General features: G+C 63.3%; 41 protein-coding genes, 1 pseudogene and 1 riboswitch. Of the genes and pseudogenes, 21 read left to right on the forward strand and 21 right to left on the reverse strand.

Annotation, left to right across the window (positions count from 1 at the left end):
* Together HV796_RS31495 and HV796_RS31500 are read left to right on the forward strand one after the other, a co-directional pair.
* The coding region (locus HV796_RS31495; RefSeq protein WP_175231723.1) for a DHA2 family efflux MFS transporter permease subunit at positions 1 to 952 on the forward strand (952 nt) is incomplete at its 5' end.
* 218 nt (positions 953 to 1,170) lie between these two features.
* Positions 1,171 to 1,632, forward strand: a complete 462-nt coding sequence (locus HV796_RS31500; RefSeq protein ID WP_175231725.1) for a cupin domain-containing protein — start codon at positions 1,171 to 1,173, stop codon at positions 1,630 to 1,632.
* A gap of 25 nt (positions 1,633 to 1,657) precedes the next feature.
* On the opposite strand, the gene truB is transcribed toward HV796_RS31500, so the two are convergent.
* The 9 genes from truB to HV796_RS31545 all read right to left on the reverse strand — a co-directional run bounded on the left by truB (position 1,658) and on the right by HV796_RS31545 (position 14,472).
* Positions 1,658 to 2,611 (reverse strand): tRNA pseudouridine(55) synthase TruB, encoded by a 954-nt coding sequence (gene truB / locus HV796_RS31505; protein ID WP_175231728.1) that lies wholly within the window; start codon positions 2,609 to 2,611, stop codon positions 1,658 to 1,660.
* A 21-nt stretch (positions 2,612 to 2,632) separates the two neighbouring features.
* The gene (gene rbfA, locus HV796_RS31510; RefSeq protein ID WP_175231730.1) at positions 2,633 to 2,998 is read right to left on the reverse strand and encodes a 30S ribosome-binding factor RbfA; all 366 of its coding nucleotides are present in this window, start codon (positions 2,996 to 2,998) and stop codon (positions 2,633 to 2,635) included.
* A 73-nt stretch (positions 2,999 to 3,071) separates the two neighbouring features.
* Positions 3,072 to 5,996 carry a translation initiation factor IF-2 gene (gene infB / locus HV796_RS31515; protein WP_175231732.1) on the reverse strand — a complete coding sequence of 975 codons (2,925 nt, stop codon included), beginning with the start codon at positions 5,994 to 5,996 and terminating at the stop codon, positions 3,072 to 3,074.
* 122 nt (positions 5,997 to 6,118) lie between these two features.
* Positions 6,119 to 7,594 (reverse strand): transcription termination factor NusA, encoded by a 1,476-nt coding sequence (gene nusA / locus HV796_RS31520; RefSeq protein ID WP_175231734.1) that lies wholly within the window; start codon positions 7,592 to 7,594, stop codon positions 6,119 to 6,121.
* The gene (gene rimP / locus HV796_RS31525; protein WP_175231808.1) at positions 7,591 to 8,049 is read right to left on the reverse strand and encodes a ribosome maturation factor RimP; all 459 of its coding nucleotides are present in this window, start codon (positions 8,047 to 8,049) and stop codon (positions 7,591 to 7,593) included. Before rimP ends, nusA begins: the two co-directional genes overlap by 4 nt.
* A gap of 553 nt (positions 8,050 to 8,602) precedes the next feature.
* Positions 8,603 to 10,435, reverse strand: coding sequence for a 23S rRNA pseudouridine(2605) synthase RluB (gene rluB / locus HV796_RS31530; protein ID WP_175231736.1), 1,833 nt, complete (start codon positions 10,433 to 10,435; stop codon positions 8,603 to 8,605).
* Positions 10,436 to 10,496: 61 nt separating this feature from the next.
* Positions 10,497 to 11,780: an SMC-Scp complex subunit ScpB gene (gene scpB, locus HV796_RS31535; protein ID WP_175231738.1), complete on the reverse strand. Its 1,284-nt coding sequence runs from the start codon at positions 11,778 to 11,780 to the stop codon at positions 10,497 to 10,499.
* Between the two features lie 408 nt (positions 11,781 to 12,188).
* On the reverse strand, positions 12,189 to 13,394 hold the full coding sequence (locus HV796_RS31540; protein ID WP_175231740.1) for a pyridoxal phosphate-dependent aminotransferase: 1,206 nt from the start codon (positions 13,392 to 13,394) through the stop codon (positions 12,189 to 12,191).
* A gap of 175 nt (positions 13,395 to 13,569) precedes the next feature.
* Positions 13,570 to 14,472 (reverse strand): LysR family transcriptional regulator, encoded by a 903-nt coding sequence (locus HV796_RS31545; protein ID WP_175231742.1) that lies wholly within the window; start codon positions 14,470 to 14,472, stop codon positions 13,570 to 13,572.
* Between the two features lie 464 nt (positions 14,473 to 14,936).
* On the opposite strand from HV796_RS31545, the pseudogene HV796_RS31550 reads away from it, so the two are divergent.
* Positions 14,937 to 15,332, forward strand: a pseudogene (locus HV796_RS31550) (transposase); the annotation flags it as partial.
* 237 nt (positions 15,333 to 15,569) lie between these two features.
* Positions 15,570 to 15,848: a hypothetical protein gene (locus tag HV796_RS31555; protein ID WP_175231746.1), complete on the forward strand. Its 279-nt coding sequence runs from the start codon at positions 15,570 to 15,572 to the stop codon at positions 15,846 to 15,848.
* A gap of 376 nt (positions 15,849 to 16,224) precedes the next feature.
* Here the strand turns inward: HV796_RS31555 and HV796_RS31560 are convergent, their stop codons facing one another.
* Positions 16,225 to 16,527, reverse strand: coding sequence for a hypothetical protein (locus tag HV796_RS31560; RefSeq protein ID WP_175231748.1), 303 nt, complete (start codon positions 16,525 to 16,527; stop codon positions 16,225 to 16,227).
* A 318-nt stretch (positions 16,528 to 16,845) separates the two neighbouring features.
* On the opposite strand from HV796_RS31560, the gene HV796_RS31565 reads away from it, so the two are divergent.
* The 3 genes from HV796_RS31565 (at position 16,846) to HV796_RS31575 (ending at position 18,700) form a co-directional block, all read left to right on the forward strand.
* Positions 16,846 to 17,526: a YdcF family protein gene (locus HV796_RS31565; protein ID WP_246356133.1), complete on the forward strand. Its 681-nt coding sequence runs from the start codon at positions 16,846 to 16,848 to the stop codon at positions 17,524 to 17,526.
* A gap of 415 nt (positions 17,527 to 17,941) precedes the next feature.
* A complete protein-coding gene (locus HV796_RS31570) occupies positions 17,942 to 18,178 on the forward strand; it encodes a hypothetical protein (RefSeq protein ID WP_175231752.1) in 237 nt (78 codons plus the stop codon).
* A gap of 264 nt (positions 18,179 to 18,442) precedes the next feature.
* The gene (locus tag HV796_RS31575) at positions 18,443 to 18,700 is read left to right on the forward strand and encodes a DNA-binding protein (protein ID WP_175231754.1); all 258 of its coding nucleotides are present in this window, start codon (positions 18,443 to 18,445) and stop codon (positions 18,698 to 18,700) included.
* 67 nt (positions 18,701 to 18,767) lie between these two features.
* Here the strand turns inward: HV796_RS31575 and HV796_RS31580 are convergent, their stop codons facing one another.
* Positions 18,768 to 19,058, reverse strand: a complete 291-nt coding sequence (locus HV796_RS31580; protein ID WP_175231756.1) for a putative quinol monooxygenase — start codon at positions 19,056 to 19,058, stop codon at positions 18,768 to 18,770.
* Positions 19,059 to 19,382: 324 nt separating this feature from the next.
* Between HV796_RS31580 and HV796_RS31585 the strand changes: the two genes are divergently transcribed.
* Positions 19,383 to 20,645, forward strand: a complete 1,263-nt coding sequence (locus HV796_RS31585) for an EAL domain-containing protein (RefSeq protein WP_175231759.1) — start codon at positions 19,383 to 19,385, stop codon at positions 20,643 to 20,645.
* Positions 20,646 to 20,658: 13 nt separating this feature from the next.
* Here the strand turns inward: HV796_RS31585 and arfB are convergent, their stop codons facing one another.
* Entirely contained in the window at positions 20,659 to 21,066 is a 408-nt protein-coding gene (gene arfB / locus HV796_RS31590; protein WP_175231761.1) for an alternative ribosome rescue aminoacyl-tRNA hydrolase ArfB, read from the reverse strand.
* 216 nt (positions 21,067 to 21,282) lie between these two features.
* On the opposite strand from arfB, the gene HV796_RS31595 reads away from it, so the two are divergent.
* Positions 21,283 to 23,868: an FUSC family protein gene (locus tag HV796_RS31595; RefSeq protein WP_175231763.1), complete on the forward strand. Its 2,586-nt coding sequence runs from the start codon at positions 21,283 to 21,285 to the stop codon at positions 23,866 to 23,868.
* A 15-nt stretch (positions 23,869 to 23,883) separates the two neighbouring features.
* On the opposite strand, the gene HV796_RS31600 is transcribed toward HV796_RS31595, so the two are convergent.
* Positions 23,884 to 24,111: a hypothetical protein gene (locus tag HV796_RS31600; protein WP_175231765.1), complete on the reverse strand. Its 228-nt coding sequence runs from the start codon at positions 24,109 to 24,111 to the stop codon at positions 23,884 to 23,886.
* 124 nt (positions 24,112 to 24,235) lie between these two features.
* Positions 24,236 to 24,712, reverse strand: a complete 477-nt coding sequence (locus HV796_RS31605) for an Lrp/AsnC family transcriptional regulator (protein WP_175231767.1) — start codon at positions 24,710 to 24,712, stop codon at positions 24,236 to 24,238.
* Between the two features lie 151 nt (positions 24,713 to 24,863).
* On the opposite strand from HV796_RS31605, the gene HV796_RS31610 reads away from it, so the two are divergent.
* The gene (locus HV796_RS31610; RefSeq protein ID WP_175231769.1) at positions 24,864 to 25,541 is read left to right on the forward strand and encodes a cysteine dioxygenase family protein; all 678 of its coding nucleotides are present in this window, start codon (positions 24,864 to 24,866) and stop codon (positions 25,539 to 25,541) included.
* Between the two features lie 104 nt (positions 25,542 to 25,645).
* Here the strand turns inward: HV796_RS31610 and HV796_RS31615 are convergent, their stop codons facing one another.
* From HV796_RS31615 to HV796_RS31625, 3 genes are all read right to left on the reverse strand, one after another.
* Positions 25,646 to 28,366: a mechanosensitive ion channel family protein gene (locus HV796_RS31615; protein WP_175231771.1), complete on the reverse strand. Its 2,721-nt coding sequence runs from the start codon at positions 28,364 to 28,366 to the stop codon at positions 25,646 to 25,648.
* 172 nt (positions 28,367 to 28,538) lie between these two features.
* Complete coding sequence (locus HV796_RS31620) at positions 28,539 to 29,015, reverse strand: BCAL1086 family glycoprotein (RefSeq protein WP_175231773.1); 477 nt, start codon at positions 29,013 to 29,015, stop codon at positions 28,539 to 28,541.
* Positions 29,012 to 29,509, reverse strand: coding sequence for a GNAT family N-acetyltransferase (locus tag HV796_RS31625; RefSeq protein ID WP_175231775.1), 498 nt, complete (start codon positions 29,507 to 29,509; stop codon positions 29,012 to 29,014). Before HV796_RS31625 ends, HV796_RS31620 begins: the two co-directional genes overlap by 4 nt.
* Positions 29,510 to 29,607: 98 nt before the next feature.
* On the opposite strand from HV796_RS31625, the gene HV796_RS31630 reads away from it, so the two are divergent.
* Complete coding sequence (locus HV796_RS31630) at positions 29,608 to 30,189, forward strand: DJ-1/PfpI family protein (protein WP_175231777.1); 582 nt, start codon at positions 29,608 to 29,610, stop codon at positions 30,187 to 30,189.
* 115 nt (positions 30,190 to 30,304) lie between these two features.
* Positions 30,305 to 30,631: a hypothetical protein gene (locus HV796_RS31635; RefSeq protein WP_175231779.1), complete on the forward strand. Its 327-nt coding sequence runs from the start codon at positions 30,305 to 30,307 to the stop codon at positions 30,629 to 30,631.
* Positions 30,632 to 30,804: 173 nt separating this feature from the next.
* On the opposite strand, the gene HV796_RS31640 is transcribed toward HV796_RS31635, so the two are convergent.
* Positions 30,805 to 32,475, reverse strand: coding sequence for a sensor histidine kinase (locus HV796_RS31640; protein ID WP_175231781.1), 1,671 nt, complete (start codon positions 32,473 to 32,475; stop codon positions 30,805 to 30,807).
* 372 nt (positions 32,476 to 32,847) lie between these two features.
* Between HV796_RS31640 and HV796_RS31645 the strand changes: the two genes are divergently transcribed.
* On the forward strand, positions 32,848 to 34,050 hold the full coding sequence (locus HV796_RS31645) for an ammonium transporter (protein ID WP_175231783.1): 1,203 nt from the start codon (positions 32,848 to 32,850) through the stop codon (positions 34,048 to 34,050).
* A gap of 159 nt (positions 34,051 to 34,209) precedes the next feature.
* Positions 34,210 to 34,271, forward strand: a riboswitch (Fluoride riboswitch).
* 104 nt (positions 34,272 to 34,375) lie between these two features.
* Positions 34,376 to 34,759 (forward strand): fluoride efflux transporter CrcB, encoded by a 384-nt coding sequence (gene crcB / locus HV796_RS31650; RefSeq protein ID WP_175231785.1) that lies wholly within the window; start codon positions 34,376 to 34,378, stop codon positions 34,757 to 34,759.
* 70 nt (positions 34,760 to 34,829) lie between these two features.
* Here crcB and HV796_RS31655 read toward each other — a convergent pair whose 3' ends face one another.
* Positions 34,830 to 36,053 carry a diguanylate cyclase domain-containing protein gene (locus tag HV796_RS31655; protein WP_175231787.1) on the reverse strand — a complete coding sequence of 408 codons (1,224 nt, stop codon included), beginning with the start codon at positions 36,051 to 36,053 and terminating at the stop codon, positions 34,830 to 34,832.
* A gap of 201 nt (positions 36,054 to 36,254) precedes the next feature.
* Between HV796_RS31655 and HV796_RS31660 the strand changes: the two genes are divergently transcribed.
* The 4 genes from HV796_RS31660 (at position 36,255) to HV796_RS31675 (ending at position 43,364) form a co-directional block, all read left to right on the forward strand.
* Positions 36,255 to 36,812, forward strand: a complete 558-nt coding sequence (locus tag HV796_RS31660) for an RNA polymerase sigma factor (RefSeq protein ID WP_175231789.1) — start codon at positions 36,255 to 36,257, stop codon at positions 36,810 to 36,812.
* A 480-nt stretch (positions 36,813 to 37,292) separates the two neighbouring features.
* The gene (locus tag HV796_RS31665; RefSeq protein ID WP_175231791.1) at positions 37,293 to 38,477 is read left to right on the forward strand and encodes an efflux RND transporter periplasmic adaptor subunit; all 1,185 of its coding nucleotides are present in this window, start codon (positions 37,293 to 37,295) and stop codon (positions 38,475 to 38,477) included.
* Positions 38,478 to 38,620: 143 nt separating this feature from the next.
* Complete coding sequence (locus HV796_RS31670; RefSeq protein WP_175231793.1) at positions 38,621 to 41,806, forward strand: efflux RND transporter permease subunit; 3,186 nt, start codon at positions 38,621 to 38,623, stop codon at positions 41,804 to 41,806.
* A 10-nt stretch (positions 41,807 to 41,816) separates the two neighbouring features.
* Positions 41,817 to 43,364 (forward strand): efflux transporter outer membrane subunit, encoded by a 1,548-nt coding sequence (locus HV796_RS31675; RefSeq protein ID WP_175231796.1) that lies wholly within the window; start codon positions 41,817 to 41,819, stop codon positions 43,362 to 43,364.
* Positions 43,365 to 43,500: 136 nt separating this feature from the next.
* On the opposite strand, the gene HV796_RS31680 is transcribed toward HV796_RS31675, so the two are convergent.
* Entirely contained in the window at positions 43,501 to 44,040 is a 540-nt protein-coding gene (locus HV796_RS31680; protein WP_246356134.1) for a hypothetical protein, read from the reverse strand.
* Positions 44,041 to 44,708: 668 nt separating this feature from the next.
* Here HV796_RS31680 and HV796_RS31685 point away from each other — a divergent pair.
* Entirely contained in the window at positions 44,709 to 45,113 is a 405-nt protein-coding gene (locus HV796_RS31685; RefSeq protein ID WP_175231800.1) for a helix-turn-helix domain-containing protein, read from the forward strand.
* A 354-nt stretch (positions 45,114 to 45,467) separates the two neighbouring features.
* On the opposite strand, the gene HV796_RS31690 is transcribed toward HV796_RS31685, so the two are convergent.
* Entirely contained in the window at positions 45,468 to 45,782 is a 315-nt protein-coding gene (locus tag HV796_RS31690) for a hypothetical protein (protein ID WP_175231802.1), read from the reverse strand.
* Between the two features lie 348 nt (positions 45,783 to 46,130).
* Between HV796_RS31690 and HV796_RS31695 the strand changes: the two genes are divergently transcribed.
* Together HV796_RS31695 and HV796_RS31700 are read left to right on the forward strand one after the other, a co-directional pair.
* A complete protein-coding gene (locus tag HV796_RS31695; RefSeq protein WP_175231804.1) occupies positions 46,131 to 47,045 on the forward strand; it encodes a helix-turn-helix domain-containing protein in 915 nt (304 codons plus the stop codon).
* Between the two features lie 525 nt (positions 47,046 to 47,570).
* Positions 47,571 to 48,419 (forward strand): IclR family transcriptional regulator, encoded by an 849-nt coding sequence (locus tag HV796_RS31700; RefSeq protein ID WP_175231806.1) that lies wholly within the window; start codon positions 47,571 to 47,573, stop codon positions 48,417 to 48,419.
* The last annotated feature ends 625 nt before the right edge of the window (positions 48,420 to 49,044 follow it).

Here is a 49,044-nt window from a genome sequence, read left to right on the forward strand (position 1 = left end):
GCCGATCGATACGGTCGGCCTCGTGCTGCTGATCACCTGGGTCGGTTCGCTGCAGGTCATGCTCGACAAGGGCAAAGACCTCGACTGGTTTTCATCGACGACGATCATCGCGCTCACCTTGATCGCGGTGATCGCGTTCGCGTTCTTCGTCGTCTGGGAACTGACTGCCGATCACCCGGTCGTGGACCTGTCGCTCTTCAAACTGCGCAATTTCACCGGCGGGACGGTCGCGCTATCGATCGGTTACGGGCTCTACTTCGGCAACCTCGTGTTGCTGCCGCTCTGGCTGCAAACGGACATCGGCTACACGGCAACCGACGCGGGCATCATCATGGCGCCGGTCGGTCTGTTCGCCATCCTGCTGTCGCCGCTCACCGGCAAGGTGTTGCCGCGCACCGATCCGCGCTATATCGCGACCGCATCGTTTCTGGTTTTCGCGCTGTGCTTCTGGATGCGCTCACGCTATACGACGGGCGTCGATACGTTTGCACTGACGGTGCCGACGCTCATCCAGGGCGTGGCGATGGCGGGTTTCTTCATTCCGCTCGTGTCGATCACGCTGTCCGGATTGCCGGGCAACCGGATTCCGGCGGCATCGGGTCTGTCGAACTTCGTGCGGATCATGTGCGGCGGCATCGGCACGTCGATTTTCCAGACCGCGTGGGACCACCGGACGATTCTTCATCACACGCGGCTTGTCACGCAGGCGAATCCCTATAACCCGACGTTCGATGCGGCAGTCCAGCAGATGAACCAGCTGGGCCTGAGCCACGAACAGGCGTTCGGATTGTTCAACTCAATGGCGACGCAACAGGCGGCGCAATTGGGCGTCAACGACCTGTTCTACATTTCGGCTGGTATCTTTGTCGCGCTGATTGCGCTGATCTGGATCACGAAGCCGGAGCGCTCGCACGGCGGCGATGCGGGCGCCGCGGCTTCTGCGGCACATTAAGTGCACTGAGTGCACGGAATAATGCGGCAACGTGCGGACCCTATACAGCGGCGTGCTCAGACACGAACGGCCGCATCGCACCGCGAATCCGCATCGATTGTTGACGTGACTCGGTTACCGTGAGGCGGTAGATTCGTGGCGGCAATACGCAATTGCTAGCGTTTGCGACAAGCGACACGACACCCTTCTCCTCCTGGTCAGCCATTAGCGGGTCACCCATGAACAGACATTGGACAAACGGAATAGCCGCCTTCAGCGCGACGTTGATGTGCGTCGCGCTTTCCCCCGTTGCCGCGCACGCGCAAGCGGAAGTGATCAAGCCGATCAAGATCACGAAACCTGAAATCAACGGCTCGATCTTTCAACGCAAGGGCGCGGTGCATGAGAAGAAGGACGGCAACGCAACGACGGATGTCGTAACGTTTACGTCGAAAGATGGCGGATACCAAACCGGGCTATATCAATCCGGGCCGCTGCACGAGGTCACCAAAGACTACCCGTATAACGAGTTTCTTTATTTCATCAGCGGCGGCGTCACGCTGACCTCGACGGACGGCTCGGTGATGATCGTCCATGCGGGCGAAGGGGTCACGATTCCCCGAGGCTGGAGCGGCACCTACGATACGAAGGGCTATACGAAGCTGTACGTCACGTACAACCCGGACGACGTCAAGAAATAATCGTACGGACGGCCGGACAGCGCGCTCAGGCCGTCGCCGTGACGATCAGCCGTTCCGGCGCGAGCACGCCGTCGCCCGCCTTCGCGACACCAAGCAGACGTCCTTCAACGGCCGCATAGACGCGCACGCGCGGCGCGCACAGCGCGGCGCCGCTGATTGACAGTTCCGCAAGACGCAACCGCTGCCCGTGCAGGAAACGGCGTGATGCTTCGGCGTCGAGCTGCACCGCGGGAAATGTGGAGAGCAGCGCATCCACCGGTTGCAGCCAGCGATCGCGATCACTTTCGGCCGCATCGGACAGCATATCGAGCGTCACCGCATGCTCGAGTGTCAGCGCGCCGACGCCGGTGCGCCGCAGCGCGATCAGATGCGCGCCGCAGCCCAGCGCCGCACCGATATCCTCAGCCAGCGTACGCACATAAGTGCCCTTGCTGCATGTCACGCGAAATGTCACGTCCGGCCGCGCGCACGCGATCAATTCGAGCCTGTGAATCGTGACCCGGCGCCCTTCCCGCTCGACCGTTTGTCCGGCACGCGCATATTCATAAAGGGGCTTGCCGTCGCGTTTGAGTGCCGAATACATCGGCGGAATCTGAACGATCTCGCCGCGAAATTGCGCCAGTGCGGCCGCGATGTCCGCGTCGTCGCAATGAACATCGCGTGTCTGCAGCACATCGCCTTCCGCATCGCCCGTCGACGTCGTGATGCCCAGACGCATCGTCGCCTCGTACGTCTTGTCCGCATCCAGCAGATCCTGCGAGAACTTGGTGGCCTCGCCGAAGCACAGCGGCAACAGGCCGGACGCGAGCGGATCGAGCGTGCCCGTATGTCCGGCCTTCTTCGCCTGATAGAGGCGCTTCGCGCGAATCAGCGCATCGTTGCTCGACAGCCCGACCGGTTTGTCGAGCAACAGCACGCCGTCGAGCGCGCGGCGCGGCGCACGCGGGCGCTGCGGTGCGGAGGGAGAGGCGGTCGTCATGTCAGCCGGCACGTGACAGTGTCAGTCTTCTTTCGCGCGGTTCGCGTTCGCTTCGTCGATCAGGCGCGACATCTGCACCGCCTGCTCGATCGTCTTGTCGTAGTGGAAATGCAGCGTCGGCACCGTGTGGATATGCAACCGCTTGAAGAGCTGGTTATGCAGATGGCCCGCCGCATGATTGAGCGCATCCTGGGTTTGCGCCGGATCGCCCGTCAGCGTCGTGAAATAGACTTTCGCGTGCGCGTAGTCCGGCGTCAACTCGACGCTCTGGATCGTGACGAGTCCTATGCGCGGGTCTTTGACCTCGCGCAGCAAATCGGACAGATCGCGTTGAATTTGATCCGCGATCTGTACGTTGCGATTGGGAGAAGTGCGTTTTTTCGGCATGTTCAGTCAGGCATAAAAACACAGGGCGGAGCCGGCTCAGCGCCCGCTCCGCCCCTGTGGCGCGGCGCTCCGGTTACAGCGTACGCGCGACTTCGGTGACCTCGAAAACTTCGAACTGGTCGCCTTCCACGATGTCGTTGAAGTTCTTCACCGACATACCGCACTCGAAGCCCTGGCGCACTTCACGGACGTCGTCCTTGAAGCGCTTGAGCGAATCGAGCTCGCCGGTGTGAATGACGACGTTGTTGCGCAGCACGCGCACCGACGACGACCGCTTGACGACACCATCGGTGACCATACAGCCCGCCACCGTACCGACCTTCGGCACCTTGAACACCTGGCGCACTTCGACCATGCCGGTCACGACCTCGCGTTTCTCCGGCGCGAGCATGCCGGACATCGCAGCCTTAACCTCATCCACTGCGTCGTAGATGATGTTGTAGTAGCGGATGTCGACGCCATTCGTTTCCGCGAGCTTGCGCGCCTGCGCATCGGCCCGCGTGTTGAAGCCGACGATCACCGCCTTGGACGCGGTCGCGAGGTTGACGTCCGATTCGCTGATGCCGCCGACCGCGCCGTGCACGATCTGCACGCGCACTTCGTCGGTGGACAGTTTGAGCAGCGCCTGCACCAGCGCTTCCTGCGAACCCTGCACGTCCGCCTTGACGATGAGCGGCAGGTTCTGCACTTCGCCTTCGCCCATCTGCTCGAGCATGTTTTCGAGCTTCGCGGCCTGCTGCTTCGCAAGCTTGACGTCGCGGAACTTGCCCTGACGGAACAACGCGATTTCGCGCGCCTTGCGGTCGTCCGGCATCACGATCATCTCTTCGCCCGCGGCCGGCACTTCCGACAGGCCCTGGATTTCGACCGGAATCGACGGACCTGCCGACTTCGTCGCCTTGCCGGTTTCGTCGAGCATCGCGCGCACACGGCCATAGGCACTGCCGGCCAGCACGACGTCGCCGCGGTTCAGCGTACCGGACTGCACGAGGATCGTCGCGACCGGGCCCTTGCCCTTGTCGAGTTTCGCTTCGATCACGAGGCCCTTCGCGGGCGCCTCGACCGGCGCCTTCAGTTCAAGCACTTCGGCCTGCAGCAACACGTTTTCCAGCAGGTCGTCGATACCCTGACCGGTCTTCGCCGACACCGGCACGAACGGCGAATCGCCACCGTACTCTTCCGGCACGACGCCTTCCGCGACGAGTTCCTGCTTGACGCGCTCCGGATTCGCTTCGGCCTTGTCGATCTTGTTGATCGCGACGACCAGCGGCACCCCGCCCGCCTTCGCGTGCGAGATGGCTTCCTTCGTCTGCGGCATCACGCCGTCATCGGCGGCGACCACGAGAATCACGATATCGGTCGCCTTGGCGCCGCGTGCACGCATTGCCGTGAACGCTTCGTGACCCGGCGTATCGAGGAACGTGATCACGCCGCGCGGCGTTTCGACGTGGTACGCGCCGATATGCTGCGTAATGCCGCCCGCTTCGCCGGCCGCGACCTTCGCGCGCCGGATGTAGTCGAGCAGCGACGTCTTGCCGTGGTCGACGTGACCCATCACCGTGACAACCGGCGGACGCGGCAGCGCTTCCGCGTCGGTCGCTTCGCCTTCGACCAGCATCGCTTCCGGATCGTCGAGCTTCGCGGCCACCGCGTGGTGCCCCAGCTCTTCGACGACGATCATCGCGGTTTCCTGGTCGAGCATCTGGTTGATCGTGACCATCTGGCCGAGCTTCATCATCACCTTGATGACTTCCGAAGCCTTCACCGACATCTTGTGCGCGAGGTCGGCCACCGTGATGGTTTCCGGCACATGCACTTCACGCACGATCGGCTCGGTCGGCGCCTGGAATGTGGTGCTGGCTTCCTGATGCTTGCCACGACCCTTCGGTCCGCCACGCCAGCCGCGATCGACGCCGCCGCTCGTGTCGCCGCGCGTCTTGATGCCGCGGCGCTTGGCCGCATCGTCCTGCCAGCCGCCGGCCTTGCCGCCGGCTTTCTTCTTGTCACCGCTGGGCGCCGACGGTGCCGACGGCGTCGCCGACGGTGCCGCTGCGGCAGGCTTCTTCGCCGCCGGGCGCGCCGCCGGTGCTTCGCCAGCCGGGCGCGCGGGCTTATGCAGCGTGCCCTTCGCCTCGGCCGTCTTCGGCGGCTCAACGGGTTTCTGCGCCGCCGCCGGCTCCGGTGCTTTCGCCTGCGCTGCCTTGCGCGGCGTGCTCATCATTTCGCGAATCGCGCGCGCTTCGGCTTCCGCCGCCGCACGACGCTTCGCAATCTCTTCCTGCTCGGCGCGCGCCTTCTCGGACGCCGCACGCGCGGCATCCTCGGCCTTCTTCGCCGCTTCGCGCTGCGCCGCGCGTTCCGCTGCCGCGCGCTCGTCTTCCTGTTCCTGATCGGCGGCACGCTCTGCTTCCGCCTGCTGCTCGCGTGCAGCCGCTTCGGCCATCGCCGCGGCGCGCTTCTTCGCCGCCTCTTCCTCCGCGCGCTGACGCTGCGCCTCAGCCGCCTGTTCGCGCGCCTGGCGCTCGGCCTCTTCACGCTCGAGGCGCTCCTGGCGCTCCTTCAGCTCCTGCGCCTGCTGCGCAAGCAGCTCGGCCTGCTGGCGCGCTTCTTCCTCGCGACGCTGCAATTCGAGTTCTTCGGCCTCGACCTCGGCGGTAGCCGCATGAGCAGGGGCGTGCTCACCGTGCTCGGCCGATTCATCACGGCGGACAAAGGTGCGCTTCTTGCGAACTTCGACCTGAATGGTGCGAGCCTTACCCGTCGCGTCGGACTGCTTGATTTCCGACGTGTGCCGTCGCGTGAGCGTGATCTTGCGCTTGTCGGCGTCCTGCGAGCCGTGCGACTTGCGCAAGTGGTCGAGCAGACGCGCCTTGTCGGTCTCCGACAAGGCATCATCCTCACTCGCTTTCTGTACGCCCGCCGCCTGCAGCTGCTCGAGCAGCACGCCTGCAGGCATTTTCAGTTCCGCGGCAAATTGGGCTACGTTGTTACTCGCCATTCATTCCTCTTAGTGCAAGGACCGATTCCTTGCGGTTAGCATCGGGTCGTGCGGCCATGCGGCCTTGATACACATCAAAGCCTGCCGCGTTCAGGTCAGTGGTTCATGGTCATGTCACTTTGTCACTGGAACCAGTGTTCACGGGCCTTCATGATCAACGCCTTCGCGGCGTCCTCTTCCATGCCGGTCATTTCAACCAGCTCATCTACTGCCAGTTCCGCCAGATCGTCGCGCGTTTGCACCTGATGTTCGGCGAGCTTCGCGAGCAGATCGGCATCCATGCCGTCGAGGCTCTTCAGATCGAGCGCCACGCCCTCGACCTTCTCCTCGTTCGCGATCGCCATCGTCAGCAGCGCATCGCGCGCGCGGTTACGCAACTCGTGAACCGTGTCTTCGTCGAATGCCTCGATTTCGAGCATCTCGTTGAGCGGCACATAAGCGATCTCTTCGAGGCTCGTGAAGCCTTCGTCGATCAGGATGTCGGCGACTTCCTCGTCGACATCGAGACGCGCCATGAACAGGTCACGCAGGACACTGCGTTCCTGATTCTGCTTTTGCGCAGACTCGTCCGGCGTCATGATGTTGATCTGCCAGCCGGTCAATTCGCTAGCAAGACGCACGTTCTGGCCGCTGCGGCCGATAGCGACCGCCAGTTCGTTTTCGTCGACGACGACGTCCATCGAGTGCTTTTCTTCGTCGACGACGATCGACTGGACGGCTGCCGGCGCAAGGGCGCCGATCACAAACTGGGCGGGATCTTCCGACCATAGCACGATGTCGACGTTTTCGCCACCCAGCTCATTTCGCACGGCCTGCACGCGCGAGCCGCGAATGCCGACGCAGGTGCCGATCGGATCGATGCGCTTGTCATACGCGATCACGCCGATCTTCGCGCGCACGCCTGGATCGCGCGCCGCCGCCTTGATCTCGAGCAGCCCTTGTTCGATCTCCGGCACTTCCATCTCGAACAGCTTCATCAGAAACTCGGGCGCGGTGCGCGACAACTCGATCTGCGGACCGCGCGCGGTGCGGTCGACCTTCGCGATATACGCGCGCACGCGGTCGCCGACGCGCAGGTTTTCCTTCGGAATCAGCTGGTCGCGGCGCAACAGCGCCTCGACACGGCCCGATTCGACAATGAAGTTGCCTTTGTCGAGCCGCTTGACCGTGCCGGTCATGATACTTTCGCCGCGCTCGAGGAAGTCGTTAAGGATCTGCTCGCGCTCCGCGTCGCGAACCTTCTGCAGAATCACCTGTTTCGCGGCCTGCGCGCCGATACGGCCGAATTCGATCGACGGCACGGGTTCTTCCAGGAAGTCGTCGATTTGCGCATCGGGCTTCTGCTCGCGCGCTTCGAACAGCAGGATTTCCTGGTCCGGCTCCTGCAGACCCGCTTCGTCGGGCACCACGCGCCAACGGCGGAACGTTTCGTGCTCGCCGCTCTCACGGTCGATATGAACGCGGATGTCCGCGTCCTCGTCGAAGAGTTTCTTGGATGCCGAGGCGAGCGCCGCTTCCAGTGCGGCAAATACGACGTCCTTGTCGACGTTCTTCTCGCGTGCCAGCGCATCCACCAGCATCAACACTTCGCGACTCATTGTTTGCGGCTCCTAAAGTCAACTTTCGGAACGAGGCGTGCTTTATCGATATCCGCCAGCGTGAAATCCAGCATGGCGGCGCCTTCCTTCCCTTCAAATTCAAGACCGATCGTCTCGCCTTGCGGAGCATGCAAAATACCCCGGTACGATTTACGTCCGTCCAATGGCCTTTTTAACGTGATCACCGCCTCGCTGCCCGCGAAGCGTTCGAAATCCGCCAGTTTCTTGAGCGGCCGGTCGAGCCCCGGCGACGATACTTCGAGCCGCTCGTAATCGATGTTCTCGACCGTCAGAACGTGCTGGAGCTGACGCGTGACCTTTTCGCAATCTTCGATCGCGATGCCGGCAGGCTGGTCGATATACACAGTCAGCATGCCGCGCCCGGTGCGCTCAAGATCGACGAACTCGTAGCCAAGGCCCACGACCGTCGTTTCAATCAGTTCCGTCAATTGCACAATGCCCTCTAGATGTTCGCGCGGCGCGCCTGCCGGGTTGCCACAGACGGAGTTGCCGCAGTGGGGTTGCCCGGCGAGGTTGCCGGAACCTGCCACAAAGCTGCCATCGAACACCACCACAGCGGGCCGCGCCAGGCCGACGCGCGTTGTGCTTTCCGTGCTTCCCGGGATGCCGAACCACATGTCGTACGCATTGATTGCGAACTTGCGCGGCAAAAAAAAATGGGCGAAACGCCCATCATCTTATTGCCGGTGGTCGCACCTGAGCCGCACGCAGAAACCAGACTCGCAACCGCACGCCCAGCGACTTTGTGATTGTAGCCATTTTTCAGGACAAACGCAAACCGCGAAGCCGCCGGGAGGCGCATTCGCGCTTGCTTCAGCGTCAATCGAGGGGGAAAAGCAAAAAGGCGTGGCGGAAAGGATCGGGATCGGCCGACAACGTTTGAAGGTGTTTGGCGCCCTTTATTCCAGTTAACTCGCGCCAGGCCCGTAGGCCGCGTCATCCGGCCCGTGGACCTCGCTCCGACTACGCGTGATCCACGCCACGCGCCTATCGGCCGCGCGTGCGGCCGCGCGGCGTGCGGTTTCCGTTTCCGTTTGCGTTTGGATTACTGCCGCGATTCGCGTTGCCGCCACGGTTGACGTTACCGCCGCCCAGTGCGCGGCTGCCACCGCGATTGTTGCTGTTGCCCGCGCCTGCCGCGCGATTGCCGCCACCTGACGGCGCACGATTGCCGTCAATCTCACGCCCGCCACGGCCACCCTTGTTCGCGCGCCCCTCGATGCGACTACCGCCGCGGTTGCCGAAATTGCCACCGCCGGGACCGGTGTTGAGTGCGCCGAACCCGCTACCGCCTGCCTGGCCGCGCCGGCCACCGCCGCCACGCTGCTGTTGCTGATCGAAACGGCCATGCGACATCAGTACGGGCTCGCGATGAATGAAGCCCATCGACGTCTGCATCGGATCCGGCTGGCGACGTTCCTGCGCCGGATTGCGCCCGCCGCCCTTCTCTTCGCTCGGCGCCTTCAGCCCGACCGACGCCATCAGGCTGCGCACCTGGTTGTCTTCGAGTTCTTCCCAACGACCACGCTTCAGACCGCGCGGCAGTGAAATCGCACCATGCCGCGTGCGAATCAGGCGACTCACCATCAGGCCGACCGCCTCGAACATCCGACGCACCTCGCGGTTGCGTCCTTCAGCCAGCGCGACGTGATACCAGTGATTCGTGCCTTCGCCGCCGCCGTCACGGATGCGCAGGAAGTTCGCGGGACCGTCGTCGAGTTCGACGCCGCTTAGCAGCTTTTGCCGCATCCCCTCAGCGAGTTCGCCGACGACGCGCACCGCATACTCGCGCTCGACGCTATAGCGCGGATGCATGAAGCGGTTCGCCAGATCGCCCGACGTCGTCAGCATCAGCAGACCTTCGGTATTGAAGTCGAGCCGGCCGACCGCGAGCCACTTCGCGCTCTTCATCGGCGGCAGCTTGTCGAATACCGACGGACGGCCTTCCGGGTCCGCATGGCTGACGATCTCGCCAGCCGGTTTGTGATACAGCAGCACGCGCGGCGGCTTGCTCTGCAACTTGCGCTTGACTGGCTTGCCGTTGATACGGACCAGGTCGGTTGGCATGATGCGCTGGCCGATATGCGCCGGCTCGCCATTGACGGACACACGACCGGCGACGATCAGCTCCTCCATCTCGCGGCGCGAACCCATGCCGGCTTCCGCCAATACCTTGTGTAGTTTCGGGGCGTCGTCGTCCGGCGCGAGTACGCGTTTCGGTTGCGCCGGACGGCCTCGCCGCAGCATCGGCGCACGCACACCGCCGCCTGGGCCGCCGTTCGAGGAATTGTCCGCATCGAACGCCGGCGACGTGACATACGAAAACAGATCGTCGTCCGCCCCGGCGTCCGGCGCGCCTTGCGGGCCGCTCTGGCCGGGACCGCCGCGGTTCTGACGCGCGCCTTCGCGCGGTGCGGCGCCGCGCTGCTGCCCGTCGCGCTTGCCACCCGCTCGACGGCCGCCTTGGCCTTTTGCGGCGGCGTCCTTGCGCGGCATGCGCACCTGGGCGACGACCTCGCCGTCCGGCGGCGCTTCGGGCACAACTGGTGCCGGCTGCGCCTTGGCGCCCTCGGCACCCGCCTTGCCCTTCGCGCCCGCACGGCGACGCGCGATCAGACTGCGCGGGCCGCGGCGCAACCCGCGGCGCGGGCGCTCGTCGCCTTCCGCGTCGGATCCTTCGCCTGGGCCACCCGGGCCGCTCGCGCCGCTGGTACGTTCCGCGGCGCCCGCTGGCGCCGGCGCCGTGCGCGTGTCATCGGCCGGCGCAGGGCGAACCGCGCGCTCGGATTCGGGCGAATCGGTATCGTGGATGTCAGTCAAAACAACCTCAAAATGTCAGGTCTCACGCCCGTTGCGGGCGCGGTATATAGGTTCAGTTACGTCAGGCGCTACGTGACTCGGGCTCGTCGTCCGTCACCACGCCCGCGTCCTGCGCAGCGTCGCGGCGGTCTTGCGGACCACCCGGCGCCACATGAGTCGAATGCGGCCCGATTGCTTGCTCCGCTTCACTGCGAAGTTCGCCACGATGATCGCGGCTCGGTTCGCCGTGAAGTTCATCGTGAAGTTCGCCGCGTTCCTGCATGGCCGCGGCGGAGGCCGATTCCTTATTCAGTGCATCGGCGGCGGGTTGCACCGTGTCGCCGGTGGCGCCGTGTGGCACCTGATCGATTTCATGCGCGGCTTCACGTGCGCCTTCATGCGCGTGCGCTTCCGCTGTGTCCGCTGCGCGCTCTACTTCGCGTGCGGCGTGGCCGATGGTTGCTTCCCCTGCGACCCCCGCCTCTGCAATCAGATCGGCATCGCCCGCATCCGCATCCGCCGCGAGATTTTCATCACGCGGTGCATCGTTCCTGGGGCTATGCTGCGCAAACCCCGAGCCTGGCACGGCGGTGTCGGCCGCTACGCCCGCTGTCGCGTCGTTCGATTCCGCTTCACGCGACAGGGCTTGCCCAATTGTCTCAGACGTCGCCGCATCGTCGGCCGCCATACTGCGCTGCACCGCTTCAGACTGCCCCGTTTCGCCGGTCGACGCGTCGTGTTCGCCTGCTTCCCCGCTCGACGCCACCGCGTCGCCGGACGCTTGCGCGTCGGGCGCATCGCCGTCCATGAATTCGATCGAGTGCTGCGCGAGCAGATCGACGTTCGCCTGAGCCGACGGATCGTCGAGCGGCGGCAGTTCGTCGAGCGCCTTCAGTCCCAGGTCGTCAAGAAACTGACGCGTCGTCGCGTACAAGGCCGGTCGACCCGGCACATCGCGATGACCGATCACCTCGATCCAGCCTCGGTCTTCGAGCTGCTTGACGACCTGCGTGTTCACCGTGACGCCGCGGATCTCTTCGATATCGCCGCGCGTCACCGGTTGCCGGTAAGCGATGATCGCCAACGTCTCCAGTACCGCGCGAGAATACTTCGGCGGTTTTTCCGGATGCAGACGATCGAGATACGTGCGCATGCCCGGCTTGCTCTGGAACCGCCAGCCCGACGCCAGCGCCACCAGCTCGACGCCGCGCCCCGACCACTCCTGCTTCAGGTCTTCAAGCAACGTGCGAACCGTATCTGCCGACACGTTGTCGGCAAAGAGCTTACGCAACTCACCGAGCTTTAATGGCTCCTGCGCGCAGATCAATGCAGTCTCGAGGACGATCTTCGCCTCTTGGGTATTCATGCAGCTAGGTCAGACCCTGTGGTCAAAAGAACCGGATCAAACAGACGACAAGCAGACGATAGTGGAACAGAAGACGCGCTCGCCCGATTTTGATCGGTCATATTGATGGGAGCACGCACCGGGGGGAGGCAAACTGGCATTCAGGCCATACCCAGCCGGACGACGGAGCAGCGAAATTCCGGAAAGGAACCGCGTGACTGGCTGCCATATTACGCAAAAAGATTCAGTGCGTAAAGCCGACGGGGTCCGAAGGAGTTCAATTGCGGGGTTCAACCACGGCGGAGGCCCCATGACAATGGCCTGAACCGCGAAGAAAGGCTGGAAAGCGCCATATGACAGCGGCAACACGACGACGTCAGGTCGGCCTGCATGCGCGGGATCGGCAGGCTCGCGGCCACGCGAGCCCGCTTAGATCGCGCGCCGTCCTTCGAGGAAGCCTCGCAGCCGCGCGACGCCTTCATCGAGCCGCGCGGTTTCGCATGCATAACACCAGCGCACGAAGCCTTCGCCTTCGGGTCCAAACGCGCTCCCCGGCGCAAGCCCGATACGCGCATCGCGCACCAGCGCCTTGCACAGCGCGAGACTGCCGGCAGCTGCACCCGGCAGCGAGAAAAACAGGTACATCGCGCCCGCCGGCGCCTTGATGTCGACGCCCGGCAGCGCCGACAACGCCCGCACGAGGTGATCGCGCGACGCCTTCAGTTCGCCGACCAGTTGCTGCGTGAACGCCTCGCCCTGCTGAACCGCGGCGAGCCCGGCCTGCTGCACGAAAGCCGGTGCACATGACGTGTTGTATTCAACCAGCTTGCCGAGATCGTCCATCAACGGCGCCGGCGCGACAATCCAGCCGAGTCGCCACCCTGTCATCAGCCACGCCTTCGAAAACGAGTTGACGCAGATCACCCGTTCGTCGCGCGAAGCCAGATCGAGGAACGACGGCGCCACGCTGCGCCCCTCACCAGCGTAGTAAAGCCGCTCGTACACCTCATCCGCGATGATCCAGATGCCATGACGCCGGCAATGGTCGAGCACCGCGCGCTGCTCGTCACGGGTCATCACCCAGCCGGTCGGGTTGTTTGGCGAGTTCAGCATCAGGAGCTTCGTGCCAGGCGTCAACGCGGCGAGCAACCGTTCGAGATCCAGCGTCCAGCCGCGCGGACCGTAGTCGAGCGCCACCGTTTCGACATGCGCGCCGAGAATCTTCGGAATCTCGACGAGATTCGGCCACAGCGGCGTGACCTCGACCACGCGATCACCCGGCCCCACCACCAGTTGCGCGGCGAGCATCAGCGCATTCACCCCGGCGCTCGTCACCGCGACGTGATCAACTGCCGTCGCGCCATGCAGCGCGCTCACGTAACCGGCGAGCGCCGCGCGCAACGGCGCAATGCCGAGATTGTGCGTATAGAACGTCGCACCGGCCGCCAGCGCCGCGCTCGCGGCGTCGCGGATAAAGAGCGGCGTCACGCGATCGGATTCGCCGAACCAGAACGGCAGCACGTCGTCGAGCCCGAGGCCCGCGTTCGCGACTTCGCGAATCTGCGACGGCCGCAGCGCGCGCACCGCGTCGCGCGCATGGGGCAAGAGGGCTGGGGACAGGTCCGTTTCGCTCATCGCGCCATCCAGGCAAGATCATCGGAAAGGCGACAGTTTACATCGGGAAGGCCGTTCGCCCGACCGTTCACGCGGTGTGAAGCGATGTGATGAGGCAACAGCACACGTCGGCCGAATACCATGGCGCCCGCGCTCGCGTGAGCCTCTGGTGCGAGCATCGGCGCACATTCCGTGCTCAATGCAGATCTTCAGTGCGCGCCGGCACTTGCGTGATCAGGCTCCATACCGCCTCGGCGGCCGGCGACAATGACCGGTCACGACGCCGCACCAGCTCCACCGTGCGCTCCGCGCGCGGGGTCAGCGGCCGGGCCACCAGCGTCGCGTCGGCGGGCAGCGGCAACGCGAGCCACGGCAGCACGCTGACGCCAATGCCCGCCTCGACGAGGCCGTACACCGTCGCCGGATGACCCAGCTCCTGTACGACGGTCGCATGCACGCCGTGCTCGGCCATCGCCGCATCGATAATCGGCCGGCTCCCCGACGCGTAGTCGAGCATCACGAGCCGTTGTCCGTCGAGCGCTTTCCATTCGACCTGCCGGCGCTTCGCCAGCGGATGATCGGCGCGCGACACGAAACAGAACGAGTCGGTCATTAGCGGCTCGGTCAGCAGGTCTTCGGCGGCAATCGGCCCAACGACCACGCCAAAGTCCACTTCGCCGGACTTCACTCTGCGCACGACATCGCTTTGCACATCGTCGCGCAAGCCGAGCGCGATATACGGAAACTGCCGGCCGCACGCGGCAATCACCTGCGGCATCAGGCGGCACGCGATCGTCGGGCTGGCCGCCACGACCACGCGTCCGCGCCGCTGCTCGCCGATTTCGCGAATCTCGCGCAACGCGTCGTCAAGGTCGGTCAGCAGGCGCGACACGCTCGCGATCAGATTGCCACCGGCCTCGGTCAACTGAACCTCGCGCGTGGTCCGGTCGATCAGCTTCAGACCGAGCTCCGCCTCGAGTTCGCGCACACAGCGGCTCACCGCGGACTGCGTCAAGCCGATTTCGTCGCCGGCCCGGCTAAAGCTCTGCAGCCGCGCGACTTCGATGAAGACGCGCAATTGCCGCAGCGTCACATTCATTGGGGTCCCTCATTAATCCCGTCGTTTAATGCGGATTGTATGCGGGAATCGCCGACCGTCTCGCGCCCAGGCATCGTTGCCGCCCCATTTCGCTGCGGCGCAGCAAATAAGCGCAAACGCACGGACGACGGGCTTCATTGCACAAGATTGGTGATTGTCCCGATTTGCGTGTCGGGTTTTTTGGATTCTCATACGGGCCTGGCAAGCACCCGTCCCGGCTTGATACAACGGGACTTTGAGGCGGTTGGCAACCGGTTGGCACACTTCATGCGTTTAGGTTCGCACAAGGTCGGCGCCGAACGCGGTTCATTCAATATCCGCCGCGGCAAACCCGACCCCGCCTGGCATCCGGCTCAACGCGAAATCCGTATACGAGTGAACGGCTTCACGTGCGAAACCGGATGCATCGAGAGTGCGCGGCGCGGGGCAGCGCACCGGAGTTAGCTTCGCTGAGGTGAAACATGATGCTGTTCGACGATTTGAAAGACAACGAGTGGGCTTTGGTCGAGGCGTTGTTCTGTGCGGAGCCGGCGCGGAGCGAACGCCGCGGGCGGCCACGCGTGGAGGCGCGCGCCGTCGTCAACGCGGTGCTGTGGGTTCTGTCGACAGGCGAAGGCTGGTCCAAGCTGCCTGGCCGCTATCCTTCGCCGCCGACCTGCCGTCGCCGCTTCGACGAGTGGCAGGCTGATGGCACCCTCGCCGAAATAGTCAAGCGGCTCGGTACGAGCGGCCGCCAGATTTCGTTGCGTGGACGCATCGGCGCAACGGCTGCGAAGCCGCCCGCACCGCCGAGCCGCGATCGCCTGCGCGGCGCATTCTGGACTAATCCGGAATCGTGGCGTGCGCCGGTTAAGATGGCCTGACAGCCCGCACCGACACTTGATTGACGACTGCCATCGGGCGCTTCAGGGCGCCCGATGCATATTGGGCGGCTACCCCAACCGTTAGCCACGGCCTCTGGCCGACGCCGCCACCCGCCGCCGCCCGGCTGCGATGAAACAACCACTTACTCTTATTTACAGCACGCTTTCTTTGGCGGGCTTAACGTTGCAACATGCAAACCAGTCGGAGCTGACCGTCCTGACGGGAGCCTTCCCATGCGACCAATGTCCCTGTTTCTGTGCGGCATTGTCGTCTCAACGCTTGCCGCGAACGCTGCGGCCCAACAACGGCCGCAAGGTTGGAACTGGAAACCGGACCAGCCGGCCACGCTGCAGGCGTGGCAGCAAGCGGAAACGCGTAATCACGATTTCACGCCGCCGGCGCCGCGCGGCGACCTGCGCGGCGACATCGCCAGCAATGTGCGCGCGCCGCGCACCGAACCACCGTCACGCGATGACACGTCGCGCCGCCATCCGCCGCCGACCCATCCTTGACAGGCTGTGACCGCTCACCGTTAGCCGCGGCATTCGAGCCAATGACGAGCGCCGGCGCGCGGAATCGTCCGTCGCGCTGTGCGCACTCGTCTTCGCAACGCAATTGATGAATGCGGGAACCACGTGCCGACCGGCCAGTCTCATTCATTGCCATAAGCACAGCGTGGCAGAAGTATCCGGTACGCCCGTATCCTCGTGATACGGGCTTTTTTTTGCCCGGTCTATTGGGTTCGCCGCGCCGCGCGGATGGGGGCACGCCTTTTCTCACGGCGCACGAGGCAGCGCCGTCGACGCATGTCACCGCTCGCGTGCCATGCGGCTACGGACCGTGCGGTCCGCACCATTCCATCTTCAGAAGGATCGGCTTACTCGCGTGCTAGAGCGCCGCCGCGCGCGGCTCGGCCGCCACATAGTCGGTCATGCGCCGCGCATCCCAATCGAGCGCTCGCTCATCGCGCGCAAGCCGCGCGAATTCCGCACGGCCCCGCTCGGTCAGCACCGCGATATCCACCGGCGCATGAAAGCCAGGCGCCGGCGCCACGGTACGCTGCCGCACCGTATCCATCATGCCAAGCGAGCGCAGATATTCGAACACGCCGGGGCGTTTCGCCCACGGCACCTGGCGATATTGCACACGCCGTAGTGCTTCAAGTACCGCTTCATTGGAGTAAGTGGTCATCTCACTTCTTTCTTAAAGTGCAGCCATCGTACGTGTCGCGCGACAGTGGCCTGCCGGACGGCATACAGCGCCGACGAAGTGCCCGCCGTGCCGCGCGCCCTGCGGCCATTGTGCCGGCCGCGGTCTATTTCATTCCGGCCCCCGTTGACCGGTATGGTGACGTTCGCTGCGCGCTAGAAAATGCGGCGATGCAGCGGTAACCCGCTACGATACCGAACGCGCAAATACTCCGGAACCAATGTTCCAGAACGATACGTTACCCCAATCAAATTGATCCTATTCATTTTATCGACGCTTTTTTTTGCAGCTTTCCTGCTAATGCGGCGTGCTCGCATCACCATCGCCGCAAGCGGCGTGGCCCTTTTCTGGCTGATCGCGGCCGGCTGGCTGACCGCGCCGCTGCTCACCGTCACGCAATCGGCAAGCGCCTACACCGCGGATGTGCCGTCCTCCGCATTCACCGCGCGCACTGCGATCATCCTGCTCGGCGGCGGCACCGAATATGCGAAGGATCGCATGCTGATTCCGAAGCGCGATGCCTTTGCCCGCATCGGAAAAAGCGCGAGCCTCTACGCGCAGTGCAAACGCGCGGCAATCGTCTGCGATGTGATCGTAAGCGGCGGCAATCCGCAGCATCACGCCGCAAGCGAAGCCGACACCTATTTGCCGTGGCTGCTGCGCGCGGATGTTCCCCGAATGGACATCATTCTCGAAAACCGCAGCCTCAACACATATCAAAACGCACGCAATGTCGCTGCTATTTTGCCGCATGGATATTACGATTCTTTGATTCTCGTCACCTCGGCGTACCAGATGCCGCGTGCACTGCTCGATTTCCACCGGTTCGGCATGCTGCCGCTACCCGTCGTATCGAACACGCGACACGCGCAGCGCGGCGTGTTGCCGCGCTACGAGAATCTGGTCAGCGCCGAACTTGCTTTACACGAACTGATCGGTATCGCGCAATTCCATGTCTATCGTGCGCTCGGCCGGTTTTGACACCTGTGACGCGGATCGGCGTCGTGCGTGACCAGCGCGCATTTCGCATCGAATTTGCTTAGCGATCCGACATATCATCCAAAGGATAACGAACGGCTATAGCACAGCGACGACGCGCAATAGCGGGTTAGCGCTCTCCGCTTCCGCCACGGGATCGTGACTGCCCTGGCCTTATCACCGATCGTCCATTTTTACCTTTCCGTTCGTCATCAAACCCATGCGGCACAGATTATGCGCGCTCGCAAGCCGAACGGGTGGGCGTTCGCTGCTATGCAGCATGAGCGTAACAAAATGTAACGATATGTGAAATCTGTTGCTTCGTCACCGTTGGACTGGACATTGCTGGATAGAATGCATTGTCTTTCCCTTTGGACAGGCCATACTTGGGTCCATAACCACTCTCCGGAGGTTAGCGATGAAGAAAGTGTCCCTCGCAGTCCTGGTTTCCCTTTCGGCTTTGACGGGCGCCGCTTACGCGCAGCAAGACCAAGGCATCGTGATGAGCACCGACCCGGCCAAGGCCGCCGAGTTCGAGCAGCACGCGCAGGATATCCAGGCCCGTCAGCAGGCCATGGATAACATGCCGGCGGAGCAGCACCACAAGGGAATGATGCATCACAAGAAACCGATGAAATCGGATTCCGCTCAATAAGGTCGATGCGGTTGCCCCGGCTGCCCCCGCCGGATCCGGCGCGGCGACGTGCAACGCGCACCGATGCGCCTATCTGAAGCAAGGCCGGAGCCGTCTTCGCGGTTCCGGCCTTTGTCATTGTGCGACTTCGTTTTGCGTCAACACCGCGCCGCCAGGCCGCGTAGCGGCGGTATGCTAAAGTCGCGCTCCGAAATCCGCTACAACCACTTCAACAAAATCAACCCGATTCAGATCAACCGTGCGCACCGAAGTGCGGAGGAAAGCATGAGCAACATCCAGCTGGACATCGAATGGACCGAAGCCGCATCCCGCAAGATCGAAAAGCTGATGCCGCGTGGCAGTGAGGACGCGTTCCTCGCGTTGCCGCCAGTCGAATGCCTGCCGATGGAAGGCGACGTGCTGTTTCTCGGGCCAGCGGGCAAGCAGCAACCGTTCATCGTCGCGGAGCGGCAGTATCACCATGACGGCGATGCGGACTGGACCATCATTCTAATCCTCGACGTTCCGCACGCGACGCACTGATCGGCCGCAAGCCCACGCGCGCATTCCTTGCGCCAACCCGTGAGCCCGTGCGAATCTCGAACGCGGCTCACATGATCTTCTTCAGCACCCGAATTTCCGAGTGCTCGATCCAGTCGGCAATCTGCTTCCGATAGGCCCCGATATGCGCTGACTGGCCGTGCGCCGCGAGCGCATCTTCGCTTTCCCAGCGTTCGTAGAAAACGAAGCGGCGCGGCTCGCGCAGGTCGCGATGCAGGTCGTACTGCAATGCGCCGCGCTCCGCGCGCGACGGCGCAACGATGCCCTCGAGCGCGACGCGCAACTGTTCTTCACAGCCCGGTTTGGCGATCGAAATTGCCACAACTGCGATTTCACTCATTGCCGACTCCCTTGTTTTGTGCAAAATCAAACAGAATACCCGCGAAGCGCACATCGCACCGGACGCGGTCAAGCGCCAACGCAATAGGGTCGCCCGCTTGGACCTAGGTTCTTATCCGAGTCTGTGATTACCCGAACATTCGCGTAGCGTTCGATTTGCTAGACTGCTTCGGGCAAACTCGCTGGGGCCGCACGAGGCCAGCATCGTCCCGCACGCCCGCCAGCGCGGCGCATCTGCCGCGTTGACGCTTCGGCCGCCGCCGTACGGTTATCCGATTCTCCGGTCCCACCACGCGCCGCACGCTGCATAGGACACTCTGACGCCATGCCAAACGTCGACGATACGACGCTCACTGGCCTCCTGCAGCACATGGTGCTGCAGGAGACAGGCTGGGCCGCGCCATGGCGCACGATCACGCTGCATAGTGTGTTCCAGCCGGTCGTATCGATCACGCATCAGCGCGTGGTCGGCTACGAGGCGCTTCTGCGCGCCTTCGATCCGATCGGCCACCCGATTTCTCCCGCCGTGCTCTTTTCCGGCACCCGCTCCACCGCCGACGCGCGCGCGCTCGACCGGCTCGCGCGCTGCCTGCATGTGGCGAACTTCATGGAACAAGGCATCGACACCGGTTGGCTCTTTCTGAATACGCGGCCGCAGGTATTCGAAACCGGTTGGCCGCAGCGTCCGTTTATCGACGAACTGTCACAGCATTTCGGACTGCCGCAGGAACGCGTTGTCATCGAAGTGCTCGAGCAGCCGGCCGACGACGAATCCGCTGTCGCGAGCATGCTAGCCGCGTCGCAACCGCGCGACTTCCTGATCGCGATCGACGATTTCGGCACCGGCTTCTCGAACTTCGACCGCGTGTGGCGCTTCCGCCCTGACATCGTCAAGCTCGACCGGTCGCTCGTCGCGCGTGCCGGACGACGCGATAGCGACAACGCGCTGATCAATCATCTGATCACGATGCTGCATCAGTCCGGCACGATGGTGCTGGCCGAAGGTGTCGAAACCGAAGACGAGTTGATGACGCTGATGCAGGCCGACGTCGATTTCGTGCAAGGCTTCTGGTTCGGGCAACCCAAACCGTCGATCAAAGCCGCGAGCTCGCGCGTGCCCGAACTGATCGAGCAGATGTGGCAACGGTTCGCCGACTACGAGCGCACGCACACGCGCTACCAGCGACCGGAATTTGAGGGGTTCACCGAAGCCGTACTGGCCGGCGCGCAGATTTTCACTGAATCGGGCGACCTCAACCAGGCCGCGCAACCGGTGTTCAGGATTGCCGACGCGCGCCGCGTGTTCGTGCTCAACGAGCACGGCGAACAGACGGGACCGTCGATCACCGCACGCGATACGCCGCCGCCATCACCGCGCCTCGCGCCGCTCTTTCCCGACACGCGCAATAACTGGTCGCGACGCGCGTACTTCAAGCATGCACTGGCCGCACCCGGCCGCGTCGCGATGATGGGCCCGCATTGCTCGCTGACCGATGGCGAAGACTGCTATACCGCGGCCGTCGCGGTGCGGCGCGACGGCGAGCTGTGCGTGTTCTGCGTCGACTTCCTGCCGGCGAAGCGCGGCTAGCCGCGTGGTTCGATCAGTCTTCGCCGACCCTGCCGCGACCCGATTTCACATCGCCGCGGCGCGACTTGCTGTCGAGTCGCCGTAGTTGCGATGCACGAGTCGGCCGCGTTGCGACACGCGCTTTACGGTTCACACTGACGCTAGCAATCAATTCATCGAGCCGCGCAAGCGCTGCGGCGCGATTCATCTCCTGCGTACAGTACTGCTGCGCCTTGATGACGACCACGCCTTCACGCGTGATCCGGCTGTCGCGCAACGCGAGCAGGCGCATCTTCAGCACCTCCGGCAACGACGACGCACGCACGTCGAAACGCAGATGTATCGCGCTCGACACCTTGTTGACGTTCTGTCCGCCCGCCCCCTGCGCGCGCACGGCGGTCAACTCGATCTCGTTGGGCGGAATGAAATGGCGGTAGGTCATGATCGGAGAGGCGACGCTGGAACGCCAGCGTGGATAAACGGACGACTGCGCTGCATGCGGGCGGCGCAGCGCAACCGCGACGCGACAGCATAGCAAACGCATCGTCGCCGCTGAACCTGGCCGAACGGGCCAGGTCAGAGCGCGAATAAAATCAGTTAGACTCGCCTGCAGTTTTGTCACGCGTCATCCCAACATCTAGCACGCCCGGTCAGTTCGATGCGCTATTCGGTCGAGATCAAGAAATTTCTATACAGCCAATATTTCTACGGCGGCCTGCGCATCGCCGTGGGCGTGTCGTTGCCCGCGGTACTGTGTTTAACGGTATTCCACAATCGCGAGCTCGGCTTCACGATCGCGACCGGCGCGCTCGGCGCGTGCGCCGTCGACATGCCCGGCCCGCTCAAATACAAGCACAACGAGATGCTGGCGTGCAGCCTGATCGGCTTCCTGTCGGCGCTTGCGACGGGACTGGCGACGATCAACTCATTCGCGCTGTGGTGCACCGTCGTGCCGCTCACGTTCGTGCTGTCGCTGATCGTCGTGTACGGCAACCGTTGGCCGCAGATCAGCTTCGCGACGCTGTTCATGATGACGCTAACGCTCGAAGAGCACTTCACGCCGTTGCAGGCGCTCGTCAATGCGTCGTGGATACTGGTCGGCGGCTTGTGGTACACCTACTGGTCGACGTTCGTGAGCCGCTGGATGGTGTATCGGATCGAACAGCAGGCGCTCGCCGAAAGCGTGTTCGCGTGTGCGGACTACCTGCTCGCGCGCGCCGACTTCTTCGACCTCGACAACGACCTCGACGATTGCTATAGCAATCTCGTCGCCAAACAGATCGCGGCAGTCGAGCGTCAGGACGCCGCGCGCGACATCGTGCTGCGCAACCTGCCGAAGCTGAAAAGCGGCCAGCTCGAAGCGGCGCGCGTGACGCTGTTCAACCTGTTCATCAACACGGTTGACCTGCATGAACTGTTCGTCGGCGCGCATACCGACTATCCGCTGGTGCGCACGACGTTCGGCGGCTCCGACGTGCTGACCTTCTACCGCGACCTGATTCGCAAAGCGGCGGCGGACCTTGAGGACATCGGCCTCGCGGTGCTGCAGGATCGTCCGTCGCGCGCCCGCATCAACGTCAAGGCGGAACTGCGCGCGATCGAGTACGAACTCGATCAGATGCGCAAACACGGCTTGCCGACGAAGAACCCCGAGGCATACGCGGCGGTGTCGGCATCGTTCAGGCGGCTGTGGAGCGGGACGCGTCTGATCGACAGGATGCGGCGCAGCCTCGCTGATCAAACGTCGTCGACCGAAACCGAACTCAGGATCGACCAGGCACTGTCCAAATTCGTCTCCAGCCGGCGCGTGCCGTTTCGGCAGATTTTCTCGAATCTTTCGATGGCGTCGCCGAGCTTTCGCCACGCGCTGCGCGTGACGATCGCGGTGGCGATCGGCTACTGGCTCGGGCGGCTGCTGCCGCTCACCAACGCGTACTGGATTGTGATGACCGTGATCATCATCCTGAAGCCGGGCTATTCGCTGACCAAACAGCGTAACGGCCAGCGTATCGTCGGTACGCTGATCGGCTGCGCGGCGAGCATCGTGCTGATGATCTTCGTCAAGGAGCCGCATATCCTGCTCATCGTGATGTTCGCGTCGATGGTAATGAGCTACAGCCTGCTGCTGTTCAACTACACGGCAAGCGTCGTGTTCACGTCGTCCTACGTGCTACTGATGTTCCATCTGCTCGCCCCTGGCAGCATGCGGATCATCGGTGAACGCGCGATCGACACCGTCGTGGGCTGCGCGATTGCGATTGCGGCAAGCCATCTGTTCCCGTATTGGGAATATCGGCTGATGGGCAAGCTTGTGAACAGCATGATCGCGGCGACGCGCCAGTATCTGGAAGCGAGCTGGTGGTGGAGCGGCAAGCCGGCGCTCGCGGTCGCGCCCGCGGTGGTGACCGAGGCCGGTGCGCGCGCGCCTGCCGCCGCTGTCGCGCAGGAGCCTGCCGCCGGCGCGGCGGGTCGCTACGCGGGCACGCCCGCAGGCACTCCAGCAGACACCCTGACAGGGACTCGCGGCGGCACCGTTGGAAAGACCGGCAGCACGGTCGCTGGTGAACCCAGCGGCGTCATGGAAACGCGCCGCGTCGACCCAAAGGATGAAATCGACTCGAAGGACACGCTGGTCGCGACCCTCGCGGCCGCGACCGCGACCGCCATCCCCACGGACAACGCATCCGGGCCGGCGACAGGCGGGCGCGCCGCCGCGTCCACCGCAGCCGCTTCCGCGGCAGCCGGAGCGCTCGATCGTGATTATCGCTATCGTCTCGCACGCAAGAACGTGCATATCGCGTTTGCCAATCTCGGCCAGGCGTTCCAGCGCATGATGCTCGAGCCCAAGTCAGCGCAGAAATTCGTTCCCGAACTAAACAATCTGCTGGTGCGCAGCCATGTGCTCGCATCGGAAATCACCGCTGCGGCGCCGCTGTTGCGCACCGTGATCCAGCTGGACCGCAACGCTCAGCAACCGCTGCAACGAGGGCTAAGCGTCGTGCGCGAAAACCTCGAGCAAGCCGAAGCCGGTACGCCGCCGCCCGCCGATCAGGCGGAGCTCGTCAAGCGACTGACCCGTGAACTGGACTCGATGGTGATCGACGCGGAAAAAGCGCCGGAAAGCGCCGGCAAACCGGAGGCGGTCAATGACCTGAAGCTGCTTGCGCATCAGTGCAAGCAGATGCTTGCCGCGTCGTTTCTGATCCGCAAGGACGCAAGTGTGATCCAGCTGCCGGAAAACTGAGCAGCCCCTGCTGCGTCACTGTGCCGCACTGCCCGAAGCGCCGGAAGCAGTCACCGCATGGGTTGCGGATGCGTCCGCGGGAGCGGACACGGCAGCCGACGTATCGTCCGGCGGATTCTCGCGATCGAACTCTCGCTTCTCGGTGATCGCGTTGTACAGCACGGTCGCTATCACCAGTAGCACCACGACCACGATCAGCACGGCGACACCGAAGGTCGGGTTCTTCTTGCGCGGTTCGTTCATCTGAAAGCTCTGCCTGCGGTTAACTCGACAAAGCCGGCATTCTACGCTGCCGCGCCTTGCGGGCGGCTTGCGGTCCCGCGCCGCGATTCGAACCTGGCGAGGCTTCGGCGCAGGTCGGCGGACCTCAGTGACCGCCCGTCACCCCGACCGAACGCACCGGCAGCGCCGTCGAATACTTGATCTGTTCCATCGCGAAGCTCGAACTGACGTCGTAAAGCGGCACCGCACGGATCAGTTGCTTGTACACGCGGTCGTAGTCGTCGATATCGGACACCACCACGCGCAGCAGGTAATCCGTTTCGCCGCTCATCCGGTACACCTCAACGACCTCCGGGATGTCCCGCACCGCGCGGGTGAATGCGTCTGCCCACGCTTCCGTGTGCTGGTTCGTGCGCACCGCGACGAACACCGTCGTGCCGACGCCCAGCTTGCGCGGATCGCACAGCGCGACCTGGGCGCGGATAACGCCCGCTTCTTTAAGCCGTTGCACCCGTTTCCAGCAGGGCGTCTGTGACAGGTTCACGCGCTGCGCGAGCTCGGCAACCGGCATCGTCGCGTCCTGCTGAAGCAACTCGAGCAACTTCCTATCGATGATATCCATGGATGATGTCCATTTAATTTCCGCTTACAGATAGAAAAATTTTCTATCTCAGAGCGCTCCAGGGAAATTATATGAAAACTCTTTCTCCGCGCAAACCGGTATAAATGTGATTACCCGACCACTCGAAATCACAGGAACACCGGAGCCTCCGATGAGCCATTCCGTCCATCCGCTCAACGCCGATCGCCACGGCAAAAAGACCTCGCGCCATGCCGCCGCGTCAAACCGTTTGGCGCGCCCCGCTCAGCCGGCGCTGTGTTCGGCCAGCGCGATCGAGCGCCTGCGCGCCGCGCTCGATGCCACGTTCGATGCGTACCGGGAGGCTGCCGACCCATCGAATGAAGCACGCTTTGCCCGCGCGGTGCGCGCCGCGCTCGTCGAAGCCGCCGCCGATGCGCAACTGCTCACCCCCGCGCAACGCGAAGGCGCCACGGAAAAGTACCAGCGCCACCTGCTCGCCGCCGATCCGCTAGGCCGGTATGCGATCGCATCGCTGGTCTGGTTGCCGGGCCAGATGAGCCCCGTGCATGCGCATCACACCTGGTGCGGCTATGTCGTGCTCGACGGCACACTCAGCGAAGCGATCTATGACTGGAGTGAAGCGGAAGACTACGCGGTGCCGGTTCGCACGCAGGCGCGCGAAAGCGGCGCGGTGTCTTACACGCGCGCGGGGCGCGGCTGCATTCATCGGCTGGGCAATGCGAGCGCAGCGCCCGCAATCTCGCTGCATGTGTACGGCGTACCCGACATCCAGTTCGCGACCCACGTCAACGACGTAGTGCGCTGCCACGCGGAAAACACATTGCAAACCGCCACGGCACTTGCGTGAACTGAACCCGCCTTGTTTGTTCTTCCCGAATCGCGGGACCGCATTGCACGCGCGCCACCCGTCGACGATGGTTGTCCGGACAACCATCGTTCGCGTGAGTTTCTCTAGGTCTTGCCTGTTTCACCCGCGGTCGGAATCTGCGGCGGCACCGATTCGGTCTGCCCGGTGGACGGCGGCGCCGGACGTGGCTCGTGCGAGACATCGCGGGCGGGCGGCGTCGTCAATCCTACCCCGCCGGCGCCGCTGCCCGCTGCGGCGAACCCCGGCATTGCACTGGTCTTCGGCCGCAATGCGCTCGCCGCCCCGTCTTTATGCGCCGTGCTCCCCGGATGCATCTGATGGGCAGCGGCTTCGCGCGTCGACATCGACGCGACCGCGGCGTCGGAAAACGGTTCACCCTGCTCGTCCTGCGCGCCGGTGAAGATGCGCATCTGCGGAACCGGAATCTCGATGCCCGCTTCGTCCATCTTGCGCTTCAGACGCTGATTGAACGCGCGCGCAACGCTCCACTGCTGAAGCGGCCGCGTCTTGATCTGCCCTTTGACGACCATCCAGTTCGGATCGAACCGGTCCAGCCCCCATACTTCGACCGGTCCGAGCATCTCGCGCCGGTAGCGGAAATCGGCCATCAGGTCCGCACCGACTGCGCGAATCAGCTGTGTGACCTGATCGACATCGGCCGAAAACGGCACGCGCACTTCGAACACCGCATACGCAAAATCGCGTGACAGATTCTTCACAATCTTGATCTGCGAGAACGGAATCGCGTGAATCGCGCCTTGACCGTCGCGCAACCGCACGGTGCGGATCGACAGATACTCAACCGTGCCCGCATGCCCGCCGTCGACGTCGATCCAGTCACCGACCGAGATCGTGTCTTCGAGGATGATGAAAAGCCCGGTGATCAGATCGGCCACCAGCGATTGCGCGCCGAAGCCGATCGCCAGACCGATGACGCCCGCGCCCGCCAGCAGCGGTGTGACGTTGATGCCCAGATTCGCCGCGGTAACAATGCCGGCGATGGTCAGAATCAGCACGAAAAGCACATTGCGCAGCAAGGGCAGCATCGTGCGCGCGCGCACGCTCGGGTTGCGCGTCTTGTTGCGCGGATTGCCCGGGTTCAGCGCCTCGAGAATCGCGGTGTCGATCAGAATCCAGACGAGCCACGACAGGAACAGCGTCACGACGATCGCCGTCATCGCATGCGCGATGCCGCGCGCGGTCACGCTCTCTTCGATGATCTGCGCCAGCGACACATCCCACAGCCGCGACGCGAGTTCGAGGTACGCGAGCCAGATAAACAGCATCAGCAGCGTGCCGGCGAAACGCGTCAACCGGGTCACATACGGTGAGCGCCGCCGCCGGCGTGCGCTTTGCGGTCGCGTGACGCGCATCACGATCGCCGACAGGAAGAAGGCAAGCACCAGCAGCAGTGCGGTGACCACTGAGATCTGCAGTACGTTTTCGCCGCTGCCCATTCCACCGATCGTCGCGACCACCGACGCGATCGCGAGCACCAGCATCGGCAGATGCCACAACGAGCCGAGCACGTCGAACGCATCGGTCGCCACCTTGTGGCCATGCCGCTGTTCGTACGACCGGTTGCGGATCAGATGCGCGACTGGCCGGCGAAAGGCAATCGCGAAATACGCGGTCAACGCGGCGGCCGCCATGTTCGACACGGTCGACACGAGTGCGGCGAGATTGGTGCCGAGCTGATGCGCGACTTCGTAGTTCGTCGCCGCGTCGCCGAGCGCGCTGCAGATACCGATTGCGAACAGCAACCGGCGCGCATGTTCGATCAGCAGTTGCACCGCCGCGCGGCGATGGCCGGAGCCGAACAGCGAAAACATGATCAGGCAGATCGCCGAAAACACCGCACCCGCGACGATCGCGTACGCGATCACCATCGCGAGCGTGCGGCCAAGCGCGTCCGGCATCGAACGCGCGAACATCAGCGCGGCGACAAACGCGACGATCCACGGACCGACGCGACGCAGTGCGAAGATCAGCAGTTCACGCGTGGTCGGATTCGCATTCAGCCTGACGACGATCCCGTAGCGCCTGTGCACCTTGCGCTGCGCGTAGATCAGCGCGGCCGCGCAAGCCCCCCAGCCCGCGAGCATGGCAAACATATCGAGCACGACGCGGCCGAACTTCTCGCGCCCCTGGCTCGACACGATGGTGTACAACTCGTTGCCGGCCGCATTCAGACGTCCAGACCAATAGCTAAGCGGCGTGCGTCCGCGATTGACGTCCGCCTCGACCGACGCGATCCCCGACGCGATTGCGCCGAGCAGCCCCGGGCTAGGCTGCGCCGGCGCGGCCGGCCCGGCCGGCCCGACGGTTTGCGTCGCTTCGCGCAGCTTCTTCAGTTGTCCGACGAGCGCGGTGCGCTGGCGATCGTTGTCGAGTGTCGAGATCACGCTGTCGAGCGACCGGTTGAGTTCGGCCTGACTCGCAGGCGACGGCGCGGACGCCGCTTGCGTAGCCGATGCGGCGGATGCGGGCGACGCCGTCGCGCTGTTGATCAGGCTTTGCAGCGCGGGCAGCACGGGACCGCCTGCGGCAAGCGCGATGCGCGGCAGCGGTAGCAGACAGCAGGCAAGCGCGAACCCTGTGCACAGCGCCCAGCGCGCGCGGTATGCAAAGCGGGCACCGCGCGCCGCCACGCACGCTACACCGCGTGAAGCAACGCGCATGGCAAGCAGTGCAAGCGCAAAGCACAACGAAAAGATTGCGAACGCCGACACGGGCCAGCGCGCCGAACACTTACCGGCGTTCGACGCAGCTCGACCTGCACGCCGCAGCGGACATAACTTCATGACGGGCAGTGACTCAACGGCAGAGGGCCAAGTTTAGCCGCAGTTGCACCCGCAAAGCCGGATACAGGTGCGGCGATTGCGTAACGGAATGTTAGATCGCTTGCGCAGACACGCAATCCGCGTTCCGCGGTGCAACATCCGCCGTCAAATGCCCGTCAGACGACACGCACCACTATTTGTCCATCTGCTTTTGTGCGTCGCTCGTATCGCTGGATGACGCGGCGGAATTGGCCGCGGTATCGCTCGACCACTGTTGCAGCCTGCGACCCGCCGCTTCGAGCCCCGCGCCCGCAGTGCCCGCGGCCTTGCCGAGCGCCGCCTGGGTCGCGCTTGCCGCATCATGCAGATTGGCTTGCGCAGTCGATGCGAGATGACTCGGGTCGATATTCACGGTGGCAGCCGGGTTCGACGCATCGGAGGCCGCGGTCGCGACGTTCTGCTCAACGGTCGCGCGCGCGGCATCGGTCTGCTGGCCGACATAGCTTGCAGCCTGGTCGAGCTTCTGCCCTGCCTGCTGCGCCACGTCGTTGAGCTTGCTTGCCGCCTGTCCAGCCGTCGCATCGTTTTTCTGGCATGCGGCAAGCCCACCGAGCAAGGCGGCGGTGAACACGGTACAGCGCAGCAGCGGATAACGGGAGAATGGATTCATTGAGGAATGTGCGCCGCGACGAGCGGCTTCTGCATGCGAAAGCGTTTCAATGATACGCCGTTGCGTTCGACATCCTCTTCTGCGAGCACATGAAACCCGGCCCGCTCGAAGCTGCGCTTTGCGCTCGCGCTCGCATGCGCGGTCAGCAACGGCGTGCCTGCCGCGCGTGCAACCGCTTCGAAGCGCGCCAGCAGCGTCCAGGCAATGCCCTGCCCCGCAAACGCAGGCGCTGTATACAGCATCTGCACATGATCGGCAGGATGCAACTGCCCGAACGCGGCAATCGTGTCGTCCGCAACCGCGACGAGCGTCAGGCCCTGCGCGAGACGCGAACTGAACGCGTCGAGATCGTCAACCGACGCCGCCCATGCGGCGCGTCCAGCCTCATCGTAATGTGATGCGGCAAGCTGCATTACCGCGTCACGAAACAGCTCGGCGAGCACAGGCGGATCGCCGGCTCGAAGGGTTCGCCACTCAATATGATTGATTGCCATTGCTTCACCATTCTTCGCGTTTCTGTCGTGCTTCTGTCGAGATCGAAGGAGTAGACTCATTGGCGACCAACGTGTTCCATCCTCAACGGAGGCATTCGATGGCAGCTAAAAAGATTCTCTTTTTAACCGGCGATTTCGCCGAAGATTATGAAACGATGGTGCCCTTTCAGGCACTGCAGGCCGTCGGCCATCGCGTCGATGCAGTGTGCCCGGGCAAGCGTGCGGGCGAACGGATCAAGACCGCGATCCACGACTTCGAGGGCGATCAGACCTACAGCGAAAAACCCGGCCACCAGTTCACGCTGAACGCGACCTTCGACGAAATCGAACTCGCGCACTATGACGCACTCGCGATCGCCGGCGGCCGCGCGCCCGAGTATTTGCGGCTCAATCAGAAAGTGCTCGACGTGGTGCGCCATTTCGCATCGAGCGGCAAACCCGTCGCGGCGATCTGCCATGCGGCGCAGCTACTCGCGGCCGCCGATGTGATACGCGGCAAACGCATTTCCGCGTATCCCGCATGCGCCCCCGAGGTCAGGCTCGCGGGCGGCGAATATGCGGAAATCGCCATCGACGCCGCGCACACCGATGCGAATTTTGTCACCGCGCCTGCATGGCCCGCTCATCCGGAATGGCTGCGGCAGTTTCTTGTGCTGCTTGGCACGCGCATCGAACTCTAAACCGCTCACGCGACACCTGCGGCGATTGCGCACACGTTGCTCGATTGAGACTTATCCGATGGTCTGAAAAGAGGGGCCTCTCTAAAGTCGACGGCTGACTTCGGAGGCCCGCTCCATGGACCTGACCAACTGGATCATCATGCTTGCCATCGCGTGGATCGCGGTGGCGTTTTTTTGCCTGCGCAGGCGCGCGGACTGGTCAATAGAAAACCGTGCGCGACGCCGCGCGGGTATGCGTCTGATCGCGCAGGCCGTGTTCGCACTGTGGAGCGCCACGCTGATCGTGCTCCGCGGCCTCGCGCTCACCAGCGCGCACCGCATGCCAGATGCCACGCCGCTTGCGATGCTGATCGCTGCCGCGTTGCTGTCCGCGTGCGGCGCTTACTGGCTGATCCGCGGTGCGAGGCTCCTCAAGGCGCGCAGACTCTTCGCCGCCTGTTGAGCAGTCGCTGAACGATCGCAAACCGTTGGCGGACCGTCACGTCGCTGACGCAATCGGCGCGCAGGCTCAGTTCAACATGCGAATTTGCGCGAGCCTGAATGAGTAATATCAGCGGGGAACCTCAGCGGACGACATCGGCGGGTAACACCAACGCGTAACGTCGACCTGTTGCGTCAACGTGTACTCAGCGGCCAGATCGCAAAACCGAGGTCCTGCGTGCCGGTCGCTTCTTCGGTGACCTCGTCTTCCTGCGGCAAACGCGAAGCGGAATCGGGCAGCGACAGGAAAAACGTGGTGCCGACATCCTCCATCGATTCGGCCCATACCCGCCCGCCGTGACGCTCGACGACCCGGCGCACCATCGCAAGGCCAATTCCCTCACCCGCGGCGATATCGCCGTGCAAGCGCTGAAACGCATTGAACAGGCGCGGCAACGCGACTTCCGGAATGCCCAGGCCGTTGTCTTTCACATAGAAAATGCGCAACGATTGCACGCCCGGCGGAGCGGGCGCGGTGCCGATCTCGATGATGCCGTTGCGTTCCGGATGCAGATAATTCACCGCGTTGCCGATCAGATTCGCGAACACCTGCTCGAGCGCGGTCGCGTCGCCCCATACACGCGGCAACGTGTGCACGACGACCCGCGCGCGCCGCGCGCGAATCGATACCTGCATCGCATCGATCACGCGCTGTACGATGTCGCGCACGTCGACCTGCTGGTGCCGATACTCGACACGGCCGACCCTCGACAAGCGCAGCAACGCATCGATAATATGCGACGCGCGCAGCACCGCGGTCTGCAGAAAATGCAACGCTTCGCTGATGTCCCCGTCAATCAGACGCTCGATATGCTCGCGCTGCGCGCGTGGCAGCGACGATTGCCGCACTGCTTTGCGCAGGTCGTCACACGCGTGCAGCAGTTCCTTGGAAAAGCCTTGCAGATTGACCAGCGGCGCGCGTAAATCGTGCGATACGCTATAGATAAAGGTTTCGTTTTCCTGAGTCTGCTGGCGCAGACTCTCGTTCGTCCGCGCGAGCTCGCCGGCACGCCGCGCGAGATCGAACTGGAAACGCGCCTGCAACCGCTCGGCTTCGAGCAGCCGGCGGCTCGTCTCATGCAGCGTGCGATCGAGGCGTGCGATCTCATCCGTGCCGGTATCGAGCGGCGCAAGCGGTTCGTTGCTGGCAAGACGGCTCGCATTGTCGGACAGCAGGTCGAGCCGGCCGCCGACACCGCGCGTGAATAGCCAGCACGCGAGCGCGACGAAGGCGAGCGAGCCGAGCACCGCCGCGACGATCAGTACTTGCTGCCGCGCCCGCGCCGCCGCCGCCGCACTCGTGCGCAGTGCATCGAGCCGGCGTTCTTCGGTCTGAAACGCGGCAACCTGCATGCGGAAATTGTCCAGCACATCCGTATTCGCAAGATCCCTGAAGCGCTCGATCACGTCGTGCCGCCGCCCCGAACGCATCAGGTCCTGTACGCGGTCCGACCACTGCCGGTACGCTTGCGCCGCCTGACGGATCTGCACCGCGCGCTCGACCTGCGCCGGGTCGTTCGATACGGTCTCGGCAAGCTGGTCGATGCGCCGGTCGGTGTCGACCCACAGCGACACCGGTGTGCCGACATTGCGCGCGCCGTCCACCACCGCGCCGCGCAGGCGCAGCGACTCGAGCAGCACCGGATCGAGAATCGCGGTGGTCTGATGCAGCACGTCCTCGCTATGCAGACTCCAATGCTCCGCTTCGCGCGCGTCAGCCTGCGCCTTGACGATGCCGGACAGCAACGCCAGTTCGATGACGGCTGGAATCGCAATCAGCAGTAGCCCTTTGGTGGTCAGTCTCATTGAGGCGCGAAGAAGGTTCGTCGCGCCGCCGGGCGGCGCACGCGGGACGGAACATTATGTCGTTGTTTGAGTAGCGTGACAAAGATCGCACGAGGCGCTCATGCAAACAACGATCGTAATGGAAATGGAAGTCGATGCCCGTTAATGGAACATTGCATCGCCCCATGTTAGAGCAATCGCACTCTCATAGTGCGCGATAGAGATACACCGGGACACGCCCGGCGGCATGCATCGCAGCGAAGCCAGGCCATACCGGCCTCTGTCATCCCATTTCAGTGCGAATCCGCACCGGCACGAAGCATGTTCGGGCCACATTGGCCCATTTCTTGCACGCGACGCCCGCTTTTTGCGCAAAACAGCTTTCACCGCCCAATGGACAACCTCAAAACCGGCACCGATACCCTCTTTCTGCTGCTCGGCTCCGCGATGGTGCTCGCGATGCACGCGGGCTTCGCGTTTCTCGAACTCGGCACGGTCCGGAAAAAGAATCAGGTCAACGCGCTCGTGAAGATTCTCATCGACTTTTCAGTGTCGACGATCGCGTATTTTTTCATCGGCTACACGATTGCATACGGCGTGCGGTTCTTCGACAGCGCGTCGATTCTCGCCGCGCATGACGGTTACGCGCTGGTGCGCTTCTTCTTCCTGCTGACGTTCGCCGCCGCGATCCCCGCGATCGTGTCGGGCGGTATAGCAGAACGGTCGAAATTCAATCCGCAACTGTTCGCGACCTTCGTGCTGGTCGGCTTCGTCTACCCGTTCTTCGAAGGGATCGCCTGGAACAACCGCTTCGGCATCCAGGGCTGGCTCGCCGCGACCTTCGGCGCGCCGTTTCACGACTTTGCCGGCTCGGTGGTCGTGCACGCTTTCGGCGGCTGGGTCGCGTTGCCGGCCGTGCTGCTGCTCGGCGCGCGACACGGGCGCTATCACCGTGACGGCCGGATTGCCGCCCATCCGCCATCGAATATTCCATTTCTCGCGCTGGGCGCGTGGGTGCTAGCGGTCGGCTGGTTCGGCTTTAACGTGATGAGCGCGCAGACCATCGACAGGATCAGCGGTCTCGTCGCGGTCAATTCGCTGATGGCGATGGCCGGCGGCACGCTGACCGCATGGCTCGCGGGCCGCAACGATCCGGGCTTCGCGTACAACGGTCCGCTCGCGGGGCTCGTCGCCGTTTGCGCGGGCTCCGACGTGATGCACCCGCTCGGCGCGCTCGTGACGGGCGGGCTCGCCGGCGTGCTCTTCGTCCATATGTTCACGTGTGTGCAGAACCGCTGGCGCATCGACGACGTGCTCGGCGTATGGCCGCTGCATGGCTTGTGCGGCGCATGGGGCGGCATCGCGGCCGGCATCTTCGGACAGCGCGCCCTGGGCGGCCTCGGCGGCGTATCGTTCGCCGCGCAACTGATTGGCACACTCGGCGGAATCGCGATCGCCACCGCGGGCGGCACGATTGTGTACGGCGCGATTCGCGCGGCGGTCGGCCTGCGTCTGACTCAGGAAGAAGAGTTCGACGGCGCCGATCTGTCGATTCACCGGATTTCGTCGACGCCGGAACGCGAAACGGTTCTCTGAGCGCAGCGGCCGGTGCCTGGGTACGCCTGGGTACTGAAGTGGAAAATAGGTGCGCGATGACCCCACGAAGTCTCCATCGCACACGCGATGCGGGCGTACAACAGGCTCCGGCCTCGCCGCCGCCCATGGCGCCCCGTTTAGCGAACAGCAATGATAGACTTGCGCACCGGAGATGGCATTCTCCCTTAACTGCCCTCGTGGCTGATGATGCCTGCTTCGTCCGGCTGACCTCGGACGCCGCATCATCACGCCAGGAGTTCAGCGTTGTTCGCGTGCGGTTCATCGTCAGCCGGGTTCGTCGACGTTCCGACTTTCCAGGCCTTCCATGTATCTATCCATCCTTGCCGTTGGCATCGGCGGCGCGCTGGGCTCGCTGTTCCGCTGGTTTCTTGCGATCCGCCTGAACGGGGTCTTTCCCGCACTGCCGCTTGGCACGCTCGCGGCCAATCTGATCGCCGGCTACATCATCGGTGTCGCGGTTGCGTTCTTCGCGCGCACGCCCAACCTCGCGCCCGAGTGGCGCCTGTTCGTGATCACCGGCCTGATGGGTGGCCTGTCAACCTTTTCGACGTTCTCCGCGGAAGTCGTGCAACGGCTGCAGGAAGGGCGGTACGGCTGGGCGGCCGGTGAAATCGCCATTCACGTGTCGACGTCGCTTCTCGCGACGATCGCGGGGCTTGCGACGGTCGCGCTGGCGGCGACCCGCTAGCGGCTTGCCGGCCACTTACCCGTCGTTTTCTGGCAGCTTACTGGCGGCACTCGAACCCCATGCCCGCATGTCAGCGCGGCAGCGTCACCACGTTACCTTGCTGACGGCCCGGTCGTGTGCCGAATCGATAAGTCGAGCGCCCGCCCTGCTTCGCCGTATACATTGCGGTATCGGCGACGTCGAGCAGTTGCTCGACCGAATCGACCCGATCCGGCCACGTCGCGATGCCAACGCTCACGCCGAGCGGAAAGCGCCCGCCGTAGTCACGCTGTCCGATCTCCTGCACGCGCTCGATGAGCCGTCCCGCGAGTTCGCGCAATTGCGCTTCATCGCTGTAGCCGGGCACAAGCAGCACGAATTCGTCGCCACCGACGCGCGCCAGCATGTCCTGCTGCCGCGTCACCGTGCGCAGCGCCTCCGCGATACGGCGCAGCAGCGAGTCTCCGGCGCTGTGGCCGAGCGCGTCGTTGACACCTTTGAAACCGTCGATATCGAGGTAAAACAGCGCAAGCCGCTCCGCACCTGGCGCGGCGCTGTGGTCTTCCCGTTCGTCGAGCGCCGCGAGCAGCCTGCGCCGGTTCGGCAACCCCGTCAGCGGATCGTGCGCGGCGGCCACGTCCAACGCGTTTGAATGGGCGCTGATCTTGCCGAACGCCCGCCTCTGCACGAACAGCGTGTAGACCAGCAGGCCGCAGATCAGCACCGCCAGCGCCACGAGCGCGACCGTGCCCCACAGCAGCCGGTCATGCGCGTCGCGCACCGCGGCGGCGCGCCGCGCGCGCCAGTCGTTCAGCAGCTCGCCGAGGTCGTCGCGCAGCGAATCCATATAGCGCTTGCCCTCGTTCGTCTGCACCAGCGCGATCGCCGCGTCGCGATCGCCTGAACGGGCCAGTTCGACCGTGCGCGCAAGCTCGATCACCTTCAACGTCTTCGCATGCTCGATGCGGCGCACGAGTTCGACGGATTTTTCGTCGTTCGTGACGACCCGTTGCAGACGCAGCACCGTGTCGTCGAGATCCTCGATGCCGCCGCGGTAGGTCGCCAGATAACGCTCATCGTTGGTCAGCAGGTAACCGCGCTGACCGGTCTCCGCATTCTCCAGGTCATGCAGTACCCGGTTCGCCGCGCCTAACACCGCGAAAGCTTCTTCGTCGCGCAAGCCATCGTCGACGATCTTGCGCGCTTCGAAGACAAATAGTGCGGCGGCAACGATCAAACCGATCGCCATCGCCGCATAGAGCGTAAGAAAGCGATTGCGGTCAGCATGGGCGGAACGGGCAAGGCGTGGCTGCAAAAAAGAACTCCCGGCGGTGGCGGCACGAGCTACATGATAGCGAAACACGTGCAAGCGCCCGGCGTCGCGAAAATTACCGTGTCATTCCACAAAACACCCTTCCCGCGACGAGACCGTCGGCCTCGTTGACAATTTTGACATAGATGTCAAAATAGATCAGGACTCGAATTTCATGTTGTGTTGACTTGACTGGCACTGCCGATGACCGGCACCGACCTGGCTGGCCTGCTTCCCGACCTGTTGCCGCGACTCTGGGCGTTCGCGCTGCGGCTGTCGGGCAACCGGCACGATGCGGAAGACCTCGTGCAGCACACCTGCTTGCGCGCGCTCGAACGACAGCATCAATTGAAAGCCGATACATCGCTGATCGGCTGGCTGTTCTCAATCGCCCATTCGGTCTGGCTCAACGAGCTTCGTGCGCGGAGCATTCGCGGCCGCACGAATATCGCATGGGATGACGCACTGCTCGAAGTCGTCGCCGACCCGAACGCGCCGACGCCGGAAGCGCACCTGATGGTCGAACAGCTCATCATCCAAACGGTCGCGCAGCTTCCGGAGACCCAGCGCTCGACGCTGTTACTCGTCGCTGTCGAAGGACTCTCCTATAGCGAAGCGGCCGCGACGCTTGGCGTGCCGATCGGCACAGTCATGAGCCGTCTTGCGCGCGCCCGCCATTCGATTGGTGTGCTGGCCGGCGAACTCGGATTGCACGCCCCCGAACCGCCCGCGTCGCGCGAGGCGGATAACGAAATCTCGTGAGCGGTCCGACGTTGCGGCGCGATCGACATGCCTACTGCGACGAGCAGACGGAACGCTTTAACGTGCGCGCGTATTCCATGGAAAACATTAAAGATGAAGCCGTTTTACGCAATAGTGTCATTTACGCGCCAACGTTTATTCGCTAGTACGCATGCAGCGACAATCATGGCGTTTTTGACAAGCCCGGCCTACCCCCCGCAATCACCCTGCGCGTGGCTCAAGTCAATTCCCCTTGCAGTTGCAGACACCAATTTTTTGTAAATACACCTGATTCAGTTCGGCATTAATCCGTTGCGTCGGGTGTTATGTGCTTCGTGTGGACCGTGTTCAAGCGGTCTCCACGCAGTCTTCTTTTCGCGGCGGACAACCCCGGTCGTGCGAATCAGTCAAGCCGCCTCTGTGCGAGGCGGCGCTGGTCCCGCTCGCCCGTCGGATCCGCCTTCGATTAAAGCGTTAATTTGATTCGGCTGGGATGCCAATATGCTGAAAAATTCAAAGCGAACGATCTGGGCGCTCGGCGCGTTCATCGTGATCGGCGGAGCCGTCCGGCTCGTCGCATGGCGCAACGACGCGGGCCCGGTCAGCTCCGCCGCGGCGGCCGACCAGGCGGCGGCGCCAGCGGTCGAAGTCGACGTCGCCACCGTGATCTCGCGTCCGATCATCGACTGGCAGGTTTACTCAGGCCGGCTCGAAGCGATCGACCAGGTCGATATCAAACCGCTCGTGCCCGGCACGATCGTCGCCGTGCATTTCAAGGACGGCGCGCTCGTCAAGAAAGGCGACCCGCTCTTCACGATCGACCCGCGCCCGTATGTCGCCGAAGTCGATCGCGCGTCCGCGCAGCTCGCGATGGCCGTCGCGCACGAAAAGTACACCGACGCGGACGCTGCGCGCGCGGATCGACTGCTGCCAGACAATGCCATTGCGAAGCGCGACTATGACGAAACACAAAGCCGCGCGCACGAGGCGATCGCCCAGGTGAAGGCCGCCCAGGCCACGCTCGAAGCCGCGAAGGTCAACCTCGATTACACGCATATCACCGCGCCCGTGTCCGGGCGCATGTCACGCGCGCTGCTGACGGTCGGCAACGTGGTCGCTCCCGGACCGAGTGCGCCGGTGCTGTCGACGCTCGTATCCGTGTCGCCGATCTACGCGGCGTTCGACGTTGACGAACACACGTACCTCGACTACCTGAACCGCGACGCCGGCCACCCGGTGCCCGTTTCGCTCGAGCTCGCGAACGAAACCAGCTACAAACGCGAGGGCGCGATCTACTTCGTCGATAACCATCTCGACACGAGCTCCGGCACGATCCGTGTGCGTGCGCGCTTCGACAACGCCGACGGCTCGCTCGTGCCAGGCCTGTACGCACGCGTTCAGGTGGGCGGTGGTGACCGGCACCCGGCGATCCTGATCGACGATGCGGCGATCGGCACCGACCAGGCCAAGAAATTCGTGCTCGTCGTCGACAACACGAATCACGTGCAGTACCGCGAGATCGTCCAGGGCAACCTGCATGAAGGCCTGCGCGTCGTGACAAGCGGACTGAAGCCGGGCGACCGGATCGTGGTGAACGGCATCGAGCATGCGCGTCCCGGCGATCAGATCAAGGCCCACAACGTCGACATGGCGACCGCGGCGCGCGCGAGCGGCTCGGCGGCCTGATTTCGCTACCTGATTCGCACCTGAGTCCGAATGGGCGCCCCGATCGCTAGCGATCCATACCTGAGCGGCCCGCGCAATCCGTACGAATCGCGCGGCGCCCGCCTGACGACGACGCAAAGCCCTGTAAACGACGGAACCTGATCATGAACATATCCCGATTCTTCATCGACCGGCCGATCTTCGCGGGCGTGTTATCGATGCTGATTCTGCTCGGCGGCATCATTTCGCTCCAGATTCTGCCGACTGCCGAATACCCCGAAGTCGTGCCGCCCTCGGTAGTCGTGAAGGCGCAATATCCGGGCGCGAACCCGAAGGTGATTGCGGAGACCGTCGCATCGCCGATCGAGGAGCAGATCAACGGCGTCGAAAACATGCTGTACATGCAGTCGCAGGCGAACAGCGACGGCAACATGACGACCACCGTCACGTTCAAGCTCGGCATGGACCCGGATCTCGCGACCCAACTCGTGCAGAACCGCGTGAACCAGGCGCTGCCGCGGCTGCCCGATGAAGTGCAGCGCCTCGGCATCACGACCATCAAGAGCTCGCCGACGCTGACCATGGGCGTGAACCTGGTGTCGCCGGACGGCCGCTACGACATGACCTATCTGCGCAACTACGCGCTGATCAACGTGAAGGACCGGTTAAGCCGGATTCCGGGCGTAGGCGAAGTGCAACTGTGGGGCTCGGGCGACTACGCGATGCGTATCTGGCTCGATCCGCAGAAGATCGCCGAGCACAATATGACCGCGACCGACGTGGTCAACGCGATCCGCGAGCAGAACATCCAGGTGGCCGCGGGCATCGTCGGCGGCGCGCCGTCGAATGCGCCGCTGCAGCTGAACGTGAACGCGCGCGGGCGCCTGACGACCGCCGACGAATTCCGCGACATCGTGCTGAAGGCGTCACCCGACGGCGCGGTCACCCATCTGGGCGACGTCGCACGGGTCGATCTCGATGCGCAGGAATATGGGCTGCGTGCGATGCTCGACAACAAACAGGCTGTGATGATGATCATCAACCAGCAGCCTGGTGCGAATTCGCTGGCCATCGCGCAGAACGTCTACGCGACGATGAAGGAACTGAAGGCCGATATGCCGGCCGGCGTCGACTACAAGATCGCGTATGACCCGACCGAGTTCGTGCGCGACAGTATCAAGGCGGTGATCCACACGCTGATCGAGGCGATCGTGCTGGTGGTGATCGTCGTGATCGTGTTCCTGCAAACGTGGCGTGCGTCGATCATTCCGCTGCTCGCGGTGCCGGTATCGATCATCGGTACGTTTTCGCTGATGCTCGCGTTCGGCTTCACGATCAATGCGCTCTCGCTATTCGGCATGGTGCTCGCGATCGGTATCGTGGTCGACGATGCGATCGTGGTGGTCGAAAACGTCGAACGGAACATCAGCAACGGCCTCACCGCGCGCGAGGCCACCTACGAGGCGATGCGCGAGGTGAGCGGACCGATCATCGCGATCGCCTGTACGCTCGTCGCGGTGTTCGTGCCGCTCGCATTCATGACGGGCCTGACCGGTCAGTTCTACAAGCAGTTCGCGATGACCATCGCGATCTCGACGGTGATCTCCGCATTCAATTCGCTGACGCTGTCGCCGGCGCTCGCCGCGCTGCTGCTGAAGGATCACCACGCGCCGAAGGACTGGCTCACGCGCGTGATGGACAAGGTGCTCGGACGCTTCTTCCATCACTTCAACCGCGTTTTCAACCGTGGTTCCGAGAACTACAGCAAGGGCATCAAGGGCGTGATCGGCCATCGCGCGATCATGCTCGGCGTCTATGCGGTGCTGCTGTGCAGTGCCGGCCTGATGGCGAAGATCGTGCCGGGCGGCTTCGTGCCCGCGCAGGACAAGGATTACGTGATCTGCTTCGCGCAGTTGCCGAACGGCGCGTCGATCGACCGCACCGAGGATGTGATCCGCCAGATGAGCGAGATCGCGCTGAAGCAGCCGGGCGTGCAGCACGCGGTCGCGTTTCCGGGCCTCTCGGTGAACGGCTTCACCAACTCGTCGAGCGCCGGCATCATGTTCGCGAAGCTGTATCCGTCGGCGTCGCGCGGCAAGGGCGAATCGGGCAATGAGATTGCCGCGGCGCTGAACCAGAAGTACGCGGGGATCAAGGGCGCATTTATCGCGGTGTTCCCGCCGCCGCCGGTGCTCGGTCTCGGCACGCTCGGCGGGTTCAAGATGCAGCTCGAGGACCGCGGCGCGCTCGGTTACGACGCGCTCAACAGCGCGGTGCAGGCATTCGTCAAAAAAGCCGCGCAGACGCCTGAGCTCGGCCCCACCTTCTCGAGCTACCAGATCAACAATCCGCAACTGAACGTCGATCTGGACCGTGTGCGCGCGAAACAACTGGGCGTGTCGATCACCGACGTGTTCGACACCATGCAGATCTACCTCGGCTCGCTGTACATCAACGACTTCAACCGCTTCGGCCGCGTCTATCAGGTACGCGTACAGGCCGATGCGCCGTTCCGCGCCAATGCCGCCGATATCGGCTTGCTGAAGACGCGCAACGCGGCGGGCGACATGGTGCCGCTGTCTTCGCTCGTCAAGGTGACGCCGACCTACGGGCCGGAGATGGTCGTGCGCTACAACGCATACACCGCTGCGGATATCAACGGCGGTCCGGCGCCCGGCTACTCGTCCGACCAGGCGCAGGCCGCCGCCGAGCGGATTGCCGCCGAAGTCCTGCCACGCGGCATCAAGTACGAATGGACCGACCTCACGTATCAGCAGATACTCGCCGGCGACTCCGCACTGTGGATTTTCCCGATCAGCGTGCTGCTCGTGTTCCTCGTGCTCGCCGCGCTGTACGAGAGCCTGACGCTGCCGCTGGCGGTGATCCTGATCGTGCCGATGAGTCTGCTGTGCGCGCTGACCGGCGTGTGGCTCACGCGCGGCGACAACAACATCTTCACGCAGATCGGCTTGATGGTGCTGGTGGGGCTGTCGGCGAAGAACGCGATCCTGATCGTCGAGTTCGCGCGAGAGCTCGAGATGAGCGGCCGCTCGATCGTCGACGCAGCGATCGAGGCGAGCCGCCTGCGGCTGCGCCCGATCCTGATGACATCGATCGCCTTCATCATGGGCGTGGTGCCGCTCGTCATCTCGGTCGGCGCCGGCGCGGAAATGCGCCGCGCAATGGGCATTGCCGTGTTCTTCGGGATGATCGGCGTGACCTTCTTCGGGCTGATGCTGACGCCCGTGTTCTACGTCGTGCTGCGCAAGCTGACCGGCGACGAGCATCTTGTCGACAAGCACGGCAACCATCCGCATGTGCAAGTCGGCGCATCCGTCTATGAAGAATAAGGGAGACACGATGAAAACGCTTCCCATCCGAACGCCTGTCAAAGGATCGGCGCCGCGCGTCGCGTTGCTGGGCGCATGGCTGACCGGATTGCTGACTACCGCCGGCTGCTCGCTCGCGCCGGCCTACAAGGTACCGGACGCACAGGTCGCGCCCGCCTACAAGGAAACCGCACCCGACTTCACGCAGACGGCGCTCAAGGTGCCGACCGACGGCACATGGAAAACCGCGCAGCCGTCGGAGGCCATCGCGCGCGGACAATGGTGGACGATCTTCAACGATCCGACGCTCGACTCGCTCGAACAGCAGGCGCATGACGCGAACCAGAACGTGAAGGCAGCCGTTGCGCGCGTGAAGGAAGCGCGCGCGTTGAACGAGGTCGCGCGCGCCGGCTTCTTCCCGACCCTCAACGCGGGCTTCGGCCCGACGCGCCAGCAGATTTCCGCGGTGTCGTTCCTGCAGCCCGACGGCACGCACATTCCGGAACAGACGATCTGGCGCGCGCAGGCAAGCGCATCGTATGAGGTCGATCTGTTTGGCCGCGTCGATTCGGACTACAACGCGACCAAGGCGGATGCGCAGGAGACCGAGGCGCTGTTGCGCTCGGTATTGCTCGCGTTACAGGCGGATGTCGCGCAAAACTACTTCTCGCTGCGCGAGCTCGACGCCGAGGCCGCGGTGCTCGCGAACGCGGTCGATCTGCGTGAGCAGGCACTCAAGCTCGTTCAGGACCGTTTCGACGACGGCGAGATCAGCGAGCTCGACGTCGCGCGCGCGAAGTCCGAACTCGAAAGCACCCGCTCGGACGAGATGACCATCCAGCGCCTGCGCGCTGCATCGGAGCATAGTCTGGCCGTGCTGCTCGGCAAGACGCCGTCCGAATTCACGATGGCGGCCAATCCGCTCACACCGGTCGAAGTGCGCATTCCGCCGGGGCTGCCGTCGTCGCTGCTCGAGCGGCGGCCCGATATTGCCGCGGCCGAGCGGGCGATGGCGGCGGCCAACGCGCGTATCGGCGTGGCGCGCGCCGCGTATTTTCCGTCGCTGGTGCTGACCGGCAACGCGGGCTTCGAGGCAGCAACGCTCGCCGACCTGTTCCGCGCCAGCAGCTGGGCGTTCCTTGCCGGGCCGGCGGCCGGCACCGCGCTCACGCAGACGATCTTCGACGGCGGCCGGCGCAAGGGCAACCTCGCGAACGCACATGCGCAATTCGACGAGCAGGTCGCGGACTATCGTCAGCAGGTACTGGTCGCATTCCAGCAGGTCGAGGACAACCTGTCAGACCTGCGCATTCTGGAGGGCCAAACGCAGACCGAGGGGCGCGCGGTGGACGCTTCGTCGCGCGCCGCGCATCTGTCTCGGGTTCAGTACAACGAAGGCGCGGTGAACTACCTCGATGTGATCGACGCGGAACGCACGGTGCTGGATGCGCGCCGCGTCGCGGTGCAGCTCGAAGGCGTGCAGGCGGCATCGACCGTCAATCTGATCCGCGCGCTGGGTGGCGGCTGGGGCGACATCATGCCGAAGCCGCCGGAAGAACCGAGCCTCGCCAAGCAGTGATGGCGCTGCCCCCGCCGTCCACGGCGCTGGGGCAACAAGCCGTTGCGGGGTAAGTCGCGCCGCATTCAGTCATGCCTTTGCGTGCGCATGCAACCGGCCCACGAACAGGCGCGACAGCGTCAGCTTTGGCTAGCGATCATTGCGCGGCGGCGCGCGGCTGCACCTGCACCGCCACCGCCGCCTCGAACACCGCGCGCACCGAATCGCCCGCCTTGACATGGCTGATATCGATGTCCGGAGAAACGTCGAGTTGCACGGTGCGGGTCGGTCCGCGCAACACGATGATCCGCTTCTTCCGGTCGACCCGCTGCACCGTGGCGATCACATCGACCCGGTGCACGGCGGCGGTGCGCCCCGCCGACGCCGGAATCGCTGCGCTCGTGTCGACCCGCTCACGAATGCCGCTCCCACGGGTTTTATCCAGTTGCAACAGCAGCGCGTGCTGATACGCGATGTCGAGCATATCGCCGACGCGCAGCTTCGACACATCGGCGATCGCCGGGTCGACCGCGACCTCCTCGACTTCGCCGCGCGGCCCTTTGATCGTGACGCTGTTCGCGCCTGAATTCACAGCGACGACCTGCGCCTGCACGCGAATCGGAGCCAGCGCGGCCATCGCGCCGTGCACCGGCTGAGCATCGGAACTTTGCGCGTGAGCCAGCGGAATGTTGAGCATCGCTAAAACCAGAAATGCTGCCGAACATATTTTCCCGTCAACTGACATTGGAATCTCCTTTATTCAATACGAGATTGGACCGGTCTGATTTTCATTACCCACCCTCATCAAATAGTCTGGATATTGAAATATTGCAATCGAATATGACATGACTTATTCGCAACAGGTAAGCATATTTAAATACGAAGTGCCGGTATGTCGAGCATATCGCATCGCGTGCCCACTCACGTTAATATATCAACTCGCTTACATTTATAACCAATAATTTCCGGGCTCGTATGCCGCATCTTTAACTGGAATACGCGCTTACAAGAATTCTTCTTCAGCGCAACGAAGAACAAGGTTGAATCCGCATATGCGCGCGCATATAAATGCTTCTGCGTCTGATAAATCACATCCCTCTAATATGCAGATTGAATGTTCATTTCATAGGGAAAATAGATTGCAATCAGCAGACGATGATTTTTTTGTGGGAATCGTCAAAAACGGTAAAAACACGCTATTAGTATTGAAAACAGGTCTTCGTTACTCGTAATTGAACTGGCAGCGCGAATATCCGGAGTCGCGTTTTCCAGAGGCGCCGCTCCAGGCGGAAATCATCTAAACGTTTTTACCGATCGGCGGCGCCGCGTGCACCGTCGAACGGATCTTCTACGGATGAGACCAACATGCGTGCAACAACTGAAAATCTACCGAGCGTTGCCCGGAGAATGCAGGCAGGCAGGATGTTGACCGACGGTGCAACTGTCGATGCGGTCGCGGACGCGCTCCATATATCGGCGTATACCGTGCGCCGCTACAAAACCATTCTCGATGATGGCGGTCTCGACGCTTTGCGCAAGATCAGCATTGGTGGCCGTACGTCGGTGCTGGACGACACGGCGAGACAATGGATCGCCGAGGCGTTGCGCGGGTCGGCGAAAGAGCACGGCTTTCCGAGCGACGCGTGGACCAATGGGCGATTGCGCGAACTGATCGGCTCGCGTTTCGGCGTGCACTACTCGCGCGTCTATACCTGGCAGATCGCGACCGACCTGGGCCTGGGACACCGGTTGTCGAAATCGCGACGCTGAAGTACCGCAGTATCACGGTGCCCCATGTGCCGGCATTGTCCGGCCAGGACTGACACCCGCCGCAGGGGGCAGAGTTAGTGTCGTCCAGCGGCTCGCGCTCAAGGAAGGTCATTGCCGGCCATCGGGCAACGCGGACTGTTGCCCGGCCGTGTCCCCGGCAGAAGGGGTGTCGCTTCGACAGAACCGTCGCCATGCAGATCAGCAGCGGGAATTCGCTTCTCGCCGTCAGCATGGTTCACCCGCGTTGTCTGTCTATTTTTATCGGCACACCCAGCTCAGCGCGCTATTGAAATGACGCAGCACACGATCACCGTCCGCCTGGCTCCAGGCCGCCCCGGCCCACCCGACTCGCGGTCATTTCCACGCCTGCTGCGCGGCGAAACTGTTCAATGCCTCAAGTAGCGCGTCGTCCGACCTGCCAGCCGCGTCGTTGAGCCGCTTTGCCTGTTCATGCAGATCGACGAGAAATGCATGCACCGTGTCGGTGGACACCGCAACACCTTCCTGCCGTTCGGCAAATGCGGAGGCTGCATGCGCCAACAGGATCAGCGCCGCCGACTCCCTACCCTGCGACGCTGCCGTGTCCCGGCACCGGGCGGCGAAATAATGAATGTCCGAAAAACCGACCATGTCCTGCGCGAACCACTGCGTGGCGTCCAGAAGTTTCATGCTCGCCTCCATCGTCTAAATATTTAGACTACTCTCACCAGAAACGGAAAGCAAGTGCTAGTCGTATCGGGTTCAACCGCGAGCCGTGCGGAGTCGGGCAGAACAACGCTGCGACCTCGCCTCGGTGATTCTTGGGGTGATTGTCACGGTTCGCTGCGTTCACGCGAAGCGCAACAGCGGACTGCCTCCCTCGACTCGTAAGAAGCATGAAGATCATCTTCGTTTATATAAATAGACAATATATAGAAAAATAGACAAAATCGAGTCATCGCCATCAAGATCAAGGCATGAGGCGAGTGCTTTCGCGTAACATCACGTCGGCATCTTTATCCGCAACAAGAGGCCCGAATGCCCGCAGCCAGTCACCGAAAAAAGCGTCCGCGCGGCGCGCGCTTCGATTTCCACAGCATCGGCGAGCGCTTGCGCGCATACAGAATGGCGGCCGAGTTACGCAGCGAAGACGTGGCCGACCGCCTGAACATTTCGCGCGCGGCTATCTACAAGCTCGAGCGGGGTGAGATCGTCAAGATCGACACGCTCGAACGGCTTGCGGCGCTATTCGGTGTGTCGCTTGCGAACCTGCTCGGCGTCGAGGTCGAATACCACGACTCGGCCATCAGGTATTTCGAGCGGATGCGGCAGATCGAAAGCCGCTCGAAACGGATCGTCGCGCACTTCGATCCATTCTCGTTCCTGTTGACGTCCGACGACTACGATGGCTGGCTGCGCCAGATGCTCGAGGAAAGCATTCCGCCATCGTTGACCGACCCGGCGTGGACGCAAACGCTATCGGGCGTGCTGACCATCCTCGCGGGCCGGAAGACCGCGTTCCGGCAGACGAGGCCGAACGTAACGAGCCTGATCGGGTTACGCCAGATCGAGCAGTTTCTGCACCATGGGTTGGTCGGACGCCTGGGTCTGCCGCCCGGCGTGCAACTCGAAAGAAAGCTCGCTGCGCGGCGCGAGGTGATGCGAATCGTTGCGATGCTGAAGAATGGCGCCGAAGGCGTGCAGATTGGCATCGTCAGCGACAATATGCCTAACGAAACCTTCGAGATTTTCGAAGACGACGAGCATGTCCACGTTGCGGTATCGCCGTTCAGGCTCGGCGAATTGCCGAACATCCGCACCGGCATCGCGACAATCACCACATCGACCGATGCGGTGGCGATGTATCGGACCATGATCGACCGCCTATGGATCGATGCGGCGAAAGGCGCTGACGGGGCAGCGGTTCTCTCGGACCTGCTCGAACGCGTGTAGCGGAATAGTCGACGGAAAGTCGTCCGCCAACTGGACAGGTTCACCTCGTCTTCAAATGCACTAATAGCTTTCATTTTTGAAGCCGCGATTATTCTGCGCGTGCACGCAAGAAAAAAAAGGCGCCACGTGACCGTGGCGCCTTAAAAAGTTCTAGCCATTCCGAGGGCCGTGCTAGAACCTGAGAGACGGGATTCGAAAGTGGTGCACGTCACCCGCGATGAAAAGTCAGGTGAACGAGCCAGATCGACAGATCGACCAACACGCAACGCCGGGCGGCAAAATCCGATACGCCATGACGCCGCCGGTAACGGAGAAAACATACTTTCGAAATAGAGTTCCATTTTTTATGGTTACGCTGACCAAGTCAAGCAAAATCTTCCCATTCCCGTTCAACGGGAAAATGCCGTTCGGGTACTATGAAATGGACGCTTAAACGTTTTCCGCATGATCCATGAGAAACGGCGTGTCATACTCAGCGCCATACGCCGTTTTGTTAATCCGGAATGAAGTTTCAAAAAAATTAACATGAAAAGGCCATCGACCACCGGCGCTGTTTCCGCCGCCACAGCCGGAACGGTCCGGGAAAAGGAAGGAACGGGCGAGGAAGTCACCGCGCTGGCGCGCGGCTTGACCGTGCTGCGCCAGGTCGCCGCCGCGCACGCGCCCATCAGCAACCGCGAACTGGCGGAGCTGACCGGCATCCCCAAACCGACCGTTTCGCGCATGACGGCCACGCTCGTCAGCGCCGGCTTTCTGTTCCAGTTGCCGGACAGCGAGCGCTTCGTGCTGACCTCGTCGGTGCTCGAACTCAGCAATGGTTTCCTGCGCAACTTCGACATCCGCGCGCGCGCTCGCCCTTTTCTGCTCGAACTCGCCGAACGGACCTCGCTGTCCGTTCATCTCGCGGTGCGCGACCGGCTCGACATGGTCGTCATCGACGCGATCAAGCCGCGCTCGGCCGTGCTTGTGTCGCGCCTTGACGTCGGTTCGCGGATGGACGTCGCGCGCACAGCCGTCGGCCGCGCCTACCTGTGCGCGCTCGATGCAGCCGAACGCCGGCAATTGCTGATCGGCCTGCAGGCGGCCGCTGGCGACGACTGGGCATCGCTCGGCGGGCGCCTCGACAGCGCAATGCGGGAAACGGCCGAGCGCGGCTTCGCGATTGCGATCGGCGAATGGTACGAAGGCCTGAACGCCATCGCCACCGCGTTTCTCGGGCCGGCCGGCGAACGCTATGCGGTCAACTGCGGCGGCTCGGCGCTCCAGTGCCCGCGCGAATGGCTCGAGACCCGCGCGGCGCCGGCGCTCATCGAGTGCGTCGCGAAAATTACCCGGGAAATCGGCGGCACACCGGGCCTGCACCACCATACGTAGCCTCCCCGCCACGCCGTTTTCAATCTGTAACCTACGTAACCTCGCGAAAGAAACGCGCGCTGGACTGTAACCAGGGTGGGACGTAGCATCATGCTTTCTTGCGGGCCATGCCCGTCGGCGCAGCGCAGCTGCGGCGGCTTGTCCGCCGTGGCGCCAGCGCCGCCGGAGCATCAGCGCGTCGATATTGGTTGTGAAAGCATGCGAAACGCCGCGTCGTATAGCGTGCCACATGCTGCACGCCGCATACACGCTCACGCTTGACGCTCAGCACGGAGGTCGGGATCGACGTTCCGGCTGGACGCGCCGCATGACGCTCTTTGCCTCGCTCTTTGTCCGGCTCGAGTCTCTGCTTTGACTCATTTTTAACGCCGCATCGCGATCGCTCACCGGCCGTGCGCCAACCGGTGAGTGCTCCGCACGCCCGATCCCTGTGCCGATCGCCGTATCGATACGCGGACGACGCGTGTAGAGTCGCGATGCTCCGTAGATTTGCACAACCTACACGCCTGCCAGCTGATAGAACCGATGGACGAAAAACAACAGCAGTCGGAACCCTCCCGTCACCCGCCCCCCGCGCCGGCCGCGGCATCGCCCACCCCGCCGCCCGGCGGCGCGGGCGGCGGAC

The sequence above is a fragment of the Paraburkholderia humisilvae genome (assembly GCF_902859855.1).
GTDB classification, from domain to species: Bacteria; Pseudomonadota; Gammaproteobacteria; order Burkholderiales; family Burkholderiaceae; genus Paraburkholderia; species Paraburkholderia humisilvae.

What these genes read in the sequence shown, in the direction of transcription:
- HV796_RS31695 (WP_175231804.1), top strand. Translation starts at nt 46,131, where the DNA reads ATGCCCGCAGCCAGTCACCGAAAAAAGCGTCCGCGCGGCGCGCGCTTC.
- HV796_RS31620 (WP_175231773.1), bottom strand. Translation starts at nt 29,015, where the DNA reads ATGAATCCATTCTCCCGTTATCCGCTGCTGCGCTGTACCGTGTTCACC.
- HV796_RS31690 (WP_175231802.1), bottom strand. Translation starts at nt 45,782, where the DNA reads ATGAAACTTCTGGACGCCACGCAGTGGTTCGCGCAGGACATGGTCGGT.
- HV796_RS31680 (WP_246356134.1), bottom strand. Translation starts at nt 44,040, where the DNA reads ATGCTCAACATTCCGCTGGCTCACGCGCAAAGTTCCGATGCTCAGCCG.
- HV796_RS31580 (WP_175231756.1), bottom strand. Translation starts at nt 19,058, where the DNA reads ATGAGTGAAATCGCAGTTGTGGCAATTTCGATCGCCAAACCGGGCTGT.
- HV796_RS31700 (WP_175231806.1), top strand. Translation starts at nt 47,571, where the DNA reads ATGAAAAGGCCATCGACCACCGGCGCTGTTTCCGCCGCCACAGCCGGA.
- HV796_RS31570 (WP_175231752.1), top strand. Translation starts at nt 17,942, where the DNA reads ATGAAGAAAGTGTCCCTCGCAGTCCTGGTTTCCCTTTCGGCTTTGACG.
- nusA (WP_175231734.1), bottom strand. Translation starts at nt 7,594, where the DNA reads ATGAGTCGCGAAGTGTTGATGCTGGTGGATGCGCTGGCACGCGAGAAG.
- HV796_RS31560 (WP_175231748.1), bottom strand. Translation starts at nt 16,527, where the DNA reads ATGACCACTTACTCCAATGAAGCGGTACTTGAAGCACTACGGCGTGTG.
- HV796_RS31605 (WP_175231767.1), bottom strand. Translation starts at nt 24,712, where the DNA reads ATGGATATCATCGATAGGAAGTTGCTCGAGTTGCTTCAGCAGGACGCG.
- HV796_RS31610 (WP_175231769.1), top strand. Translation starts at nt 24,864, where the DNA reads ATGAGCCATTCCGTCCATCCGCTCAACGCCGATCGCCACGGCAAAAAG.
- HV796_RS31500 (WP_175231725.1), top strand. Translation starts at nt 1,171, where the DNA reads ATGAACAGACATTGGACAAACGGAATAGCCGCCTTCAGCGCGACGTTG.
- HV796_RS31600 (WP_175231765.1), bottom strand. Translation starts at nt 24,111, where the DNA reads ATGAACGAACCGCGCAAGAAGAACCCGACCTTCGGTGTCGCCGTGCTG.
- arfB (WP_175231761.1), bottom strand. Translation starts at nt 21,066, where the DNA reads ATGACCTACCGCCATTTCATTCCGCCCAACGAGATCGAGTTGACCGCC.
- infB (WP_175231732.1), bottom strand. Translation starts at nt 5,996, where the DNA reads ATGGCGAGTAACAACGTAGCCCAATTTGCCGCGGAACTGAAAATGCCT.
- HV796_RS31670 (WP_175231793.1), top strand. Translation starts at nt 38,621, where the DNA reads ATGAACATATCCCGATTCTTCATCGACCGGCCGATCTTCGCGGGCGTG.
- HV796_RS31585 (WP_175231759.1), top strand. Translation starts at nt 19,383, where the DNA reads ATGCCAAACGTCGACGATACGACGCTCACTGGCCTCCTGCAGCACATG.
- truB (WP_175231728.1), bottom strand. Translation starts at nt 2,611, where the DNA reads ATGACGACCGCCTCTCCCTCCGCACCGCAGCGCCCGCGTGCGCCGCGC.
- HV796_RS31630 (WP_175231777.1), top strand. Translation starts at nt 29,608, where the DNA reads ATGGCAGCTAAAAAGATTCTCTTTTTAACCGGCGATTTCGCCGAAGAT.
- rbfA (WP_175231730.1), bottom strand. Translation starts at nt 2,998, where the DNA reads ATGCCGAAAAAACGCACTTCTCCCAATCGCAACGTACAGATCGCGGAT.
- HV796_RS31575 (WP_175231754.1), top strand. Translation starts at nt 18,443, where the DNA reads ATGAGCAACATCCAGCTGGACATCGAATGGACCGAAGCCGCATCCCGC.
- HV796_RS31675 (WP_175231796.1), top strand. Translation starts at nt 41,817, where the DNA reads ATGAAAACGCTTCCCATCCGAACGCCTGTCAAAGGATCGGCGCCGCGC.
- HV796_RS31645 (WP_175231783.1), top strand. Translation starts at nt 32,848, where the DNA reads ATGGACAACCTCAAAACCGGCACCGATACCCTCTTTCTGCTGCTCGGC.
- crcB (WP_175231785.1), top strand. Translation starts at nt 34,376, where the DNA reads ATGTATCTATCCATCCTTGCCGTTGGCATCGGCGGCGCGCTGGGCTCG.
- HV796_RS31640 (WP_175231781.1), bottom strand. Translation starts at nt 32,475, where the DNA reads ATGAGACTGACCACCAAAGGGCTACTGCTGATTGCGATTCCAGCCGTC.
- HV796_RS31555 (WP_175231746.1), top strand. Translation starts at nt 15,570, where the DNA reads ATGCGACCAATGTCCCTGTTTCTGTGCGGCATTGTCGTCTCAACGCTT.
- HV796_RS31625 (WP_175231775.1), bottom strand. Translation starts at nt 29,509, where the DNA reads ATGGCAATCAATCATATTGAGTGGCGAACCCTTCGAGCCGGCGATCCG.
- HV796_RS31660 (WP_175231789.1), top strand. Translation starts at nt 36,255, where the DNA reads ATGACCGGCACCGACCTGGCTGGCCTGCTTCCCGACCTGTTGCCGCGA.
- HV796_RS31615 (WP_175231771.1), bottom strand. Translation starts at nt 28,366, where the DNA reads ATGAAGTTATGTCCGCTGCGGCGTGCAGGTCGAGCTGCGTCGAACGCC.
- HV796_RS31545 (WP_175231742.1), bottom strand. Translation starts at nt 14,472, where the DNA reads ATGAATGTGACGCTGCGGCAATTGCGCGTCTTCATCGAAGTCGCGCGG.
- HV796_RS31595 (WP_175231763.1), top strand. Translation starts at nt 21,283, where the DNA reads ATGCGCTATTCGGTCGAGATCAAGAAATTTCTATACAGCCAATATTTC.
- scpB (WP_175231738.1), bottom strand. Translation starts at nt 11,780, where the DNA reads ATGAATACCCAAGAGGCGAAGATCGTCCTCGAGACTGCATTGATCTGC.
- HV796_RS31565 (WP_246356133.1), top strand. Translation starts at nt 16,846, where the DNA reads ATGCGGCGTGCTCGCATCACCATCGCCGCAAGCGGCGTGGCCCTTTTC.
- HV796_RS31635 (WP_175231779.1), top strand. Translation starts at nt 30,305, where the DNA reads ATGGACCTGACCAACTGGATCATCATGCTTGCCATCGCGTGGATCGCG.
- HV796_RS31665 (WP_175231791.1), top strand. Translation starts at nt 37,293, where the DNA reads ATGCTGAAAAATTCAAAGCGAACGATCTGGGCGCTCGGCGCGTTCATC.
- HV796_RS31685 (WP_175231800.1), top strand. Translation starts at nt 44,709, where the DNA reads ATGCGTGCAACAACTGAAAATCTACCGAGCGTTGCCCGGAGAATGCAG.
- HV796_RS31540 (WP_175231740.1), bottom strand. Translation starts at nt 13,394, where the DNA reads ATGAGCGAAACGGACCTGTCCCCAGCCCTCTTGCCCCATGCGCGCGAC.